Below are 57,671 nucleotides of genomic sequence, written 5' to 3' on the forward strand. Positions count from 1 at the left end.
CAAGCCACAAAGTGGCGGCAGATTTAAGATTAGGCTAGAATGAATCACTGATGTCGCCACTTCGTGGCAAAATACTGCTTCGCAGTTAGTAAATGTAAGAAGATTGTCATTAGAAAGTTATGCAGAACAGCGAAGAAGGAGGTTTTCCTTTCTTCAAGGATTACTCACCATTGCTCATACGTAACTGCGAAGCAGTATTTTGCCACAAAGTGGCTACATGATGTTAGCCATGTGTGAATGAGCGAAGCGAAGAACGCATGGAAATGGTACCCCTAGAATCAAGCCACAAAGTGGCGGCAGATTAAGATTAGGCTAGAATGAATCACTGATGTCGCCACTTCGTGGCAAAATACTGCTTCGCAGTTAGTAAATGTAAGAATTTAGTCGGTACTGTCTAGTTAATATTCTCATTTTTGAGGTTACGTAATCCTTAGTCACAGGATCTTTTACTGAATAAATTTCTTTTTAATTATATCCAGCTGTTGATTACGTATAACGAGGCGAGGATCTTTTAAGACTATTTCTTCCCCTTTTTTGAAATAACTTACGGCTTGTTCAAGCTTGCCATCGAGAAAAAGGACTTTAGCTAATCTCAAATAAGCCCCTGAGGTCCAAACATTGATCTTAAATGAGTCATTCCCCTCTTGGTGGCTAAGAATTTGCTGAATTGCATCCAATATCATTTTCTCGCCTTGTTGCTTTTGTCCATTCAGGTAGAGCGCTTCTCCTAAATGTGCCAATAAATCGCCCTTTTCTGCATTGTCTTGAGTATATAACTCCACAGCCATTCTATATTCTTTTTCTGCGCAGGGGTAGTCTTTCAAAAAGATGCAGGATTTCCCATAAAGAAAGTGAATTAAATAATCTTTATTATGGATTTTATACTCCTGCGCTACAGCAAGCATCGCTTCGGCTTCTTTCCGTGCAAGAATTGCATAAACATACTCCTGATCATGATTGTAGAGGTGCTGCCATGAAATGAGGCGGCCGGCTAATGTGTTTAATACCCCCTCGTAGTTATTTGCATGCTGATAGCTTACAAGAGCCTGATTATATAGATTAAGCGCTTCTAGGGATTTGCCTTCTTCCCTTAGACTATCTGCCTGATTTTTTAATGCGTCTGTGGTGGATTCAGCAAGGCAGCTACCCATTAGCACTGAAAAGGAGATACAAGCTGCTAAAATCCAATTTATTCTCATACTGACACTTAGGAAAAGGTTAAGAAAAGTCCAAAATAGTTGATCCATAGCATAACTTCAATCGCGCATAAATATTAAATGAAATTTGCATGCGAGAAGCTTCCTGTCCCTTAATCTCGGACAGGAATAATTGTAGCAGCTTTAATAGAAGAGATATATAAATAAATATTTTAATTCAATACCAAGGGATAGTCATGGCTTCAGAAAAAGGTAAAATAGCCTTTATTACCGGCGCGAATAGAGGATTAGGGTATGAAACTGCACGTGAGCTTGGTGAGAAAGGCGTTACAGTCGTCTTAGGCTCTAGAGATAAAGCCCTTGGAGAACAAGCGGCGGAAAAACTAAAATCGAAAGGTCTTCATGCCATTGCTTTTCAGTTTGATGTTAACAATCTAACTGACCATAAAAAAATCTATGATTACTTAGAAAAGAATTATGGAAGGCTTGATATCCTAATCAATAATGCAGGGGTTATGCTGGATAACGCTACTGATGGTAAGAACCGCACTAGTGTAACATCCCAGGATATCCTCAGAAAAACTTTTGATGCAAATTTTTTCAACCTTATCGCCTTAACGCAAACGCTACTGCCACTTATTAAAAAATCCCCTTCAGGAAGAATAGTGAATCTTTCAAGTATCTTAGGATCATCCACCTTGCATGCTAATCCTAGTTCACCCATTTATGACTTAAAGGCATTTGCGTACAACGCCTCTAAGACCGCACTTAATGCTTTTACTATCCACTTGGCGCATGAATTAAAAGACACTTCTATTAAGGTAAATTCTGCACATCCCGGCTGGGTAAAGACCGATATGGGAGGGCCTTCCGCTCCTATGGAAGTAGAAGAAGGGGGTAAGACTAGTACCGAGCTTGCACTCCTTCCGGACAACGGCCCTAGTGGAGGCTTCTTTCATTTGGGTGAGAAACTCCCTTGGTAATTCTAAGTAGGTTAGGCGGGAAAATTTATTTCCCGCCTAAGAATCGTTCCCCTATCCCATAAACATTAGGGAAATCCTGATGGAATCTCTTTCTCAGAAAAAAGACAACACGTTTGGCTTTGAAAGCTTGGACGGATATATCGCCATCTTAGCTGTCGTCTGTATTGCAGCATACTTGATCCTGCGCTTTTTTATTCCCGATTTGCAAGAATATGCATATTACCCCCTTTACCTTACGTTAGGACTCGGAGGAAGCATCCTTGTTTTGGATCTTTTAGGGAAATTAGTGACCTTACAATTCGGGTCAGACTTGCTTGCCGGAATGTCCATTGTTACGGCCATTTTGCTGGGAGAATATCTGGCAGGCTCCTTAGTTGTGTTGATGCTTTCAGGAGGAAAAACTTTAGAAAGCTATGCTATCAGAACAGCTTCAAAAACCCTTGAGGCCCTGGCTAAGCGCGCTCCGACAACAGCCCACCGCAAGACAGGTGATACTATCGAAGATATCCCGGTAGGTAAAATTATCATTGGAGATACGTTATTAATATTTCCACATGAGATCTGTCCGGTAGACGGCGATGTCGTGGAAGGGAACGGTGTGATGGACGAGTCCTATCTGACCGGCGAACCCTTTATGATTTCTAAAGCTCCCGGTTCAGAAGTCCTTTCAGGCGCAATTAATGGAGAAGCCTCACTAACAATCAAATCGACAAAATTATCTGAAGATTCACGTTACGCCAAAATCATGCAGGTGATGTCTGAGACTGAGCAGAAAAAACCGCACATGAGAAGGCTTGCCGACCAACTAGGAGCTTGGTATACCCCTTTGGCGATTATTATAGCTCTTTTAGCGTGGGTAGCTAGCAGCGATCCTGTACGATTTTTAGCCGTACTGGTGATTGCAACCCCTTGTCCATTACTGATCGCAATACCTGTAGCAATCATAGGATCTATTTCCTTATGTGCCCGTAGGGGGATTCTAATTAAAAACCCCATAGTTCTAGAGCAGATCGATCAATGCCGCACCATGATTTTTGACAAAACAGGGACCTTAACATATGGAAAACCCACTCTCACAGAACAGAAAATCTACAATAGTAAAACACCTGAAGAGGTCTTAAAGCTTGTTGCTAGCGTTGAGAGGTATTCTAAGCACCCATTGGCAAGTGCGATTCTAGAGAAAGCAGAAGATGAGAAAATTAAACTATTGGATGCTCAACAAATAAGTGAACCCCAGGGGGCAGGTCTGCGTGGAGTTGTAGATGGACAAGAAGTCATCATCACCAGCAGAAAACGACTTGTGAATTTTGGCTTGGAAAAAGAACTGCCTCTGTTGCCGGTAGGGGCAGGTCTAGAGTGCATTGTTATTATAGACAAAGCTTTGGCTGCACATTACCGCTTTAGAGATGCCCCTCGCAGTGATAGTGCTAACTTCATAAACCATCTGCTTCCCAAACATGGGATAAAAAAAACCATGATCGTCTCTGGAGATCGCGAGGAAGAGGTCCGCTATCTGGCAAATTCTGTGGGAATCATGGAAGTCTATGGAGGTAAAAGTCCTGAAGAGAAAGTAGATATTGTGGTGAAAGAAACCCAACAGGCCAAAACAGCTTACCTGGGCGACGGTATCAATGATGCTCCTGCATTACTTAGCGCAACAGTGGGTATCGCATTTGGGCGCAATAGTGATATTACAGGGGAAGCTGCAGGGGCTGTGATCATGGATAGCAGCTTGGAGAAGGTAGACGAATTCTTACATATCAGCAAAAGGATGAGAAATATTGCATTACAAAGCGCGCTAGGCGGAATGATCCTTTCGTTTTTTGGAATGGTCGTTGCAGCATTTGGATTCCTCCCTCCTGTAGCAGGGGCTATTAGTCAAGAGGTCATAGATCTTTTGGCGATTATGAACTCCCTAAGGACTATTTGGAAACCAAGCGTTATGAGCGATATACCCTTAGGGGATAACAAACCATGAGTTTCTTCATCTTTTTGCATCCCCTATCATGAAACATTTCAATCTTTCAAGTTTTTTATCCAGAATACAAGATGGTGCGGCGAGTCATCTTTTTCGCCGACATTCACCCAATAGGAATCGTAGCTTAGGTGAGGGTACTTATTAAAGCCGAGCTTTATCCATAAGGGATAGTCAATGTATCTATAATCTTTGGGCATATTAGGATCATCTTTAGCCACTTGAATATTACAGCAGGTGATGGCTGAATAAAGCTTTTCTTTTCTGACAATATCTTCAATATTCGCATATAAATTTTCCCCAATCCCCTTTCTGCGATAGTCTGGTAATAAGATGAGCTCACTGATATAGAAAAAATGATGGATATCTATATTCTCTTTTAAGAAAGGGCCTTGATAATCCTCTCTGGATTCACTTAACGGCATGCCTGAACATGCGCCTACCACTTGATCCCCGTCGAACGCAAGACATAGGATGCTATTGGGCAAATCGCCATAGGAATTAATATACGTTTCATAACCCGCATGTTCTCCGTCATAAAGGTATGGATATTCAGCATAAATTGTATGGCACAAGCTCGCAAATTCTGAGACATACTTCTTTATCTCTTGCCCTCTGAATACTTCCAATTGGATAGGATTTCCATTGCAAAGCGTAAAACTTGAAATACTAAAAACAAGCGCTAACAATACCTTTATCATCATGTTCTAACCTAATAATTGAGTGTTTTTTCCCGAAATGATTAAAGAAAAAAATTTAGATTAGCAGGCAGACTTGATTATTTCATTAGATTTATTACCGAAAGAACGCAGAGAAGCTTCTCTGCGTTCTTAGATGTTTTTTGAAGAAGCCCTCGACGTATCGAGGGCTAGGGCAGACTTAGTCATCGAGTTAGTAATTAAAGCTTATACCCGCACCTATGACAGCGCCGTCCAAAGTTAAATTACCATCAGAGCCTAGATAACTGAAATCATATATACGGTGCTGTTCTAAACCCAATTTAACCATATAATTGATGCAGCCGCAGGAACAGCTTGATGACTTATCCCAACGGATACCTATTTCTGCATCAGTACCGATATTGTTAAAGCAATGGTCGTTTCTTCCATTGCAAATGTCGACTGATGTAAGAACCGTATCTGTATTACGGTTTCTTCCTTTTACGTCGCCATAATAGGAAACGACAGCTAAGTCACCATATAGACTTAAGTCGCAGCCTATGTTCCAATTAGCTCCTAAACCTATTTGAGGGCCAACTCCCCAGAAATCTTCTTTGTCATCCATATCAGTAAAGGCGATACTATTGCCCGTTATGGAAGATGTTAAAGTAGTTTCTAGATGCGATTTTAAGCTTTGATGGATTCTAGCAGCGCGCAAGCCAATATAAGGCCTTACGTTGAAACAAGAAGACATGCAAAACTGATGTCCTAAAGTCAAATCGATCACATCATATCTTATTTTCCAACGTCCACTCTGCTCATCAGCGCTATAATTAGCGTGTCCTTTGAAATGCGTCCATTTGGCTTCCAGATCAAAATCATTCATTGCAACATCTGCCGCTATGCGGAATCCGGCGTTCCATTTTGAATGGGGTTTTCTATGGGACTCTCTTATAGTCGTCGTCGTGATACCATTTGCATCTAGAAAGGTGTCAATCGATGTATTTCCGAAAGCGCTTTCAAGTCCGCAAAGCTGAGGCCTCCACAGGAGTAAGTCAGCTTCAAAGCTTATGATGCAATCCTGGGTTTCACAGCAGTCAGCTACGCAATTGTTTTGGTTGTAATCCAACCCGCTAAGTTGTGTTGAAAAGGCTACCAGGAGTCCTAGGATAGCCATATATTTTCTTTTAAATGCAGTCGCCATGTTAAAATTTCCTACCTTAAATTGTTTGTCTTATTGACGGCCTATTAGGTGCAGCCCTGATTATTGGATCCTTACTATAAATAGGTGCGCTGAAACAGGTTCTGTACCACCGGCTAAGGGGGTAATTGTTAAGGCAGTTGCATTACCCGCAGGGTTGATTACCTCGAGGATGCTATTGGGCACTGTCGTCGTCAATAAAGATATGCCCACAATTTGGCTAGTTCCGGTGGCTCGGCCTGCGACGGAGTCAGCTACTGGCGCTGCGTTAAGACGTAACATAAGCTGTCCAGCTTCATCTACGCTGACTTGAAACTGAACTATATAGGTACCGACAGCAGGTAAGAGAAAGGTACTAGCTGTCAAAGGAACGATGACGCCACTGGTGGAGCCAGTCTGTGGGAAGGATACGGCAGTACCTGGGGCTACAGTCGCTGCGTTATCACCCGGCATCAGAGCAAAGAAGTCTGTAAAGTCTAATACACCTACCCCTGGGGTTCCTGGAGGACCTGGAGGACCTGTATCGCCAGGAGCACCTGCAACGCCGGGAGCGCCTGTAGCGCCTGTATCGCCAGGAGCACCTGCAACGCCGGGAGCGCCTGTAGCGCCTGTAGCGCCTGTATCGCCTGTAGCGCCGGTAGGACCTATAGGTCCTGGGGCTCCTGTTGAGCCTCCTGCTGCTGCATTAATACGGTCTCCCCTTTCACAACCGGCGGATAGGGTTGCTGGTAAGCTGCTGCCGAACACTAAAACGAAAATGAGTAAACGGTAAATCATATTTATCCTTTAAAATAAAAGATTCCTAAACTGTATAAATTCAATTTAAATAACAGATTCAAGTATGTCAAATATTTTTTTGACATATCAAACCTATTACTCTTTTAAATCCAAAAACTTACATTCACAACAGCCTTAAAAATAATAAAAACAAATTAAAGCTTAGCTAGATCTAATCTCACTCATATTTTCCTTAGCTAATAGTAGCCATAACTACCTCTGAGCTCAAAGGCTGAGGAATTATAAAGTCATTCTCTTCTTTTATATGTGCCCCATTCACTTTGGAACCATTATTTCGAGGTGAGGTGATATTTCCATCCCAGCGGGGGAAGTTTTTAGCATCAAGATCAAAGAGATCTAAGGTACGGCCTACAGTTTGGGATACGATATCTTCAATAGTACGGGGATGAAAGTAGAAGGCGGGAGTCGGAGGTGCAATCACGCCCCCCATTTCTGTCACTGCAACCATATTTTTCAGGTGGGCAGCTGTGAGAGGGAACTCTCTTGTAAGAAGTACTAGACGGCGCCTTTCCTTGAGAACCACTTCAGCAGCACGTGTCAGAAGATTACTGGTTATGCTGTTTGCTATTTCACCTAACGAACGCATAGAGCAAGGAGCTATAATCATACCCATTGTTTTGTAGGATCCGCTGGAGATAGGAGCTGCCAAATTATCGATGTGATGGTAATGGTCGGCCAGTTTTCTTAGCTCTTGAGAGGTAAGGTCTGATTCTTGTGCGCGCACTATTTCTGCAGCTTTTGTGATAATCAAATGTGTTTCGATGCCAAGTTGGCGCAGCACTTTTAGTAGCTCTATACCATAGACTAGACCGGTTGAGCCGCTCATCCCAACAATCATTCTTCGGGGTTCTGACATTTTTTTCTCCTAAATTTATTGGATAGTTCGTGCTTCATTTGTCTTTATTTTCAAAGGCAAAGTCATGATCTGAAAAAGTATAACGGAACCAAGGCGAATCACCGGCCCGGCCTAATTGATGACGCAGGTTACTGAAAGCTCTATAGATTAGGGGGTAAGCTTGGCCGTGATATTTCTGTAAGATTTCTTTCCAGGAGCGGGGAGCTTCCTTAATGAATTTTTCCATATCCTGTGTTAACTCTTCTTCTGTCATCGACTGAATATTTTTAGGAGGATCACCCAACATGCAGAGTGAACTTGGATCAAAACTATGAGGATCAAATCCACCTACAAGAGGAATCGTACAGTCTAGCCCAAGTTTAGAGGCGCTAATGGGCGGCACGTCACTTCCTACACTTGGATCTACCGTCATCGTATTACCTCCCGGAATTACCAGAGTACCCCTGTGAGGCATGTATCGGAAAGCCATGGCCCATAAAACTGCATTATCGTTCCATATGTCGACATCTTCGTCAAAAACCATTGCGATCTTGGGTAAAGCTAACCTTGAGCAGCTTAACATGACAGTCAGAGTTTGCATTGCATCACCGCCGCCCATGGTTTTAATTTTTGCATAGGCAATATTTGAAAGTCCGCCCGCGGGTGCGCGTACTTCTTTCACATCGATCCCCGCCTTTTGCAATGCAAAGAAAATATCTGCTTCAACAGAAGGTAGCTGCAGCATGTTATCCGTATACCAAGGGTACTTGCCGCCTATTGTCCCGTGCTGATAGATGGCGCTCTTGCGGTAAGTTATGCAGTTCACTTTAAAAATAGGATTGTGTTTTAAGCCACCGCCATACATTCCTGTGAACTCACCGTAGGGTCCTTCATCATGCGTCCAACCTTCTGTAACTAATAGTTCCCCTTCTAAGACTATTTCAGCATTAGCTGGAACATACAGATCCAAAGTTTCACATTTCACTAAATTAGCTGCGTGTCCATATACACCTCCTAGCACATCCCAATCATCGTCAGTAACTGGTGCCGATGTTAGAGCAGCAATTTTGTCGATCAACGGCCCTCCAATAACCATTGCCATAGGGAGATTTTTTCCATTTTTCTGTGCTTTGAGAGCATTTATATGTTGCCGATGAGAGGTGCAGGTTACATCAATGCTCTTTTCATTTTTGGTACGGAACATACTGCGGTATATTCCCCAGTCGGTAATACCGGTATCGGGATCTTTGCTGATGACCATATTATCGTTAGTGTAGGCGTGTCCATCACGGTCGTGGTGCAGAAATAGGGGAAGTTTAGTGAGGTCTACATCAGCCCCTTTTAAGATTACTTCCTTGCATGGAGCTGTTGGTACTACTTTTGGAGAGATGCGCTGCGTGCTCATCTGGGCCATTTTTGCCCCGGTCTCATTTTTCTTGCACCCTAGGGCCCAGGCATACATATCTTGGTTGGAGTAGGCATTGGTAAGGAACTGGAATTCACAATCTTTTATTTTCTCTACCAGGATAGCTTTCAGAGGGTTGTCTTCCATAATTTTAGGGAGTTCATCCACCCTTTTTTCATCTTTTATGCGGATGAGAAAGCCGGCTTTTTCGAGATCAAGGACATGATCGGATAAACTTTGCTGAGGCATCTTTTTACCTAAAATATTAATGCGTTATTTTATTGCGGGAAGAGCGCTCTTGGTTTCAGCGTAGGTTTTAAGGTGGTGGAGCAGGATCCCCCATAATGTATTGCACTTGCGGAAGTTTCCGTGCTGTCCCGGCCAGCCGGCATGGCGCATTTCTACAAGGGAGCGTTCGTCGTCATATTTTGAAATCTTATAGATAACTTTAGTTCCGGCAGAGTCTCCAGGACCGCTCACACATTCCCAAGTGATATTGTGCGGATCCAAACTAAGGATTTTCCAGTCAAAGGTGGGCTTGCCTTCAGCCTTGAAAATCAGATGGCCGTTGACTTTGGCGTCCCCTTCCACTTCCACTGTATGCCAGGCACGCAGACCGTCCAGGGTTGTTAAGGCTTTGTATATAGTTTCAACGGAAGCTTTAATGCTAATTTCGTGGTCAATATCCGCCATTGTTCTTTCCTTGTTGTTAGTTTTTTTTCGTCAGTTCCGGAAAATCATAGTCTTGCCAGCCGGGAACTTCCGCAACCTTGAAATATAATCCGCTGCCGCATTTTGACTTATCAGCAGGGGCGTCTGCATTAATAATGGAGCCGAAAGGATACGTTGCATCGATTCCGATAGAGGATCCCATACGTCCTTCCAAAGAGATATCGTCAGATATCGAGGGGTCTAAAGGACCGGCGGGCAGATCGTTTAAGATCATTACATCCTTTTCAGGCTGCATCCTAAAAGACATCGCCCATTCTACTTCAGTAGGATTATGGATATCGATATCAGGGTTTACAGTCACGACGATCTTAGGACGAAGATTACTCGCCATTGCTGCTAGAATAGCTTGACGGGCCTCCCCTGCAAAGCGAGGTTCTATAGCCATGACTATGTAGAAAGAAACCCCTCCGGAAGGAGGAATTGCTACACGCTTAAGTGTAGGAAAATTTTTATACATATTGTTAAAGAAAGAAGCTTCGAAGGGTATTTGCTTTAGAATGTGGTTTTCCGTAGGAGGGACGCCTGTAAGCAAAGCTTGAAAATAGGGCTTGTTCCTATGTGTGATGGCTTTGATACGCGTGACAGGCTTGTCTGATCCGGGGGTATAATAGCCGGTGTATTCCCCTAAAGGGCCTTCATAAACATTTTGGGTGAGGTCTATTTCCAGCTCCAGGACAAATTCAGCATATGCAGGAACCAACACATCGATTGTTTTACATTTTACTAGTTCAACAGGGGCTCTTCGTAGACCTCCGGCAACTTCAAAGTCGTTGGTCTTATCGGTGAGTTGGAATTGGCATGTATAGGCTAGGATAGGATCTACGCCTATCACGAGAGCAGCGCTGTAGGTTTTAAGCCCCTTCGTTCTTGCTCTAGCGATATGTTTTCCTAATCGGTGATTAGGCTGAGCTAAAAACGAGAGTGTTTTATTGTCGATGACCTGAAAACGGTAGTTACCTACATCCGGGATTCCACTTTCAGGATCATTACTCACGATAATGCCGGGAGTAATATATGCCCCCCCGTCTAATGGGCTATATTTCGGGATGGGAAGTTTTGATAGATCTACGTTTTCTGCCGTTATTGTATTTTCTTGAACGGGAGCATTGGAGATGGTAACGGGAGGGATAGGTTTTTCTAGTCCGGCAAGAATATTATCAAAAAGGGTCTCTTCTGTAGACTGAAAGGCAAGCAATGCCTTAGAGCGTGAATTATAAACTCCTCCGATCAATGGAAAGGATGTTCCATTATTGTTAAATTGTATGGCGGGTCCGGAGATGGCAGCGCTTTTTCGCAGAGCTTTGCCTATTTCAAGCTCGAGGGCTACCGGACGGTCGACGGTGAGAAGTTCACCTTTTTCTCGGAGTGCGGCGATAAATTCTCTGAAATCTTGGTAGGGCATTCAATATTCCTAAAAATAAACAATCAAAAAATATTAAGTGTGTATGAACTGTATATTTCAAATAATATCTTTATGTTCAACCGCTTTATATTAGGATCGAAAAGTCCACAGTAAGAAGATTTCTAGTGCGTACAATAATAAAACAAAGCCCGCCCCGAGTAGATCATGCAGTAAGCTTCTCTTTGGAATCAGCCACCATTTCAAACTAAAGATGGCAAAAGGCATGAGAGGCCAAGTCAATAAAGTCACCACGGCTACATTTCCAAGGAAAGTGCTCAACGCAGGATTTAATGCCGTTAAATGAGGAGCTAAATATTTATATTGCATCATTACGGTGGGGAATAACACAAGCAAGACAAGCATACCTTGCTTCCACTTCGGAGGGATTTTTGCTAAGCCGTCAGTGAACCAGCCATCAAAAGAATAATAGAGGCGACGGCTTTCGTGGGATGTGATAAATTTTTTCGATTCTTCGATAAGGGCACTACGTTCTTTAGAGTTCAGCCAGCGTTCAAGATTTTCGGAGTTATCAAATTGTAATAGTGTGATCCAACTACCGCTTTCTTGATTTTCTGGAGCTTGAACATAGACCTTTTGAAATCCCGGGAATTTGGATTCAATTTGGTGTACCTTCCCCAGCCACTCCTGATATGAGGCCACCTTATCTTTATGTACTAGAGTTACATACACTTCTGTTACACTGCTAGGAATATTAGCTCCTTTATCCTCTGTCGTCTCTTTAAAATTTTCAATCAGCTTTGAGGATTTCAGCTCTTGCATCAGTGAACTAAATACAGGTGAATGGCGCCATTGCATTAAATTTGATTGAGTGTTGAAACGCTGTTTGAGTACCCATTCGGTTTGATTCTGAGATGATGGCGCAAAGATTTCCAAGCTGACAAATCCAGGGGCGGCTGAAATGCGAGAACGTAGCTTAGCTTGCCAGTCAGAAAAGGCGCTATAATGTCCAGGTAATAGAGCGAGCATTGTGGTGAGGGAAGATTGCGCGCTAGGATCTGACATACAATTCCTTTGCTTTCATGGGGTAAAAGTTTACAATGCAGTTAAATTCGTGTATTCCATATTTATAATTAAACATGAATTAATGGAACTCTATGGACCAAGCGTTGTTGGAAAAAAGAAAATCCTTACCTGAGAAACCACAATCTACTCGTCTTATAGGCCAGCATGTAAGACTTGAGCCTTTGGTTATTGCAAGAGATACCCAAAGACTTTTCGAAGTGTCTAATGGGAAGCCCTTTCAATTGGGTGAACATTCTGTTCCTGCATATGATTGTGATGAGCTTATCTGGCGTTACATGTTTGATGGGCCCTACGATAATGTCCAGGATCTAGCGATAAGTTTACAAAAACAAATCGATGCTTCCAACGGACTATGTCTGTGTGTTTTTGATAATGCCACCGGACAGCAAATCGGGGTGACTAACTTAATGAATAATGTCCCATCGCATTTAAAAATAGAGTTAGGCGGTATTTGGTATTGTCCTGCGGCCCAAGGAACATTTGCAAATGCTGAAGCGACGTATTTAATGCTTAAGCACTGCTTTGAGCTGGGATATCGCCGCATAGAATGGAAATGCCACTCACATAACCAACGATCACGCAAGGCGGCGTTACGCCTTGGCTTCCAGTTTGAGGGGGTTCAGGAAAGCCACATGATCGTCAAAAACAGCAGCCGCGATACGGCTTGGTACCGTATTCTTAAACATGAGTGGCCTATTGTTAAGCATGACCTTGAACGCTATCTTTATTTTGACAAGTGATTGTTATTTTGGAACTTTTCATAAATGAAGGTTGCAATTTGTAGGTCTTGTATTGCTACGCCTGTTAAGTCTGCAATAGTGATTTGTTCTTCTGATGTTCTTCCTAGAGAAGGCTGGGATATTACCTGTCCTAATTCAATCATCCTATCGTGGTTTAGAATCCCTTTTTTGAATGCATAAGAAGTGTCTCCAATTTTTTCACATTGGCTTCGGCTATCTACAATAATGCGGTCTGTAATAGAGAACAGGGACGGATCCAGCTCTTGTTTGCCGCTATCATCTGCCCCTACCGCAGTAATATGCGTACCAGGACGGATCTGATCGGCAAAAAGTAAGGGCTCTGTAGAAGATGTCGTCGTTACGATAAGGTTGCAGTTCAGTGTAAGCGTATCTAAACTCGCGGCCGGAGATATATTCCAGTCGGACAGTGCAGGGTGTTGAATAAACTTATTTACCTTAGCGTCATTACGCCCCCAGACCATCACCTTCCGGCATTGTGTTGCATGAGATAGCAGCTGTAATTGGTAAAACGCTTGCGCACCGGTTCCCACGATTCCTACGCAAGAAATATTTTTTGGGGCGAGATATTTTGCAGCAACACATCCGGCAGCAGCAGTACGCAACTCTGTCAAATATCCCTCATCCAACAGGATCGCTAGGGATTTGCCTGTGTGCTTATCAAACAATAGCATAAGGCCATTACCTGTCGGCAAGCCTAGCTTGAAGTTACCCTTAAAACCGGAGGCAATTTTGACGACGTAATATTTCCCATTTTTTGAATAACCATATTTAATATGGCATTCACCTGGCGGTGATTCAAAATGCAAAGAAGCAACGGGAGGTATCACGCACTCCCCTTTACTGTAGGCCATAAAACCCTGTTCTATTGCTGCTACAATTTCCGAGAATGCAATTAGAGGCTCTATTTGCTGACGAGAAAGGATTTTCATTATTAAGATCCTACGATATGTTGAAGAGAGGAATAACTTACATTTCGACCTGTGAGAACTATGACTATAGGACCTTTTGGCTGTATGTGTCCAAAGAGACAGGCAGCCAAAGCCACAGCCGATGAAGGTTCTATAAGGTATTGATGATACTCTAAAAACCAGCAAATGGCAGATTTAAGCTCTGACTCTTTGATAAGGGCTAGGTGATCTACCCGTGTTTTCAAAATATCAAAGCAATTTACCCCCATACCCCCTTCAAGGCCTCCAGCCAGTGTTTCAATAGACGGCATGTATGTGACGGCTTTGCCTTGCTCTAAGGAAAGTTTTAGGGCAGGGGACTCTTCCAGTATGCTTGCGACGATCTTAGCGTCCGGATTTATTGACTTCATATGCCATGAAAACCCTGCGGCTATGCCTCCTCCACCGACTGGGAGAACGAAATGTGTTGCATCGGGAACTTGAGCTAATACCTCGACTGCAAGAGTACCCCCATTGGCCGCCATTATTCTTTCATCATCAAAAGCCGTAACCATTTGCAGCTTAAGCTTAGCAGCCTCCTGTATTCCCCAGTCCAAAGTATCATCATAACCAATATATTCTGACTTTATAACTCTTGCACCTAGTTCAAGCAGTTTATCATACTTGGCTTGGTCTACACTTTTCGGTACAAATATAGTACAAGGAATCTCCATAGCTTTGGCCGCATAGGCAACGCCAAGACCGTGGTTTCCTGCGGAGCAGGCTGCTACACCCTGTTTTCTTTCGTGGGGGGTAAGAGTAGAAAGATAGAAGTACGCTCCCCTAGGTTTGAAAGAACCGGTAACCTGCAAACATTCCAGTTTCAAATAGGCAGGCTGACCTAAGAGCCTTGATAGTTCGGGAGAATGTTCTGTGGGGGTCCTCCTTATTTTATCTTGTAGAAAGAGGGTGGCTTGCTCGATGAGTTGTTTCATTTATGCACCTATTCGTTAGTAGGAGTGAGATTGCACTCCTTCAAGTAATTATAGACAGTAGCACGTGATATCTGCAGGACTTCGGCAATATAGGAGGCAGCGTTTTTAGTATCGAATGCGCCCTCCTTATAAAGGGCGATGAGAAGCTGCTGCTTCTCCGGTTTGCTTAAAGACTCCAACCGCAAAGCATGCTGTTTCAAATAGGTAGACACATAAATGTTGATTTTCTCACGCCAATCATTTTTGAAAAGGAAGTCCGGCATTTCCGTGGCAGGCTTGATCATCTCTAGGATGAATTGATGCATTTCATTCCATTTAGATATATCCAGATTGATGCACAAGAGACCTATGGGCTTTTTTGACTCATTTTTAAGGACCGCGGTGACAGACTTAATTCTTCTGCCATCCCAATTCGTTTTGAAATAGGGTTCGAAGAAATCTTGGGAATCCAACTCACCCATTTCATCCAAAAGAGAGTCATCCCCTATTTTGCGTTTTGAAAAATTATTGAAAATTCCTTCGATGCATCCGGTTTTCAGGTTATGGAGTACAACTTCCGCATTGGGAAAAAGAAGGGCTGCGATAGCTTCAGCAATAGGGGCATATAGGTTTAAGGCGGGCTTCATAGATACTCCATTTTACGATATATACATATTAGTCTAAATTAGACTTTTCTGTAAATACCAATCAAAATGCTTTGTCTATGGTTCCCCCAGTTTATTAACAGGGGGGAAGTTATGCCTTGAAGATCCTAATACTTAGGTAACTGATTATAATCGTTATAAGTCATAAATTTAACCTGATCTAGGATTTCCGGAGAATTATTCGACCTTATCTTAGAAATTCCATCTTCTTCCGATACAACTACATTTAGTTCAAAAGTTCTAGAAACTATTTTAAGCTTATCTAGACACCACCAAACATTCTTAGCAAAAAATAAATTATCAAAAGCTCCTAAATCAGCACCTCTTCCCTCCTTCCACCCCTGTGGAATTATGGTCATCGTTATCGGAGTAGCAGCAATAAAGGTGCTCCATAGATAGCTAATATGAGAAAGGTTACCCAAACCAGCCTTATCGTTTGTACGACAGCTATTTTTAAACTCTTGAATCCCAATATCTGAACTACAAAATATTTCATTAGTAACCAATAGGGCATTAGTCATGTCATATAGAAGAACAGTTAAGTTTCCAAAAGGAGGAAGACAGAGTAAGGCTGCTCTTAAGTTCGAGCATTCATTAGCATTTTTATAAAACCAATTTTTCTTTGCTACTTCTGAAGGTTCCTTATGACAATTTATAAAGAGCTTAGTCGCTAGATTAACAGCTGCGGAACCATAACTTACATAGGGAATGTATTGTAAATAATTATATGTTTTTTCTAATAACATTGTGAACCTTTCAATTTTTATTAATGACATTATACTTAACTTCAATTAAAGTCTATTATTAGTTCCTATCTAACAACACCATCATTCATTTAAATAAAATCTATTCAGTTTAATAGTTCTCAATATAAACGTTTTTTAGAAAAGACTACGGATTGGCTTCCTATCTCGATTTCATTCACATTACAGAGGATTCCTGCCAATTCCAATTACTTCTGTGATATATTTTTATTAAACCTTTCGTGGTCAAGGGAACATGGAAGGAAATTAATTCAAGCTCTCGAAGAGCACTTCAAAGGAAAGGGGTACTATAACATCAATCTTGTCACAAGCGCTTTTCAAGCCCCTGAATTTTATAAGAAATGCGGATTTACACTTGAATTCGCTCGAGTTAATCACAAAAATCCTAAGTTAACAAAGTACTTCTGCGTAAAATTTTTTGAGGATCTTTCACAGTCACAAGGAATTCTAGAAAAATAAATAGCCGTTTTTTTTCGCTATCCCCTCTAAGTCAAAATAAAAAAAAATATTTTTCACCTAGAACAACCTTAAATATCCAAAGCTGATCCTTGCCTTTAATCCAATCAATCGCATATTTGCATTAAGTATCATTAACTTATGATTTTTCGTCCCCCTGCTGACTAGGAATTGCCGACAGAAAACTGAGCGTAATCTAAAAGGATTGATGCCAGACAATGAACGTGATTAATGAGGAAGAGAAAGAATTATTTATCCGCTATGGATCCACTGCATCCGAGGCGATGCTGGACTTTCCTTGCCAGCTATTTCGCATACCCCATTGCATAGGTATCATTGCTTACCGTGTTGAAAATAATTGCGCCATTGTTTTTGGAGAACCTGTCTGCCCTCCGGAAGAATTATCACAGTTGACAGAAGCATTTCATAAGTACTGTCAAGCTTCCAATTTAAATGTCATCTACATCGTCGTATCGGAAAAATTTGCTAAATGGGCAGCTAGCCACCATTGCAATATCATGATAGAGGCGTGTTCAGAATTGATTTTTGATCCTAACATCGATCCTTGTATCGAAAATAATCGAGTGCGCTATCGCATGAAAAAAGCTATGCAGCAAGGTCTGACAGTGCATGAATATATCCCCTTTGATCCTGTTATTGAGAATGCGCTGAAAGAGATCGGTACAAAGTGGCAGCATGCAAAGAAAGATCCTCAAATTTACATCGGGCATTTTAATTTCTTTGAGAATTATGCAGGGAAACGTTGGTTCTATGTCAAGGAAGGGGAAAATATCACTTCTATGATCATGCTAAGCAGGATAGAAGCTTCTAACGGTTGGCTGCTCAAATTCCTGATCACTTCTCCGCATGCTTATAAATACACTTCGGAATTTTTAATGACATCCGTTCTAAAAACTTTAAAAGAAGAAAACTGTTCATTTCTAACTAAAGGCATGGTCCCGGCAGATGCTTTAGGTCAGGTAAGTGGGCTAGGAACATTTTCAGGTTGGCTGGCTCGAGGTATTTACAATACAATATTTTGGACTTTTCAATTTGCGAAGAGAAAAGAATATTGGCAAAAGTACCATCCTAAAGAAATCCCCGCCTTTCTTCTCTTCTCAAACCCTTCCATAGGCCTCAATGAAATAAGAGCTCTCAGGAAAGTATTCAAAACTAATTCTTGTGAAACTCCTTAGAGTAAATTTTAATTTTTATGAATGTTTGATTTCTAAGTAGTATCTAGATTATTTTCTTCGACTTATTCATATATTACGTCAAAAATCAGATGAATCATTTTATAAATCACTCACCAATACCGGTTAAAGGATATTCTGGATTGTATAACAATATTCAAGATATGCCCTCCGCAGGCTTCATTATCAGAGAGCGATTTGGAACTTATTCATCGACTTCAGTTGAATCTCTACTTCAAACAAATGGAAAAAGATAAGGAGAAAATTAGTACATTAGATTAGAATCTATTCTAATTAATAAATTTCAATAAGATGAATAGAAATAGTATCTTTTTAATTTTCGTAGGATGCCTTCTAGTATTTGGTGTTTTTGCCTTAAGAAGTGGAAAGTGGGACTCTTACTACAAAAACAAGCTATACCAGACCCCGCAGGAATTGGTTAAAAAGGCTGCCAGTACCTTCCAAGAGCCTGGTATTGCTTTGGATTTAGGCTGCGGAGTAGGCAATGAAACAGCCTTTCTACTTCAACAGGGCTGGATAGTCTATGCTGTCGATGCAGAAGCCAAGGCTATCAATACACTAAAAGCACGCCACGATCTTACTTCCTTGAATAGGCTTATCACTCTGAAGACAAAGTTTGATGGAGACCTAGATTGGGAAGCGCTGCCATCGTTTGATTTAATCTGTGTATGCAAGGCCCTCCCCTATTGTGAAAAAGCAAAACTATTGGATGTTGTGAAGAATATCCACACTAAAATTCAACCCGGCGGCAAATTTGCAGGGCATTTATTTGGAGTGAATTGTCATGGTTACAGTGCGGATGAAACACAGGAAATGTCATTTTTAAGCCGTGAAGAAGCAGTTCTGCTATTTAAAGATTTTGATGTTGAATCTTTCCAAGAAGTGGAGGAAGAGGACACGAGCGGAACAGGTAAATCGATACATACGCATGTCTACGAGATTATCGCTAGAAAACGCCTTACCTCCACAGCTCAATAATTCCTAATTCTAAACAATCATTACATGTTAATTCATAGTATGTTAATTAGGTGCTTTTAACCGAGAGAGCAACTATGGATTGGGAAACATTACGCAAGAGTATTAAAGGAACTGTGGTTACTTCTAATACTCCCGAATTCTCATCCGTCAGGGAGTCCATGGTTTGGAATAACATCAAACCTGACAGAACCCCTGATGTCATCGTTACGGTCAAAGACGAAAAGGATGTCATCGAAGCCGTTAATTTTGCCCGAGACAGCGGTTTGAAAGTTGTTGTTCATGGGGGAGGACACACTTGGTGCGGTCTAGCCCTGCGCAATGGGGGCATGACGATAGACCTTTCAGAACTCAATGAATCTACAATAGATAAAGAAGCCGAAAAAGCTGTCATCCAACCGGTGATAAGCAACCGTGAGCTTGCCCACAGATTAGGTGAATACGGCCTTGCATTCCCTATTGGACACTGCCCCACCGTTAAAGCGGGAGGTTATCTTCTAAATGGCGGCATGTCGTGGAACTTAAGCGAATGGGGCCCTGCATGCAGAAGTGTAGAAGCGATTGAGTTTGTCACTGCAGATGGCAAGCTGATCAAGGCATCTTCAGAAGAATATGCAGATCTATTCTGGGCCGCTAGAGGCTGTGGGCCAGGCATGTTTGCTGTGGCAGTACGGTTTCATCTTAAGTGCTATCCCCTACCGCAAGCAATACAGTGCAGCAACTATTATTATTCCTTGGATGACTTAAAACCTGTGGTGGAAGAGGTCGTTGCATTGGGGTGGACAATGCCGGCATTTGTAGAACTCTCAATATTTTTGATCCAGGCACCACATGAGCTTAAGGATAGATGTAAAAAGCACAATGGGATGCTCTGTATGATCACTGCCGTGGCATTTTCTAATACACACGAAGAGGGCATTGCGGCGCTAAATATCCTTGAGAAAGGCGAGCAAGTGGCAAAGTGTTTGTCCAAAACCATCCATGTGCCGACGGATTTCGCAGAGTTAGCAGAAGCTTCCGGAGCAACCTGGCCGGAAAACCATCGCAATTTATGCGAGAATCAGGGCTCTAAAGCCAATCCTGTAGATATTCTGATGGCTTTGCGAGATAAAATCGCAGAAGCACCCTCTTCTAAGTCAGTGATCGTATTTTGCCAGAGTACTGGAAAACATAATCTAATCCGTCCACAGGATGATGTGGCCCTGTCTATGGATGCGCAATCGTATGGGGGCATCTGGTCTATTTGGGAAAACGCGAAAGATGACGCAGCCAATCTACAATGGCATAACCAATGTGTAGATATTCTGAAACAGTTTACAAACAGTCATTACATCGGCGAAACAGATATCGTGCAGGATAACGCTCGTGTAAAAAGGTCCTATAGCCCCGAGAAATGGCAGAAACTCGAACATATTAGAGCTAAATATGATCCTGAAGGAGTTTTCTTTGGTTTTCTAGGCGGTATCGAACCCTCGAAATAGCTCAAAATTCTCTATAAATTGCTCCCACTATTCCGGGGCTGCCTAGCTTTTTGATAGAAGGTTTAAAAGCTGCATCCGGAACATCATAGAAAGCATGTCGTGCATTTGTAGAAATATAGTAGAGTGCTACGTCAAACCAATCAAACTCATAATTGAGAGAAACTTGCCAGTCCAGGTAGTTGAGTTCTGTATAGTGGGTGATGGCTTGATAGCCTACATGTACTCCAGCAGTCCATTTTGGACAAGGAGTCCATTCATAATTTGCTTCTATATAGGGTGACCATAAAGAGTTGCCATTTGCTCCGGTAAATCTGAATTCTTGCCAGTCAAAAGGAGGATTAGTCGAATTCACTCCATAATAATCTGTGATCGTTTGATACAGCTTCATATTAAAGCCTTTGTAGCTAAATCCAGCGAAATATTCTACCGTATTGTAGCGGATATTCTGCCGCACAAATGCTTTTCCGCCCGGGTAATAGTAAACAATAAAACCTACATCATATTTAAGTTCAGGTTTCCAAAAAGATTGTTCCATTCCGACAAAAAGATTCCATTCGGTACTTGTATTGGTAATGAAGTTAGACGTCCCGTCCACATTGGATGCCCAGATCTTAAAATAGAAGCCGTTCTCATGAGTGAACTTTATCTCCCCTTGAACAGCAGGACGGAGAAATGTTTGGGAGATCCCCCTACTGCGATAGTCTGAGAGGAATGTCACGATACCGGTAATTTTGTAAGGGAATTTTTCTTCCGAAATAGCCCCCTCATCCGTACTTTCTATCTTGCAGTCCCGAGCATCGGAAGCTTTTGCGTCCAAAAAGTTAAAATTCAGAAAAACCACTAAAAAGACTAACCTGCAGTACAGCACCTTGACCCAAAGAAAATTATTGAAGAACTCTTTAGAAAACTACCTTTAAAAGTTTGTGTCAAGCGCCATTATAATCCGAGAGGAAGCAAAGTATATCCCGTGCTTTATTTACTTGGATTCAGAATGGGAAATAGTGAATATTATTTTCTAAATATTCAAAGAAATCGAGGTTTTCATGGCTACTGCTGTCACACATTTTGCTCCTCCCGCTCTCACCTTTACTTTTGCTGAGCCCGTAACTAATTCTTTAAGTCCTCGAAAAATTCAGGAAATTAAAGACCTTCCAAAGTTCAATGCTCACTGTCATTTGGGCGGTGAAATCCCTATAGAAATCATCAAAAAACATGGAGATAAAGAGCAGAAAAGGGAATTGAAAGAAGGTCTGGCCATCGTTGCCAAATGTAAGGATTACAAAAAAGCGTTTTTCATTTTTCCACTTATTGCACGCGTTATCAATACTCATGAAATATTAAAAAAAGCCACTATAATGACTTGTGAAAGGCTTAAAGCTGACAACAACAAATTAGTCCTCATGAGAACAGGTCTCAAGCCTATTGAAGGCAAAAGCCTTCGAGATTATTTAGATACTGTTCTAGAGGGAATTAGAGAAGCGTCCTCTCCTGACTTTTTGGTATTGTTAATGCTGAGCCTTAAAAGATCTTCTACAGCAGAAACAGCTAAAGAGACTGTAGATCTAGCCTTAGAATACCGTTCCCGTGGCGTACTGGGCATCGATATTTCAGACATCTCAACGGATGGGGATATTAGAAATATTATGCCACAGCTTGAAATAGCAAAAGAGGGAAATCTTAAGATTGCAGTCCATATGGGTGAGCTACCGAATGAAACCGATCAAATGTTGATTATCAAAAAACTATCTCCTGACTTTATCGATCATGGAGTTTTATTATGTCCGGATGCTGCTTCTTGGATACGAGAAAATAAGATTCCTGTCACAGTTTGTTTGACCAGTTCTCTTACTCTTGAAATGCATCCTGTTAACAAAGCACACCCCTGGATTGAACAGCAAGACATAGGGGAACATCCTATCGATTTAGGAACAGATGATGCTACGGTGTTTGGAAATATTACCTTGAGCAATGAGCTGATCAGATTAACTAATGACTGGGGCTATGAAAGAGTCGTCGCCATCGCTAAGAAGAGCTTTGAAAGAGCTAAACAATTATTCGGATCCTACCCATAATATTTAAAAAGTAGAATTCTGTAGGTTTGCATTTATGAAAAAATTTTCATCCTTCTAATTCTCTGCATTGCCGCAGCTTTGTCCGCAGCTCCCCAAGCCGTTATTTTTGATTTTGGCGGGGTGATGACGGGCGAAGTGCAGCGCGAGATCGTCGTTCAATTTCTACGCAGCACATTAAACTTATCAGCAAAAGAGTATGAGAAAGCGGTAGAGGAAAAACGAGCCGCTCTCATCAAAGGTCCATCAGATGAAGGATATTGGTTAGATTATGCCCAAAGAAAAGGCATTGCTCTCTCTCCTCAGTGGTCAGAACAGTTCAAACAAGCAATGAAAGAAGCATTAGGCATTGATGCCTCCATGTTTGTGTTGGTGGAAGAGTTAAAACAAAAACAACTTACTGTGGGCCTTCTTTCCAATATTGATAAACGCCTTTCACTTATCGTTAGAGAGCTAGGATTATATGAACCATTTAATCCTTGTTTACTTTCATGGGAAATAGGGGTCGAGAAGCCCAATCCACAAGCATACCATTTCTTATTGGACCATCTTAAGCTCCCTGCATCCGAAGTAATCTTCGTAGATGACAGGCTAGAAAACGTAACTGCCGCCCAAAAGGCCGGTATTGACGCAATTTGGTTCAAATCACCTTTGCAATTACGTTTCGAATTACGACAAAGAGGGGTGTTCTAAACCCAACTTAGTTAGTGAATAGGATTTGCGGGAAAAAGGTTGTTCCTTACCTTGCTATATCCCTTGCAAATTACTTCTTGAAGATGAGCGACTACTCCAAAGGAAATTGAGTCGAGATATTTGGCTTGTGGAAAACAAAGCATAAATTTATATCCAAAGTGATGTCTAACTTAGGTATGAAAATGTGGCAAAAATTCAGTGCAGAAATTTCCAAGTTCCTTACCTGGTCTTCACGAATGGCAGGCAATCCCCTTACCTTTATCATTGCTCTAACTATTCTAGGAACATGGTTTATTATAGGACTGATGATTGGTATTGATGTTACATGGCTATTGGTTATAGATACGATCGCTACTATCAATGCCACACTGATGGTGTTTATCATTCAAAGTACGCAAATTAGAGAAAATAAGGCACTGCATTTGAAAATTGATGAACTCATTCGAGTGACTGAAAAAGCAGAATCAGAACTCATTGCTATCGAAGAAAAAGAAGAGGCAGAGTTAATAAAGATCAAGAAAAGACTATTTATGCCTGAGCATTAATCACTTTTCTTGCTTACTCTAAAAAATTTCCTGCTCTGATTTAGGAACCTTCTTTCTAATTTCTTCCACCCATAGCAGCTTTTGCTTCAAGTTATCGGGCTCCCAAACTAATAGAATAGCTAAAGCGCCTAGCATAGGGAAATAATCTACAAATGCATTCCAGTGGGAAGCCATAAATAAGGTGTTGATGAAGATAATTGTCGCCAGCATAGTTATACGTGGAAATATTCCGAACACAATCAGTATGCCCGCCAATAACTCCACAGCACTTGCAAAAAGAATAGGATAATTTACAGCAGATTGTGGTGAGATCAGGTCAGCTGCTAAAGTGGTATCACCGTATTTCCTGAAGAATGCAAACACAATAAGATTCAGTCCCACACATACGCGAAGAAAATACAAAGCCGAACTAGTATAACTTGGTTTTGGTTCAAGATTGGGGAAAAGCAACCTATCAATGGAGTAGGGTCCCCGTCCGGCGAGAAAGAAGAAACATGCGTATCCTAAAAATTGAATATTCTCAAGCGTGGGCAACACCCCATATAACACTATAGTTAACCACCATAGAATTCCCAACAAGACTGCTGCAGGGCGAGTAATGCCCCCATAGAAGAAAGATAGTGCAATCATTATTTCCGTTAGGCCCACCCAATTTGCAGTGAATCCCGTTAAGGGAAATTCGGAAGTAAATAGATTGCCTCTAATTCCATTCACCATTAGTGCTACAGCAACGTGAAAGCCTAAAATGAAAGGTACCCACCCATAAAAAAGCCGAAGACTATCATCTGTGGCTCCAAATCCTTTAGCTCCGATTAGAATATCCACTCTTTTTCTCTTTTTTTCCCAGATAAACCCCAGAATAGAGGCTAGTGTAATGCTGCCTAGTGTAAAAAGAAGAGGTGTAAAATAGAGCAATAATTCCCATTTAAATTCCGTAATTTCTAGTAAAAATAGGTTATGCATGGAATTATTCTCCTTCGTACACTCGATATTGTTGTATAAACAACTTCATAAAAATACAATGTAAATTCTGTTATGCAGGTTTACTGAAACTTCACTAGATCATGAAATATATGCATAGGTGGAATCAAGACTCCTCAGTACATGATCTATGCTTTAAATTGATAAAAGATTATTAATAAATCTTAGAGGTTGGGAAAAAAGGAGGAGTAGGTGAAAGCAATACAGATATCACAGTTCGGTGGACCCGAAGTTTTAAAAATCGAAGAAGTTAAAATAGAACAGCCAAAAAAAGGCCAGGCTTTAATTCATATTAAAGTGGCAGGCGTCAACTTTGTTGATATTTACCAGAGACGCGGTACCTATCCTGTAAAACTCCCCTATATTCCCGGACTTGAAGCCTCAGGTGTCGTAGAAGCTATTGGAGAAGGCGTTGACAACGTTAAAGTCGGAGATCGCGTTGCATATGTACACGAGCCTGGCTCATATGCAGAAAAAAGCCTCGTAAATGCTGAAGATTTAATTCTCCTTCCTCCAGAACTGACTTTTGAACAAGGTGCAGCCTTTCCTTTGCAAGGAATGACAGCACATTATCTGTTGCATGAGTTTCGGAAAATTAAAACGAATGACACTATATTAATTCATGCTGCTGCCGGCGGAATGGGGCTTCTACTCGTCCAATGGGCGAAGCATTTGGGAGCAAGGGTTTTTGGTACTGTCTCAACCGAAGAAAAAGCTCGTCTTGCTAAAAAAGCAGGAGCAGATGAGGTTATTCTCTATACAAAGCAAGATTTTGTGACAGAGGTAAACAAATTAACGGATAAACACGGAGCAGATTTAATTATTGATGGGGTGGGTAAAACCACTTTCCAAGGCAATTTAGAAGCTGCAGCCTTTCGTGGAAACATTGTGATTTTTGGTGCTGCAAGCGGTCCTGCCGACCCTATTTCTCCGAACGCCTTAATGAAACGTTCCTTAACTTTGTCGGGAGGAAGCCTTGGTAATTATATTTTGAATAAACAAGAGTTAATGAGCCGTGCGCATGCTGTGATAGAAGGTATACAAAGCGGATGGTTGAAATTGCATATAGATGAGGTGTTCCCCTTAGAAAATGCCGCAGCAGCCCATCAGAAGCTTGAAAGCAGGAATACAGCCGGAAAAATCCTCTTGAAGACCTAAAAGTGAAGTGTGTCGTAAAAGTGCTAGAATAGCTCAGGTAAGCTTTTGTAAAAAACTTATCTTCAATAATTAGAATATTAAAGAGATCCTCTTTTTTTGAGATGATATGCAGATGCACCTAATCCAATACACTTCAAGTTATACTTCTTTTCAATCTCGTTAACAACATTCTGATTTATTATTTTTGTCTGACGGTCAAAATCATCTACTTTAAAGAAGTTGAACGATAGTAACAGTTGTATGATTATCAATAATAAAATTAATTTTGTTAACGCCTTAAGTGTGCTTTTCATATTCATATTCATATTCTAGATATTATATATTTCATCAGTTTGTAATTGTATCTTTTTTCTGCAGAAGTTCTAATAATTAATTTACTAGAGAGTTATAACTTTTATTATAACTCTCGTAAACTCGAACATTGTATAAAAACACCTTAATTTTGTTTAAGAAACTTAAGATACTCATTATTTTTGGATATCGCCTCTTCTGCACTTTCAAACATCGCAGATTTGTAAGGAGGAGATGGATTATCTTGTATACAGTACCCAAATTTGTTTATATAAATATAAGCAGTGCAAAGATAAGGCTCTAATATTGTATTTTTATTAGAATCTTCAAAATAGATGCAAATATCACAGTTTTCAAAATCAAAAGGGTATTTCACCATATATTTTCGAAGTAATTCATTAGAATTAATGTGTTTAAAATATATTTCAGCACATTCCAATAATAACTTCCTAGCTTTGAAAATATCTTTTTCTCCAGAACGATCTACGAAAGAAAATGCATAATAACTTAAATTTTTTTGGAAGGCTGCCGCTCCAATTCCATTACATTTCAAACCAAACTTTTCTTGAATCTCATTAACGATTTTTTCTTTTACAATCCGACCTTGGAATGTAAATTCATCTTCAGCATTAATCGTCGAGAATGAAATAAAAGCAAGTACTAATATAAAATAATACAAATCGATTCATCTTTTATTGAGTTTATATTCATTGTTATTTCTTACGGCTTCCTCGATACTTTCAACTGTATCAGATTTATACCAAGTATTAGGATCGTCATTTGTGCAATACGAAAACTTCGCATAATGAATCCCTGAAACAGAAAGATGTGGATGTAGAATAGTGTTTGAATTTTCATCCTTAAAATAGATACTTATAGAACAATCTTCAAGTCCAAATGGATATTTAACCATGTATTTTCTAATTGATTCATTGGTATTTACATGAGCTAAATATATCTCTGCACAATTCATCAGCAATTCTCTTGCTTCTGGAATTTCTTTTTTACCTGAACGATCTACAAAACTATAAGAATAGAAACTCAGATTTTTTTGAAATGCTGATCCTCCCATTCCAATGCATTTCAACTTAAATTTCTTCTCAATTTCGCTAACAACTCCATTATTTATTATATTAGTCTGTTGATCAAATTCATCTACTTTGAAAAAGTTGAAGGATAGTAATAATTGCATGATCATGGATAGCAAGATTACTTTGGATAAAACACAAAATATTATCTTCATTTTATTTAGAAAGCCTTTTTGATAAGTTATAATATTCATATCTCATAGCTTCCGCATATGTTGTGCATCTAAAACTATGGTTTAATCCCCATTCCTGACGTTCTAGAACTTTTACGGTTCCCTGCCATTCCGCCATTATTCTACCAAATAGGTCTAAATTAGCTACAATATCCCAATCCGCTACATAATGTTGAATATATCCACAAGCTTTTACACTAATATATTTTGCAGGAGCAATAGCTACAACATGAATTCTTTTACATCTTTCTTGATCATAATATTTCAAGGCATTGGCTGTATTGATAGCCCCTTGACTATGGCAATACGTGAGAAAAATACCATCTGAAGGTGCCTTATCAAAATAATGATCCCACATGTCATGTATTTTTAGTACAGGGTCAGTACTATAACCTAAAACACCATATGTACATTCAATGCCATCCTCAAAAAAACCAAAGGTAGCATTATAAGCACCCATCATTTTCTGGCCAGTAATATTAAAAAAGTAATCCATATTTCCTTTAAAATATTCCATATCTGTACAAATGCCATTTGTTAGACCGATGCCTAATTTGCCATAGTCTGTATCGTCTAAATTAAAACATGTTGAAGGAGGAAATCTAGGACAGAATTCGTCTGTATCACAGACCTCAAAAAAGTTGAACCAAGATTCATTACTTAGAAATTTTGAACTTGTAAAGTGATTTTCATAACCAGGGGTATAATAGGGAACTGTCCTTTGAGAGTATTTACCATAGATATCGATAAGGCAGAAGGGTCTATTGTTAACGAAGGTGTAGCCATTGCTCCCCCCTTCAAAACCGATAGGATCGAGGGTGGTCCACCGTCCTGTATCAGAATCGTAATAACGGCAACCGAAATAGCTGAAGCCTGTTTCAGGATCCATCCTTTTTCCATTCAAGCGCCATAAACAACATTTTGAATGAGATCCTTCCTCATGCGTGATTTTTCCGAAGGCATCATAACGGAAGAGTGCTTTCAGTTCTCCGGTCTCCACACTGATTAAGGAACGTATAGAGCCTCTTTGGTCATGTACAACTGCGAAAATCTCTTGGTCCTTTTCAATAGCTATAGAAGCGCCGATCTCCCCACCAATGCCATCTGCAAGTATACGCAGCTGTAAGATTTGCCCTTTAGAGGTACAAGTACCAATTTCATCATTATTGCAGTAAAGGTAGCATTCCTCATCAATCAGAGCGGATACAGAATTTGATTTATTTATATGGCGTTTCTTTAAGCGGCGATTAGAATCGTCATAGATGTATTGATATAAGTTTTCGCCGTCTTGAACTTGAATGAGACGGTCTAAAGCATCGTAAGAAAATTGTTTTTTCCCATCGTCGATTTGGTTGCCGTTTAGATCATATGTGAATTGCAGTTCATCTGTGGCTTTAAGTTGATTTGTCTGATTATATGTCCAGACTCTGCCTTTAACGATAATCCTGTTTCCGATACTATCATAAACATACTCCGCGTCTGTTTGCCCTTTCTCCTGACATAAGTAATCTAAGTCGTTGTAACCGTAGCGCTCGATCCAGGGCTCTTGAGTATCTTGGTGACGGATGGAAAGGGGTTTATCATCCGGATCTTTAGTTTCTATTTTTTGGTGAAAGTGGGGAGACTGGATGCTCTGCACCTTTCCTAAAGGATTGTATGAATAGTGGACTTCCCCACTATTACCGGCTAATTTTACTTTTAGGGGTCTTTTCTGAAAGTTTCGCTCCAAAATGGAATGGTCGTACATGGATTCCTGAATTGCATTCTTTCGTATAACCTTATTCAGATTGGTTCCGGTATAATGATATTCGCTACAGCTTCCGTCAGGATAGACAAGTTTTCTAAGCTGGCAGAGAGGATCAAAAACGTATCCTACCCGTACATCATCATAGAGAGTCTCTTCTTGAATATTATTATCCTTAGCGTAGCTTCTGCTTTGAGTGATATGATTTATCTCATCCTCCACTTTTTCTACCCGGCCGGAGCTATCGTAAGTATACCGGTAGGATATTGTGTTCTTATCGTCAAAGATGCGTAAAAGACGGCGGGCATTATCGTAAGTCCTGTGAAGGATGTTGCCATCCGGTTTAATTGTATCTGTCCGTAGAGCACCCGGAGCATATCTATGAGTGATTATATGTTGATCCGGTGTTCCGTAGCCGCGGATCTCTTCCGTCAGATTGCCGGCAGGGTCGTATTTCCATAGGAATATTTGCTCTGAAACTTCCTCGCCAGCAGTAATAATACTTTCTTTGCATTCCGTTCTTCTTCCGGCGTGGTCATAGGCATATGTGCGAGCAGACAGTAAAGTGCCTAATGAATTTTTAATCTCAATCTTAGTGACTTTACCATAAGGATCATGCAATTCAGAAGTCGTTCGGCCCAGCTGATCTGTAGTACTCTTTAGGAGTAATAAGCCTTCGTTATGAGGGTCCTGAACTGTAGTATACTCGATGTGCGTTTTGCGCCCCAGCGCATCTTCAAAATGTATAGGTCTGCCAAGGATATCGTACGTAGTATAGTTACTGTAAGACTCCCCCTCCGCAGCCCAGTGGGTGTTAATAATCTCCCTGCCGCACATGTCGAATGTTGTGCTTTCACGTGCTATGACATTTTCTTTTCCATCCAGAGTACATCTGCCTATCACTCTATCCATCAGGTCGTATTCATTTGTAAGTATGCACAGAGGAGTATCCGAATCTAGCTCCCACGTTGTCTCCCTAGAGACCCTTCCCAAGGAATCATATTCATAAGTGATGCGTTTTGTAGCTTTGCATTCTTCAATGCACCTTCCTGCCCCATCGTAGTCATAGGTTGTCACTAAACCTTCATTGTCTTCGATTCTTTTTAACCGCTTGCCTTTCCACTCGAAGCTCATTTTGGTGAGTATTTGACCGTCTACATCTAGTGTGCATTCTGTGATCTTATTTCCCATACGATCGTATGTGTACTGCAGACCTGTTCCTTCTCGGGAAGTATAGCTTTTGAGATTTCCGGAAGGTGTATAACGCCACTGTTCCGTAGATCCATCTGGATAGATTTTCTCGGCTATGGTATTGCGTGAAGTAAAGCGTTGGTAGACTATTTCACCGCTTTCATTTTCGATGCTTGTGGGGCAGCCGAGGATATTATATTTAGTGAATTCTGTTCCGAGGGTGCAAACACCCTTATTGTTAATGTATGCAGGGGAATACTTTTCTGACACACGATCCAGGCCATCATAACGGTAGACAATTTTCTGACCTAGGTAATCAATATCATAGGTGATTTGATCCATGTTATTATAGCGTCTATGAGTGCTATATGCTGTCCCTTCGGGAACATTGATGCGTGTGGAGACAAGTCTATTTGTCTGGTCATAGATAAAATGAGAATACCATCTCTTATCCGGTCCACAGAGGAATTCAATATTTCCATAGGGATCATAGACCTTTTCGGTTACATTTTGGAGAGGGTCTGTTTCCCAAATAACCCTTCCCTTACAATCGTATCGCTTTTCTAGCGTATAACGATGCACTCCATCCGCATCAAACAGGTCTGTGTGTGTCAGTTGACCTACGGCGTCGTAAGTGTACCGTATAGTCTTCAAGGGCGTATCCTGGCAGGTCTTTCGGTCCCAATAGAAAAATGACTCTACTTGGGGTTTTCCAAAACATGCAGGATCTTCGCAAAACTGTCTTATAACCTTGAGACGTTCCGTCAAGTTATTCAAGTCATCGTGGTCAACGCCTGCACCATTGTCGAATGTTTCTGCCCAGCAGAGATTCTGATCGTTGTAGAAACGAAACTCACGTAGAACAATAATGCCATCGCAGACAACAAACTTTTGACAGGGTAGGTCTGAATTTACGACATAGTGCTGAATGATTGTAGGGCCTTCGTCATCCTCTTGGGTAAGCTGGTTATTGAACTGGTCGTTGCTATGGGTATAGCGCTTTGAATAGGAACCGGGAGTAAATGATCCATCAAGATATCCAGAAAGGATTTCTTGCTGAATGTTACCCCGCTCATCATAGATATAGTCTTTACTACGAATGATATGACCGGTGGGTTCTACTTCCTTTTTAGACTTTAATTGGCCTCCCCATTCCCATGTATAGTTTTCACTATAGGCTGGTGTATAGTCTCCGGAACCATAGTAATGTGTAATACTATTGAGCTGGCCTCCTGCAGAGGAGAAGCATTTTCGATGGTTTTCAGAATTAATGACCTCTACTTTTGGACAAGAGTAGAAGAAATTGTAGAGGATACCATGCGGATTGCTTAAACTCTTTACGTGGTTGGAATATTGTGGAAAAGTTTTCTTATCTACCTGACTGGAACCGTCTAAATTGGCATTATCACCTATATTAAAATAGTGAACCTTCAGGAAATTGGTGGAGTTTTCGTCCGGACCTGAAATCTTTTCTGAGATATTCCACAACAATGAAAATTCATTTCTTGAATACCTATAATAGTTATTTATGCCGTGGCTTTTTTCCACACTCATCAGGTAGGGAACGTGGTAACTTTTTTCTCCTTTACCTACTTTCAATTCCTCAAATCCATAACGGACTTTTTGTCCATTAGAGGCCTGGAGAGATAGTTCCTGATCCTTATACTTACTAAAATCGATGCGTGCATTTTCTTTGCGTATAAAGCTTCTAGTTATAGATTTGAGAACTTCTTTAGAATTGAAAATATACTGAAAATATGTCCCATTAGCTTTTTTTTCGAACTGCAGATGGTAAATCCCTTTTTCTTTTCCTTTGTCTTTAAAATAGCTACGGTGGTTGCCTCCGCCATCTATAACGTCAATCAGCTGATCTCTTTCCTTAAACGAAACATTCGAGTTCTTAGGATTGCTCTTGCCTGAAGGTCTTCCCATTCCACAATTTGAGTATCCAAATGCTGTTTCAGGGGTCATTCCTATAGGAGGTTTGCTCGTCCTATGTCCCTGTCCTCTAAAATGGGAAATACCTCCTGAATGCTCCTTGAGATAGATATCAAAGAAAACGTTTTTACGGTTTACTGATCCCCCCTCTACATTAGCTGTTAGAGGTAGTGTCACGTCCCAAGAAGCACCTAAGAAGCGCCTGCTTAAATCACCATTGCTGTAGCATCTAGAGAGGGCTAAGGGATCCGGACCTTCAATAAGGATGTCCGTTTCAAAATCTACAAAATTTCCAGAAATTGCATTGAAATGACCACCTATTAACGTTGAGGTTATTCCATCGGTATCTGAAACGGAAGACATCGGAAAATGTTCGCGTATATCAGAGGGGGCTTCAAAGGCGCTAGCTATGGTGGAGATAAAGAGAAGAGGTGCAAAAAGGTAAAAAATTTTCATAAGCGATATCATTTAGTTAAATAAAAATGATGTAGCTTATGCATTAATAGTATTATTTTATATGTAAATTAATAATTTTACATATATTAAAATTTAATGTTACAATAGTTATTTGTCTCATCAAAATCATAATCAAGCTTTTGTAAAATATTTTTAAAATCTTATTTTAGAAAGTTTATAGGAAAAGAAAAAATGCACTGATTGGGAGGTTCGCTCGACAAGTCGTGTTGAATGGTCTTGATATGCAAAACGTGTCCTAGTATAGGAGTGTGTCGACAAGTCCTTGCGGTTCTACATAACTTTCTATGACAATCTTCTTACATTTATTGACTGCGAAGCAGTATTTTGCCACGAAGTGGCTACATGATGTTAGCCATGTGTGAATGAGCGAAGCGAAGAACACATGGAAAGGATACCCCCTAGAATCAAGCCACAAAGTGGCGGCAGATTTAAAATTGGGCTAGAATGAATCACTAATATCGCCACTTCGCAGCAAAATACTGCTTCACAGTTACTTATGAGTATTGGTGAGTAATATTAGGGAATGTTTCGCTTCGCTAAATAAACATTCAATATTATTCACTCAATCTATCAAAATCCAAATCGATCTCTTGTACCAGAACATTAGAGTCATGTTTTAACTCGCTCGTAGGAACGGAAAATTGATCTACAGTTTTCAATAATATGGGAATTATGCACTGATTCACAATGGAATATTTGTTATTGATCTCTAAAGTTATCGGAAGTTTCACTAAATACTCCCCCTTTTTCCACTCACCACCCTTAAAACCTATGAAAGCATCTCCAATATCTTTTATTTTTACACCGTCTGTAAGGATAAATACAGCTAATTGATGTTTGCCATTTATATCCTTCTCTGCTGTGACTTTTATCTTTTCCCCTACCATTTCATAGGTTGTAATGCCTTCTAGCAACTCGTAGCCATGAATCTTTAGCATTTCTTGTTCTGTCAAGAGTTTTGTATTTTTGATGAGGTTATCCCAAACAGGGCAAGGTGTATCCAAAGTATCATTTTCTGAAGCAGGTGTGATTATTGCTAAAAATGCCGCATGCCCTCCTTCCATATTTAAGCCTATATAGGCTGATTGGTATAGTTTATTGTCCTTAAGTACTCTTAATACGAGGATAGGATAATCGCCCCACATATACTTATCCATACTGAAAGGCCTTCGCTTTGGACTTTCAGAGAGGGATTTTTCAATAGAGAAACTATTAGGTCCTATTTGAGCAACCTTTGAACTCAGACTTACTATGATAATAGGCTGAGTAAGGTCTTTATGCTCGTGGAAAGCCTCAATCTGTTCTTTTGTTCCCCAAAGAACAGGCCCTGACATTTTTATATCATTATTAATTCGTTTCTCAAAGGTATCGACAATAAAATCTTCCGGAAGAGCGAGGTCGACAGCTGGAGGAGAAATTAAACCCGGAAAAAATTCTGAAACACTATGCTTTACAGAAGAAGGTTCCTCAGCTGTTAAGGCTGTTGAAATAATTATTAGCATTAGAATTAATTTTCTTATAATCATGTTTCCTCTTTGTAAGAATCGTAAAATATTTATTTTAACATTAGTGCGGATGCACTCACTAACTGTTAGATTATAGAATTGTGAGCGAACTGTACAATGTAAAATATTAATTATTATTACTTAATCTAATTAAATCTTATGTCGATCACCATTTTCATGCTGTACATATTCGTGAGGGGGCATGAATAAATTAAATTTTTTTTAAGGAGTAGGGGTATTTGATTATATTTATTACGAACTTCCCATAGGTGTTGTAGGTCAATTTATGCATTACGTTAAGGTAAAAAGGACATTGAAAGTGTTTTCGAATTTAGAAAACGGATGCTGATAAGGTTATTTGGAGAATTGTTTTGTTAAACCATCTGTGAACTAAGGGTAGGTGTGTGTGATCTAAAGATACAAAGTGAATTGCTTCTGTCATTGTCTCAGTCTATTTCAATTTCAAAGTTACGTAATAATGCAATGGCTTCAGGAAAAGAAAATTTGGCTTTTTTGACCTTGTTGTTTCGCACATCGATATCATAATTTCTAGCACCTCTAAAATCGGCTTTAGACAGTTCGCTCTCATGGAAAACAGATCCTGATAGGTCTGTGTCTCTAAAATCACATTCTGTCAGATTGACTTGAGTAAAATAGCATTCAATAATCTTGCTTCCATTGAATGACGTCTTCTTGAGAGGTAATCCTGAGAAATTGCAGAACTGCAGAAAGCATTGTTTAACCTGAATCGTAAAAAATTTACTTTCGCATTTAAAAAATTCAGCTCCTACAAGTTTGCATTCAATAAAGGTGGATTCTTGCCAGCGGCAGCCTTCCATTTTTAAGAGGCTCAAATTACAGGCCTTAAACGTACAGGAGATGAACTTGGCATTGCGTATGATACACTCTGAGAAATTACAGTTATTAAATTGACAATGGGTAAATGTACAGTCTGAGAGATCCTTCAAGGAGAAATCTTGTCCCTGGAAGACTTTATCTTCGGATGTATTGTCGTTAGGTTTTTCCATTGAACTCGAAGAAGGGCTGTGGATTTTAGTTTCTTATAGCATAGAGAGGTAATTTTAAAATGCTGGACAGATTTAGTACGTACGCGTACTATTTAATACGTACACGTACTAATTTACAAATATGGAGTCTTTTATGTTTACCCCTAATCTAGGTTTTGTGCTGCTATTTGTTGCTAATCCATTGAAGAGCAGCCAATTTTACCAGGAGATTCTGGATATAAAACCGGTGGAAGAATCCCCTACTTTTGTGATGTTCGCATTAAAAAATGGGGTCATGTTAGGTTTATGGTCGCGCTATACGGCAGAGCCTCGTGTGGATACTAATCCCGGTGCCTTGGAAATATGTTTTCCGTCGGCGGATGTGGATGCCCTATATGAAGAATGGGGCAATAAGCAAGTAACCATAGCTCAGAAGCCAACAGATATGGATTTCGGGCGTACCTTTGTTGCTTTGGATCCTGATGGGCATAGAATTAGAGTTTATAAGCTATTTGAGAGATAAAGGATGAAGAGATGGGCAAAGATATAGAGTTTCGAGAGATAAGTGTACATGAAGGTCCGGAGGTAAGTCCCGGTTTTATGTTATGGCATATTAGTTCTGTATGGCGAAGCCGTATAGAGTTAGCTCTCAAGCCTTATGATTTGACCCATCCTCAATTTGTGGTGTTGGCAACATTAGGGTGGTTGACAAGAGGTGGAGAAAAAGTCACGCAACGGGCCATTGGAAAAATGGCAGGGTTGGATCCTAATACTGCCTCGCAGATAATTAAGGGGTTAGAGAAAAAGAATTTAATCATCAGAGAAGCCTCGCTGGATGCTAGAGCAAAAAATCCTCTGCTCACCAAGAGAGGAAAGCAGGTTTTATCCATAGCCTTACCGGCGGTGGAGAAATGTGATGCGGTTTTCTTTGAGGTCCTTACAGATAAAGAGTTATCAAATTTTCTTAAGACATTTCAAAAATTAGTTATTCCTAATAATATTTTCTTGTAGGATCTTCTTTTACAATCTTAGTTGTGCTCTGAAATCATAATTATTGTAAAAGGAACGAGTTATGTTCAACATTCGGAAAATTGTATTTGCAATGCTTTCATGTTCATTTTCGCTTATGGCTAACACACCTCAGGTGGTGAAGCTGAGTCCTCCAAGATTCACACGAGAAACTATATCTGAAGAGATCGCATGTACTAGGCCCATGCGTGAAGGGAAGTTTAATATCTCACTTGAGCAAGCGGATGGCAAAACTGTTGTCCATTGTTATGGTCATGGCGGTTCGGGCTGGACAACGCTTTTTGGATCGGTGAATAAGGCTATAGAGCTATATCAAAATACCTATCCGAACAAAGAAACACCTATTCGCATCATCGGATCAGGATGTATGGGCTTGACGGCAGCAATTGAATTGAAAAGATTGGGATATGAAGTCAGGGGTATTTCAACCAAAGAGTTCTACGATATCCCCTCTTGGAGAGCAGCAGGATACTTTGCACTTGTGTCTGTTAAAACCTCTCCGGAAGAGCAGGCAGCATTGAATGAAATTGGATTGAACACGTTTATGACCTATCAAAAAATCGATAGGAACGAGCACCCTTATATTTCCAAGGACGCAGTGAAATATATGCCTGTATATTGCAGTGTAGATACAGAAGCCGGCGTAGAAGATTTAGAGGAGCGCGGGATGATACCGCCTAAAGAGTTGGTTTCCTTAGATTTTGGAAATGGTGTGATACATACCGATTTTGTGAAGTATATGACCTATTTCATGAATACTACGACATTGATGCGTCAATTGAATGCTGAAGTGCAGAAATTAGGTATTTCGATTGAGCAAAAAGGGATTCATGCATTTGAAGATATCTCCGAGGAAGTTATTTTTAATTGTTCCGGCTTAGGCGGTAGGGAATTAAATTCTGACGAAAACATGATCCCTGTTAGAGGGCATCTTATTACTTTGAATGAGGATTCCGGAAGCGCTCATATGGAATATATGATCTATACTAAGGTCAAGCAGGATGGCAGGGATGAATATGTGTATTTGTTTCCGAAGAATGTGTCCGTAACGCCGGAAAACATAGCGGGAAATCCGTGTGTAGGAGTTCTTGGGGGTACTTTTATACCTAATGTGGATAAACTGAGCCTAAGCGAACAAGAAAAGTTGGATAAAGACGAGTTCAAGAGAATGTCAGATCGTGTTTCGGAGTTCTTCCAAGGCCATTTATTCGAATAGAAGTGCTTTGGTATGGGTGGAGGTCTCGCTAAGCAGCTAGATCTTCACCGGAACTATGGATTTAGAAAAATATTTTCTTTAACCCAGCTGATCTCATCTTCATTAATGGTATGGGCCATGCCACGGTAGACTTTAAGCGTAACATGGGCGCCCAGTTTCTCCATAATTTCTTTAGAATGCTGAGAACGTATTAACGGAACGTGAGGGTCACGGTCACTGTTGCCTATGAATACTTTCGTTCCATCAAAGCTGCCTTGGTATTTGTTTTCATTCAGTGTAAGTCCTATTAGGCCACCGGTGAAGGCGACAACTCCTCCATAAGTATCTGCAAAACGTGATGTTACTTCAAGTGTCAGGCAAGCTCCCTGAGAGAAGCCCATAATGTAAATCTGGTTTTTCGGGATATGGACATGGATATCATCGATAAGCTTTTTGATGTTTACAATGGAAGCTGATAGATAAGGTTCATTGCTTTTTTCCTCCTCCATAAAGCTATAGGGATACCAACTATGATTAGGAGCTTGCGGTGCTGCGACATAAAACTGTTCATCGGCAAAATCTTCAGCTAGGCTGAGGATATCTTGTGCTGAGGCACCACGTCCATGAAGCAATATTAGGGCTTTAGATGCCTTATCAAGTGCTGTGCCTGTACTGACAATTTCTAATGGAGGCATTAGTCTGCAAACCTTTTAATGTCTATTTTTATGGGAGGAAGCTCTTTTTCGATGATAGTCCTGTGTTTTTCCTCCCAAGATGGCAACTTGAGGCTTTCACCTAGATGTTCCAAAGGTTCATCTACCGTAAAACCTGGGGGGTTGGTGGCTATTTCAAACAATACACCACCCGGTTCCCTAAAATAGACGGAATGAAAATACTCTCTGTCGATGATAGGGGTGACATTGAGGCCAAAATCGATTAATTTACTGCGGGCAGCCTGCTGAGTGGCGTCATCGGGTGTTGCGAAAGCTACGTGATGGATTGTTCCGTAGCCGCCTACACCTTTTAGCGCATCGGGAGTGCACAGAATATCTACTATGTTTCCGGGTGCTCCGTCCGTGGAATAACGGAAACGATTTCCTTTTTCTCCGATTAACCGGTGATCTAGCTGCCCTACAAGAAGACCTGCGGTTTTTTCATAGCATTCCTCAGAAAGTGTAATGCCATGAAATCCTCTGATCGCATGATTTGAGGGAATATTTCCATAAGTAAACCCGGGACGTTGATCTTGAGAGTTAGCAACGAGCTCTAGACCTAGTCCATCATGGTCTTCAAAGGCGATGACGGTCTCGTTAAAACGCTGGCTAGGCCCCTGAAATTTTATATTGAATTTAGTTAATCGTTTTGTCCAGTAATCGATGGAGTTTTCGGGGATTGAGAAGGAGGTGACAGTAAGCTGGCCCTTGCCTTTTCGGCCTTGAGTGATTCCAGGAAAGGGGAAGAAAGTCAGTATTGTTCCCGGTGATCCATTTTCATTGCCGTAGTATATGTGATAGACATCCGGTGCATCGAAATTGATGGTTTTCTTGACTAAGCGTAAGCCTAAGATACCTGCATAGAAGTCTACATTTTTCTGGGCATCGTAAGCTATTGCAGTGATGTGGTGCAATCCTGTAATTAAGGCGGACATTGTGTTAACCCCTTATTATCTGATTTATGCTTGCTGACACTTCAAAATATTAATTTAATCTTATAACAATAGCCCATAAAAAATTAAGTTTGTTTTATTTTATTCCTACAGAAATTTTGAGAGCCGAGTAGGCAATTGTAAATTTCAGTCGCTAATATTTCATTAGACAACCAATTTTAGACTTGTTATGAGAGGTGCCTCACTAAATCGGTGGCTAGCAAAATGACGAGTATCCCCCCTTATTTCTATATTAGGATTTGCAAATGACAGACAAAATTCATTATTTCATTCTAGGGGTCTGTTGTATTATTGGAACACTGTCAGTTATTCCTTACATCTATTTTTTAGGTGTAATCCCCCCTCAAATAAGTTTAGAATATTATATTTTCCTTAGTATTTCTCAGAGCACTTTATTGTATTTTTTAATTCTTGGCATGAGTGCTTATTTAATACCTAAGACAGATTTAAAACCTTTCCATCTAAAAGGGGTCCTGCTGTCTGTTTCTATAGGCATCATTGCCGGAATTCTAGTTTTATTTTTAAATAAATTTTGGAGCTATCCAGTTCCACATCTTGGAACTGCTCCTCCTGCTTGGGCAGGCGCTTTGGCATCCCTTTATGGTGCCTTCAATGAGGAAGTGTCATTAAGGCTCTTCCTATTTAGCGCTATGTACTTGCTCTTGCAGAAAATTAAGATTGCCAAAGGAGCGGCGCTGTGGATTGCCAATATTCTTGTGGCTATTGCATTTGGAATGGGGCACCTACCTTTAGCATCTCAGCTAAGTCCTCTTTCTCGGGAAGTTGTTACCAGAATTCTTGTGCTAAATGGGATCCCGGGTTTGGCATTTGGATGGCTTTATTGGTCAAGGGGAATATATAGTGCTATCTTAGCTCATTTTACTGCTGATATCCTATTGCACGTCCTTCCCCCACTGTTTCATTTTTTATAATGTTTTCATTCGAAGTGATTGAATGGATAGTATTTTAAAGGGAGCACTTCCCCTTTCTTAAGATAAGTGAGTTTTTGTGAATTCGTGATACGGCCAATCTCGTATAGGGGAGAATCGAATTCCATTTGGAATAGGTATTGTATTTCAGGAAATGCATCCGAATCAATCGTGAGAAGTAGGCAATAGTCCTCACCGCCAGTTAGCGCTAGCTTTAAAGGATCCCATTGATGTGCATAACAGGCTTCACAAAGATCTTTTGAAAGGGGGATTTTTGTAGTTTCAATATCCGCACCCTTTTGAGAGCCCTTCATAAGGCGTTTTAAGTCCTGATCGAGACCATCTGAAAGGTCCATCATCGCATGTACGAACTTTATACCGCCTAACCATGTCCCTTGTTCAAGGTTAGGTGTGGGATTGAAATGAGCTTGTATGAGTTTTTGAATATTATTATTTAGTGAAGTATGCTGTTTCAATGCTAATAAGCCTCCTCCCGAATCTCCTAGAGGCGCTGTAACGCAAATGACATCATTCAATTGTGCTTGATGACGGTATTTCACATTCTCAACAGGAGCTGTACCTAATAATGTAAGATTTATTAGGATGTCCCTTAGGGACCCTACAGTATCTCCTCCTAACAGTTGGATCTGCCATTTAGTGCAGGCTCTTTTTATTCCTTGTATTAGCTCTTGTACCCAATGCGCATCTGTCTCTTTAGGCAGTGCTAGCGTTAAAAATGCATATTGCGGCAATCCCCCCATTGCGGAAATATCACTCACATTGACTGCTATGGCTTTATAGCCCAGTTGGGAAGGGAGGATCTGATCCCTTAGAAAGTGAATGCCTTCGCTTAATGCGTCGGTGGTAATAAGGCAAGCGTTACCTTCCTTATCTGGGATGACAGCGCAGTCATCGCCTATGCCGGTAATGGGGCTTTGGGCAGGAAACTGTTCTTTAAGAAAATTAACAAAATTTTCCTCACCCCATTCTTTGAGCTGCATATTCTTCCATTTTGTTGATAAGTACTTGAGAAGTTTCTTTTGGGCAGGGAGCATTAAGGATGGCTGATATAACAGCAATACCTGATACACCGCAGTCCATGACTTTGTCTACATTGATGTGGTTAATTCCGCCGATGGCAAAAACAGGGTGGGAGGAAAGTGCACAGAGTTTTCTTAACCCCACCAATCCCCAAGGATGCGCGCAATCTATTTTAGTTTGGGTTGCAAAGATAGGGCTGGCCGCGATGTAGTTCACCGGGAAATTTTGTGCTGTATGCGCTTGCTCCATATTCTCAATAGACAATCCTATTAATGCATCATTACCTAGAATAGCCCGTGCAGCAATCGTAGAAAGATCGGATTGTCCCAAATGAACGCCATCTGCTTCGATTTCATAAGCGATATCCACCCTATCATTGATAATGAGAGGAACTTTTAGAGGACGTAAAACTTGTAACAGTTTTTTGCCTAGAGCTTTCAATTCAAGCGAAGAGAGATTTTTCTCACGTAATTGCACGATATTAACACCTCCTTCCACAGCGAGGAGTATGTTTTTTATGAATTCGTCTTCGGTCTGGGTACCTTGGTGTGCCACTAGATATAATTGATGATCTATTATTTTTTTCATGGTTACGCTGAAATTAAAAGTTATTATATCTTTTATAAATATTCAGGTCAGAGGCCAATCATGAATGAAGGTAAAACTCCTTGTATCTTTTGTCAAATAGCGCAATTAGAACGAGAAGCTGTGATAGTGAGGGAATTTGAGCATTGTTTTGTTCTGAAGGATCAGTTTCCTGTCTCCAAAGGACATCTGCTTATTATTCCTTATGAGCATACCGAAACTTGGTTTACAGCGAGTGAAGAAGTCCGCGTGGATATTATGGAAGCCCTTAAAAGCATGAAAGAATTTCTCGACAACGAATACCATCCGGACGGGTATAATATGGGAGCAAATTGCGGTGAAGCTGCGGGACAAACAGTGATGCATTTGCATGTGCATTTGATTCCGCGTTATAAGGGAGATATGGCAGACCCTAGGGGCGGCGTGCGCGGAGTTATCCCTTCCAAACAAAAGTATTGAGATCTACCCGAAGAATACCTAACTACAAATGAATATTATGACAGAACCTAAAAACAAAATGATGCGATGTTTTGGCGGCCAACCGGGCAAAGAATTTTATGCGGAGTATCATGACCATGAGTGGGGAGTTCCCGTACATGATGATAGGCATCTTTTTGAAATGCTTATATTAGAAGGTGTGCAAGCAGGATTAAGTTGGGGAATCGTCTTAAAGAAACGTCCTGCGTTTAGGAAAGCCTTCCATCGATTCAATCCTGCTAAAGTTGCGGCAATGACTGATGAGGAGCTGGAAGAACAGTTGTTGAATCCCGAGATTATTCGGAACCGGTTGAAGATTTTTGCAGCGCGTAAAAATGCGCTTGTATTTTTAAAGATCCAGCAGGAATTTGGATCTTTTGATCGCTATGTATGGGGGTTTGTCAATGGAAAACCCATTGATAACGCAAGGAAAACTTTTAAGGATGTTCCTATTACTACAAAAGAAAGTGATGTTTTATCAAAAGACCTTAAAAAACGTGGGATGACTTTTGTGGGGTCTACGATTATCTATTCCTTCATGCAGGCTGTAGGATTGGTGAATGACCATCTAGAGATGTGCCATTGCCGTAAAACAAACTTTCACAAGTGACCGGATTTTTTTATTAGACTTCTTTCGAAATTCGCTTAGGTTGAGAAAATTGATGATTTTGCGCAGATTTTTCGGCAAATTTTGAGAGCATATGTAATCATATGGTCGAAAAATTTGCCGATAAATATGTTAAAAATGGCAATTTTAACAATCAAATGGAATTTCGAAAGAAGTCTACTTGAGAATTCCGCGTGCAATATGCACTTCCACTAGGTCCAACTCGTTTTCCAAATGCGTCAGGAGATTGTCATCAATTTCTCGTTTTTCCCATAATGCAATGAGTTCTTTGCGTTGTGCTTGAATAACCTTTAGCCTCGTTTCTTCCAGATTTTGTTTTTTGTTATCTTCCTTATGGGAGATCGCCAGAGCTTGGTGATGCGAAATAAAGTAGTTGTTTAGGAATTCAAATTCTTTTGAATCAATAGTTTTAGAATGCAGGAACTGATTTAACTTTTCTTGTGCCAATTCAACCAAATGCTTCCTAATTTTATTTTCATCGATGGCTTCGGTCATAGAACGGATCTTTAACTTCTGAATTATATAGGGAAGAGTCAGTCCGGGAATGAGCAAGGAAAGAAGGATGACACTGAATGTAATAAATATCACTTCATTGCGCCCTGCCAATGGCTCTCCATTGGAAAGAGTGAAAGGTAGAGCGATGGCGACAGCTAGGGACACAATCCCCCGCATCCCGGACCATCCAATAAGGGCTGCTTCCCGCATACATTTGGAATTCAGGGCTTTTGTCCGTGTAGTATAAAGTCCTTTAGCGCAGCTTATCCCTGCCATAGCATAGGCCCAAAGCATTCGGATTGCAATCGTAGCAATTGTAATGATCACAGCATAACCAAAATAAGTTGCCATTTGATAAATGGTCATCATGCTGACAATAGACCTTAACTGCAAACCTATGAGGATAAATACAAAGCAGTTAAGTAAGATCGTAAAAATATCCCACGTAGCATATCCCAACACACGCCTTAAGGATGAATGATGTTTTAATAACATCCTGGAACCAATCAATCCATTCACTACTACAGCCAATACTCCTGAAACATTTAATACGCTGGCTATGATGTATGTAACGTAGGGTATAGTAAAAGATAAAACAACTCCTAGAACAGGCTCCAGATACTTATTTGAAAAGGTATGCACTATCAGACCGATAATAGCACCTACTCCGATACCCCCTGCAACGATTTGGATGAATTGCACGACTCCTTCGGACAAGGAAAATGAACCATAAAACAGGGCTATTACCGCAAGTTTATATAGAACGAGAGCTGAGGCGTCATTGACAAGGCTTTCCCCTTCCAGAATAGATATTAAACGCGAATTGATGGCAAAGCGCTTAAGGATCGTTGTGGCTGCTACTGCATCGGGGGGAGAAATAATAGCCCCAAAGGCAAAGGCAAGCGCCCAGGAGTAATCAGGAAACATCCATTTAAAGAGAAGGGCCATTACGACCGTTGTGCATATGACAAGTCCGAGAGCGAGGGAAAAGATTTCCTGCCAGTTCTTCTGAAATTCCTTAAAAGCTGTCCCGAATGCTGCATAGTAGAGGATGGGGGGCAGGACGATCAGAAGGATGATCTCGGGATTGAAAGTAACTGTAGATAGCCCCGGAAAAAAGCTAATGATGGCTCCGCCAACGACTAAAGCAATCGGATAAGGGATGTGCATTTTCTGCGCTATCCCTACAAGAAGGACAGCAGCAAAAAGAAGAATAAATATGGGTTGTAAACCTTCCATTGTCCGATAGTTTTTTCAGATACAGATAACAATTATATGTACTTAGGAAAAGGTTTTTTTACACTTGCGCTTTCACCACCTTATTTAAATACTTTATTGCTAATCAATTAAATAATTGATATAGTACACTTATCTTAAACAAAGGTAAGTACCCATGAAAAAATAAGTTTGATTCCTTTTCCTTTAATTCTTAATCAGGAACAAACTTATGTCGCGGTTACTTATACAAATTTCTTCCATTACAAAATCTTTTAGCCCTTTTTATTTATTTGAAGGGATTTCTTTGTCCATCCATGAAAGTGATGTTTTTGCCTTGATTGGTGAAAATGGATCAGGGAAAACAACCTTACTGCAAATATTGACGGGCCAGGTGATGCCTGATTCTGGTGGGATTCAAAAGGTACAGGATCTATCTATGGGATATCTATCTCAAGAAGTCAGCTTTGAAAATCCTAATTCCACCCTTAGAGAATATCTAGAAGAAGGTAAGCTTAAACAACTTGAGCAGGCTATGGCTGAAACCCTTGAAAGATCTGAAGGTTTAGACACTTGGGCAGATCTGCATGAAGAGTTTGAAAGGTTGGGAGGTTATCGACGTTTTCCAATTGAGAAAGCTTTGCAGGGTCTTAAAATCGAAGCTATCCATTTAGAAGCTCCTTTGGCTAGCTTAAGCAATGGCCAAAAAGTCAAAGCTGTGTTAGCTAAGATATTAATAGAAAATCCCTCTTTACTTTTACTTGACGAGCCGACAAATCACTTAGATGCGGACTCTATTAAATGGCTAAAGAATCACTTACGCCAGCGTTCAGGTGCTACAGTCATTGTTTCGCATGACAGGAGATTCTTAAACCAAACGTGTAATCACACTATAGAGATCTCTCAAGGGAAGCTTACAAACTATGGGGGAAGCTATGATTATTATTTGCTGGAAAAAGAAAAGCAATTGCAAAAGCAGATAAAAGCCTTTTGGGCGCAGGAAGAAGAGCTTACAGAGCTTAGGCAAAAAATCAAAAGCATGACCTTCTCAAAAAAGAAAGCAGTCCAGGCCACGGATAGGAATATTATGGCCTATGACCGTCGGGGCGAAACGCATCAGAAATCACAACAGCGCGCTCTAGACGTATTAAAAGAACGCGTGGTAGAAATTGAAAGTAATTTATTGTCCCATCCTATGCCTAAAACAATAAAAGGATTGAGATTTGAACCTATTCCCCTTCTGTCTGCTGTAGCTATAGAATGTGATAATATTAGCAAAGCTTTTGGTGATAAAAAAGTATTCTCCCGTTTACGACATAGATTATGTAAAGGGGATCGCATCATTGTCAGGGGAAATAATGGAAGCGGTAAAACCACTTTGCTACGTTGTATTCTTGGTCTTTTAGATATTGACGAAGGCAATATCCGTAATGCACCTTCAGTAAGGGTCTCCTATTTAGATCAAGATGTGAAAGGAATTCCCTTGAATCAAACACCGGTCAAGTATTTTGAGGAGCGTTTTAATCTTTCCGAAGAAGGCCTGCGCAGGGAATTGCATAAAGCAGCATTAGGTGGAGCAGATCTTATTCGTAGAGAATTTTCCACCCTTAGTATAGGCCAGCGTAAAAGAATGCTGTTGTTATCGTTAATTTTGGAAAAACCCAATGTCCTTCTATTAGATGAGCCTACTAATCATTTAGATTTGCAAACTTTAGAGGCTTTAGAGAAAGCCTTGCTCACATTTGAAGGTGCGATTTTAGCAGTTTCACACGACCTAACATTTATTGAAAAAATTGGAATGGATTTTTGGGAATTAGGATGAAGGAGTGCGCTTGAAAAATGAGGTTATTTTGTTATGAATCCAAGATGCAGTGGAGGGTTTGTCATCTAGAATAATCATATGTTCGAAATCATCTATGATAGGCTCTACAAAACTAAAATCGATTTCATTTTCGGGCGGTTCATGAATAGATTCCGATGGTTTAACTCCTATGATCACCATATTAAAATTCTCGTCCGGTTTTTTGAAAATCGTTTTAAGATAGCTATCCAGGGCTTGGATAGATTCGAAACTGCGGAGGGAAGCGCCTTTATCCTCTCCATTATATTTTCTGCCATGTGAGTCAAATAATACGGGCTTTCCCTCTTCAGGAAAAAAACGGCTATGGTTTCAGCGTTGCAGGTGATCACACCTGCAGCTTTTTGATTTTGTGTAGTGGCAACCTTATCTAATGTGGTGAGTTGTTTATGAAAGCCCTCTTTGACAACACCCGGTAACTGGTTATGCAGCGGGTCTTGCTTCATCATGTCAATATACCAATCTTCAAAACCATCATAATTGTCGGGTTGAAGGGCAATTAAAGAAGAATTATCCTGCCCGTTGTTAGAAATCACATCATCAAAGAATATTGTCCCTTCGAATCCCCTACTTTTATAGTCTTCTATTCCGTTGCGCATAATATTGTTCATGTCTTCTTCAGAGGAAATGGGCCTTCCAGAAAAATAATGAATCAAGGCTTTCTGACAAATGACAGCACAGGCATTTTTGCCATAGACTGCATCAATTTTTCCTTGCGAATTTTCGCAAACAATATCTTTAGAAGAAGGGATTATTTTTTCTTTTAACTCCAAACGAATATGACTGAATCTTTTATCAATTAATTTTATGACAGCATTTTTTTCATCTATACTCGCTGTATTACTTATAATAATTTGAGAAAGTTTTTCTACAATTGAGTTGATTTCATTTTGGGGACCATTAGATTCTAATAACCTATTTAGATCAGCAGCTAATACATTAATTTGAATATTATTTAAAATTGAGCGATTTATATCAGTCATCCAACCTCAAATCCTACAATACCATATATTTATATTACAAATAATTTATTTAAATTATCAATTATTAATTTACATAAAAACTAACAATATAAAATATTCGTCAAATATACAAATACAACTAAAAAATATTGTAAATTTCGATTAAATTAACTACTTTTCTAATTATTCTGCTTAAGATAAGATGTCTCGTTAGATTTCACCTTGGATAAAACTATGACAATTCCAGCCATCGGAAAAAGTATTATTGATCAGTCAGTACTTTTATTAAATCGTCCTTTTGTCAAAGATAGTGTCAAAAAAATCGCAGGATCATTTACTTTTGCTTTCGGTTTGCTTGAACTCTATGATATTTACCAGATTCTCAAGGGTCGCCCAGTAGTATCGGAAGTATCGCCTACTGCACCCCGTTGGGTTCAAATCTCTCATAAAGTGATCATTGTTTCCGCAAAAGTCTCTTTAGTTTTAAGTGCAGGAGTATCGCGCCCTGGAGTGTATCTTATTTCGACCTTAGCTGGGAGCGTATTTTCTACTGAGCAGCTAACCCGATATTTTGGCACCAACACGATCTTTGCAGTTAATCCCTGGCATCCTCGGCATGTTGCGAGTATTGCTGCAGTTATTTTAGCAGCGCCCGCATTTGTTCAAAGTGTGTACAAGGGTTTCTTATGGTTATCTCATTCAGTTCAACAACCCTCGGATACAGCATCCAATGGCTGGATGGATGATATAAAAGTCAGAACGATGTCGCTCTTTAATATTATTTTTAGTAGGCCGGTATTGCATATGGGAAATGCTGCCCTACTTCGTCCTGTATAGAAAATAGTTTTTACGGTATAAACCTAAACTTATGGAAGCACATACATTTCTTATTCAGTTGGTCTTGATACTTGTCTCTGCTCGTTTAGTGGGCGAGTTGGCGGCCTATTTCAATATACCTTCCGTCATTGGTGAATTGGCAGCAGGAATTATCATTGGCCCCAGTTTGTTCGGGTGGGTGGAGATATCTGAACCCATCCATTTGTTGGCGCAGATAGGCATTATTCTATTACTTTTCGAGGTAGGTCTTGAAACAGATATCGGAAAGTTAACCTCTTCGGGGGGCAAGGCTCTTTCAGTTGCTATGATGGGAGTCGTCGTTCCTTTTGTACTAGGCTATCTAATTAGCTCTTACGTCTTTGGTCTGTCACTTATTGCGAGTTTACTTGTGGGTAGTACGTTAACTGCCACGAGCATAGGCATAACGTTGCGTGTCTTGAGAGATCTTAAGAAGCACACAACGCGTGAAGCACAGATCATTTTAGGCGCTGCGGTGATTGATGATATCATTGGGATAGTGCTACTTTCGATGCTGTATGAATTTTCTGTGAGTGGAGAAGTGAATTTCTTGAATGCAGGCAAGGTGATGATCTTAATCCTGTTATTCTTCGTTATCTCTCCTATTGCAGCGAAGGTCGTCTCACAGACAATCAAAAGCTGGAACGATCGTAGTGAAATTCCTGGATTGCTTCCAACGATGATCGTGGCCCTTATCTTGTTGTTTTCCTGGATAGCCTATGGCTTGGGCGCGCCTGAATTGTTGGGCGGTTTTGCTGCAGGGCTTGCTTTATCCAAGATGTTTTACTTCCCTTTTGGAAAGTATTTTGAGGTTTCAGAAGAGTTCAGCCATAAAGTTGAAGAGCAGATGAAGCCTATTGTCCATCTATTTACACCTATTTTCTTTGTCTCTATTGGTTTGTCATTAAACCTGAGAGATGTGGAATGGTCTTCATTTTTCATTTGGACCTTGACAGGGTCTTTATTGGTAGCAGCGGTCATAGGAAAATTACTCTCTGGCTTTGCGTTAAGAAAAGAAAAGCTGCTCTCCAAACTTATCATTGGTACAGCGATGATTCCGCGCGGGGAAGTAGGGCTTATCTTTGCAAATATTGGACTAACAACCGGTGTGCTGCAAAATGAGGGATATACTGCTTTGATACTCGTTATTGTTTTTACGACACTCTTAGCGCCGTTTACGCTACGATGGCTTTATAGTCGGCAGATTGCCAAGCCTCAGGAGCGGAATTTATAGCCAATGACTTTGACAAGTTCGACTCGGTCGGGGAATACATCCAGAATGAGGACGCTCCCATTGGTATTTTCAATATGGCTTTCTTCAATATCCACATTGTATTTACGGGCACATTCAGCCATAAAGAGTGTTTTCATGCTGATGGCATGGCTTACTACTAGGATATATTTTTGAGCGTGCTGAGTGGTATGGATTGTCTGCTGAAAGAAAGTGTGCATCCTTCTAAATATGTCGATGAGCGGTTCTTCTTCGGCATCTTGCGGATCCCATTTTGTTACAAATTTTTCTAGGAAAGTCTCTAGTTTAGAAATACGTTCAGCAGCCTCTTTCTCTGCGGTTAGAAAAGCTGAATCTTTCTTTGTGCCCTCATATTTGCCGCTATTTCGTTCGGACAATAAGGTGTCAATATTCAAAGGTAAGTATGCTTGGTTCACTCCCCTTAACAAAATATGGGCTGTTTCTTGCGCTCGCAGGGAGGGTGAGCTGAAAACAGAGGAGAAGTTCCATTGCTCAGATTTTTGCTCTTTCCGGATATGTTGAGCTCTTATGCTAGCCTGTTCGATCCCCTCTTCGGTGAGGTTAATCAAGTGTTCTTCACCATTTTCCCAGTAGAAATCCCTTTGTCCGGCGCAATACCGGTATTTATTGGCAGTGGAGTTTCCATGTCGAACAATATAAAAACGGGTTGCTAGTGCTTGTTTAGGAGAATATTTTTGATTGATTTGCTCTAAAATAGAATTAAAACGTTCACTGTTCTGAACCGATTCTAATTTCTGCTCAAAATAAAGTATGTATTCATCTATTAAAGATGCATTTAGATTAAAAAAACAAAACAAAAACAGAATCGATAACAATTTTTTCATAAAAACATTATATCAGCTTTATTAAAATAATTCAATTTTATGATGATCCCTAAGACTTTTAATTATTTCGTCTTGCAGGCATGATGACCTGCCAAAGAGGTTATAGTTATCATGAATGAAAAAAGCACTCAGGATTCTCATTTACTTATCGAAGCATTAAGAGCGCTCCTTCTCAACCGAGAGGCCAATACGCAAGAGCAGATTTGCGCAGCTTTGGAAAAAGAGGGCTTTGAAGTCAACCAGTCAAAAGTCTCCAGGTTATTAAGAAAAGTGGGTGCAATCAAAGTGGAAAATGCCAAAGGACAGACAGTCTATTCTCTGCCGAGAGAGCCAGCGCCCCCTTCTTTGAACACACCTATGCATAGTTTAGTCTTAGGGGTGGATTGTAATGAGTCTATGATCGTGATTTTGACCAGTCCGGGATGCGCATCTATGGTTGCTAGAGTGCTTGAATATGCGCACTTTATTTCAGAGATATTAGGGACTGTGGCGGGAGATGATACGATATTTGTAGCACCGCGCTCTACGAAGCTAACCCAAAAGTTAGCAGACGAGATCAAGCGCTTTGTGGGCATATAAATATTCACTCTTATTGCATAAATATTCAATTTGTGTTAGTATCATTGGTAAAAACCAACCAATGTTAACTTCATGGGAAAAAAAATATCTTTAGCTTCGCTTGTCATCCTCATCATAGCGTCGATCGACAGTGTGCGAAATCTACCTGCAGCGGCTTTATTTGGAAGTTCGCTCATCTTCTTTTTTGTTTTTGCTGCGCTTGTTTTCCTTGTCCCTACCTCTCTGGTAGCGGCGGAACTCTCGGCGACTTTCCCTGAAAAGGGCGGTGTATATCACTGGGTCAATAAAGCCTTTGGAAAGAAAATGGCGATGGCTGCCATTTGGCTGCAATGGATCAATACGATGGTCTGGTATCCTACAATGTTATCATTCATTGCAGGAACCCTAGCTTATTTAATCGATCCCGCCTTGGCAGAGAATAAAACGTATCTAATCTCTTGCATTCTGATCACCTTTTGGAGTTTGACCTTGGTCAATCTGAAGGGTATCCATGTGTCTGCGCTTATCAACAATATCTGCTGCATTATCGGAACTATGGTTCCTATGGTTTTGCTGATTATATTGGGTGGCGTGTGGGTGTTCAGCGGCCAGCCGCTGCAAATCAGCTTGACTACAGAGAATATTATACCGCCGCTAGCGCAGACGACTAGCTGGATCTCGCTAATTGCCATCATGGCATCCTTTTTAGGTATGGAGTTGTCAGGAGTGCATGTGAATGACATTCATAACCCGCAAAAGAATTTTCCAAAAGCTGTATTGCTGGCCTGTTTGTTTATTTTTATGACAATGATGCTAGGTTCTCTGGCTATTGCTTTTGTCATGCCTGAGCAGGATATCAATCTGATTGCAGGTGTAATGCAGATGTTTGAAAGCTTTTTCAAAGTATTCGGTTTAGAAGCGCTGATGCCGGTATTGACATTGCTTGTTGTGGTAGGGTCTATAGGGATGATGATCAACTGGCTGATCTCGCCCGCTAAAGGTTTGCTGCATGCTGCGGAGTTTGGATTTCTACCGCCCTTTTTCTCGCATAAGAATAAAGCCGGCGTAGCATCGCGTATCTTACTTGCACAGGCTGTATTAGTGACATGTTTTTGCTTGATATTCCTTCTTGAACCTAGTGTAAATGGTTTCTACTGGTTTTTAACTGCTCTTAGCACTGAACTCTATATGATCATGTATGTTCTGATGTTTTTAGCCGGTTTGAGATTGCATTACAAATATGTTGATAGGCCTAAAGTCTTTAAGATCCCTGGAAACGGATGGGGTATTTGGACTGTTTCTTTGTTAGGTATGTTTGGATGTATCACGACGATTATCGTCAGCTTCTTCCCGCCTGATAATGTGGATATTGAAAGTCCTATGCGTTATGTAAAGATGATTGTGTCCGGAAATGTGTTGGCGTTGAGCCCGCTGTTGCTGTTCTTCTATTATCAAAAGAGGAAAAGCACTCAGCTTACACAAAAAGTGCTCTAATAAGAATAGGACGGCGGTAAAACCGCCGTCCTAGGTATTATTTTTTCAGTTGTGATGAAGGTTCCAACAATAACATCAGTCTTCTTAGTTCCTGAGGGTTATTTGCCGCTTCAATGAGTTGGACAGCAGAGCCTCCGACCGGTAAAGTGGGTCTATTAGGATATTTCGCCAAACTCATAAAATATTTGGTTAATTCCGGTTGTGCCAGAACAAGGATCCAGCCGTGGTCAGAGCCTGAGAATCGACCTGGCGATGTTCTTAGATCACCACGTGTAGGCGCTGCGCCATTGAAAGTCATATCATATTGCTCTGCCGGATCCCACCACAAGTTATACAGCGCAGGGAAATCCAAGTTGAGGTTAGGCCCTAGCCAAGTATCTTTAGCTGTATACAGCAATTTAAAGTTGTCAATGCGGATCCCCCCGAAGGCAAGGTCATTGATATAGATAAAGGTATTACGATTCGAAGGTCCCTTTCCTAAGAGGTAATCACTGTTGTCCAGACCATCAAAGACAATATCCTTTCCGTCATTATCTTTCCAAATTTGTGTGGGTGGAGTGCCGCCGGCTAATTTAACAAAAGTGGGCCACCAGTCCATATGTGACATCATTTCGTTAGCTACTGAGCCCGGTTTAATTTTTCCTGGCCACCAAGCGATTGCGGGGACGCGGAAACCGCCTTCAAAGCTGGTTCCTTTCATACCGCGGAAAGGTGTATAACCGGCATCGGGCCATGCATCGATCCAGGCACCATTGTCTGTTGTCCAAACAACGATTGTATTTTCGCTGATCCCTGCATCGCGGATAGCTTGGATAACTTGACCGGAGTTATCGTCAAGTTCCATGAGCGAGTCCAGGTAGTTACCGCCGCCTTTTGATTTACCTTTAAAGCGTGGTGACGGGTTGTTAGGATTGTGTACTTTCATAAAACATACATACAAGAAGAAGGGGTCGGCATCCTCAGAGTGTTTTTTGATGTAGTTGACGACATCTTCGCGTATTATATCATCTGCGGTGGCAAGGTCTTCATAATTAAATTTTTTCTTCATTCTAACGGGTTCTTCGCCGGCTTTTCCTGCCCATTGGCTAAGGTCTACTTGGTTCCAGTGCTTCATGAAGTTTTCATTGTGTACTGGAAAATCGGGTTGCAGCGGAAGGTAATCATAGGCATATACTCCGGCATAATATGGGAGCATATATTTCATTTCGTCGAAGCCGTGAGCGGTAGGGAAATTCTCGGGTTGGTCACCGAGGTGCCATTTACCCCATTGTGCAGTATTGTAGCCTAATTTTTTTAGCGCTTCTGCGATAGTGGGATCTTCTTTATGTAATCCGTTTAGATCTCCCGGCGCTAATACTGTGGAAAGGCCGGTGCGAAGAGGGATGCGTCCCGTGATAAAGGAAGCGCGGCCCGCGGTGCAGCTTGCCTGGCCGTAGTAGTTGGTGAAGCGGAGACCTTCTGCGGCGAGTTGGTCAAGGTGAGGTGTTTGGCAGCCTCTAGTTTCGCCGCCCCCGTAGCAGCCTAGGTCACCCCAGCCTACATCGTCGGTCATGATGAAGACAATATTAGGTTTTCTATCTTTTTTGGAATTATCGGTGTTGATAGCATTACTATTTTTGTTTTGAGAAGTCTCTTTATTTTGTGCGTCTTGGGCTTGGATCAGATGATATGAGCAGAAGAAAGTTAAAATGAAGAGAAGCTTAATATGGAACATATAAGGTCGCATAGCACTCCTTCAGTTGATGTAAAGTCTTATATATAAGAACTTTGAGTTAATAAACTTGAACGATCCCTAAAAATATGGTTTTACCACAAAAAGCTCTTAATAAGCTGTTATTTTTAAAATAAATACTTAAACAACACTGAGTTCGACTTAAAATAATGCGGATGGAAATAAGCTATTATTGTTTATCCTCTTTCTCTTTTTTCATGCATCCTGCCTGAACACACCTGAATCCTAGATGGTTAAGGCTTGTATCAGGGCAGGTTTTCATGCGTGCAGAGATGCGGTATCCTTTACAGTAACTATCGTGGCATAGGAAGGATCCCCCACGGTGTACGTATTTAATTGCATAGGGTTCTTCAGGATCGAAACTTGTTTTAGAACCTGTAGGGTTAACAGAGAGCTCATTTTTAGCTTGATCGCGATAATAACTTGCATGGTAGAGGTCGGAGCACCACTGCCAAGCATTGCCTGACATGTCATAGAGTCCATAAGGATTGGGTTTGAAAGTCTTAACAGCGGTAGTCCCGAAATATCCATCCGCTTTGGTACTTTTATGCGGGAATTCTCCCTGCCATATATTTGCCTGGGGATTTTCTTGGGTGAACTCTTCATTTCCCCATACGTACTTGTTATCTTTGGTGCCGCCTAATGCAGCAAATTCCCATTCAGCTTCTGTGGGAAGGCGTTTTCCGGCCCATTTGGCATATTCATTCACGTCGTACCAGGACACTTGTACAACGGGGTGATCTTCCTTTCCCTCGATTGTACTTTTGGGGCCTTTAGGATGCTTCCAGTCTGCCCCGGGAACCCAGGCCCACCAGGCGCGGTTGCTCCGTAAAGAAACAGGCCCTTGAGGTGGTGTAAATACAAGAGAAGCAGCTACAAGAAGTTCCGGAGCGGGAGGAGGTGTTCCTGGAGGAACTTGTGCCATGATCTCTTCTAGTGTAGGGGCTTTTTCAGCTGTAGTGATGTAACCAGTAGCATCGACAAAAGCTTGGAATTGCCGGTTTGTAACAGGTGTGGCATCCATCCAAAAACCGTCCACCTTTACTTTATGAGGGGGTTTTTCGTCATTCTTTGCATCTTGGTTATCAGACCCCATTAGAAATTCCCCTCCGGGAATCCATACCATCCCTTCGGGAGAAGGAGAAGTATTAAATCGTTTTGGGAGATTTGAGGAGCAGCAGCATGAACATAAAATCACTTGTGCATGACTTAGAAGTACCAAAAAAAACAAAGTAAGATATTTATGCATTATGTGGGTCTATACCCTCGCTTTTGATAGAAAAGCAGCGAGATTATCTAAGGTTTGGGACCAACCCTCTTCGCAGCCTTGTTTTTTAGCTAAGGCGTCAGAGACTGAATGGTTAATTGTCACTTTGGTTTTTCCCTCGACATTGTCGAATAAAACAGTGATAAGAGTTTCAGCAGGCCATTCAGGATCCATTCCATAGACGGCAGGCTGTACAATATCCCCTTTTTCATCGGAAAATGAATCTGAGAGTACAATGCGAGAAGGTTTTAAGATCTCTTTATAAACACCTATTCCCCAATAATCTTTACCATCGGGAGAGCGCATGCAATAGTGTATTGTTCCGCCGGGGCGGAGATCAATTTTACAGTGCGGTGTGGTAAATCCTTTGGGGCCCCACCATTCACGCATCTGCTTAGGGTTTGTCCATGCCTCAAAAACAACTTCGCGGGGAGCATCAAATATGCGCGAAATAGTGAAAGGACGGGCTGGATTTGGGATGGGGTCTTTTGTTGTCATGGCAAATACTTAAGTTATGAATTTTATATATACTCAATTGAATATATTCATAAATTAAATAGTTTGAAGTTTCAAGAATTATTCTTACCGGGGACGAGCAGCATCCAGGGTTTACTTTTGAATGCGATGCCATAATAAATAGAGGGCAGGTATAGAGAAGGGATTTTATGTTTGTCTTCTGCGTCAAGCGAAGAATAGGTTTGCTCACCTAAATGATTTAGCCTGACTGTGTAAAGTCCCACAGGAGAAGAGAGGTTCTCGACAGTATTTACGCCTTCTTTGATATGAGGATCGGCGACCCACAACAGTGTGTCTTCATTTTCAAAACCTACTCCCACGATATTAAAAGTAAATTTTCCATCATCTATCATCATTGGAGCTGGATTAGTTTTGGCAAAATGTGAGGCAAGCATTTCTTTGAATGCAGAGAAAAGGAGACCCTCTTTTGGAAAGACCTCTTTAGGGGTGTAGCATCTAGGGAGAGCATTTATGAATAATAATTCGGATTCGATACCATAAAAGTGCATTATGAGATGCCCTATAAAAGGTTCCGCCCACCCATTAGAAAGGTCAAACGGAGCAAAAACTTTTGTCTGAGGCAAATTTTTCTGAGGGTATTTATTTTTATAGATTTGGGTTAAGTTTTCTAGGGTGCCAAATAAATGAAAAAGCTCTTTAAGTGACCTCTTAATTTTATAAGCACTTAAACATGTTTGAATGGCACGCCAAGCACACCCCCACTCATAGTCGTTGATCCCTTCGGCATTATACGCGTGATAGATAGCTTTAGAATAGTGGGTAATTTCCTTAGGAGGACTGCTCAATGGTATGGGTAAATTAACCTCATTTGGCTTTAGTTGATCCAGGTGCGGGCGTGCGTAGGTTTTTGCGAATTCTTGATTACTAATAAATTGTGGCAGATTAGCCAACATTTTATCTTTGATTACCGGATCCATAAGGGATTGAAAACATTTCTGAAGTTCCTCGCAAATGTTCTTAAGCTGAGCTTTTTCGGAGCTATTCTTAGAGTGGATTTCAAAACAGAGAGCAAGCTTAAGTAAACATTTTAGAGGAGATTTAATATTAGAAGGGTTGTTTTGCTTTATCCAGCCGACACGCTTCATGAAATAAAAAGTGTTAACAATACGCAACACATAATCATCCCTGGAAGCCTTATTTAATAAGGATTTCTTATCCTCTTTTAAGGAGAAAGCCCCCTTTTCATCAAGCCAGGAGCTTTTCTTTAAAATCCATTCCCCAATAGCTTTCCAATAGATATCAAAAGTAGTTTGTTCTGCTGAATAAGGATTTAAGATGATCTTCTCAAGAAAGTTTTTTAGAAAGTATAGGTTTTTTGAGTTAGGATTATTAGAGTCACATCCAGACCAATGATAGCGCTTTGAGTTATCTCTCTCTAAGATGAGGGTATACCAATGCCCATTATAGCCTATGACAAAACCGTGGGTGAAAGGTCCCTGCTGTTTGAAGACATTAAAAAGATTAGCTGCAAAATCCAGGGTTGTATGGTCTTGACCACCTACAAGCCGATCATCAGAGAGATTAAAAAGGCTTATTGTATTTTGACTATAGAGGGTAGCGATCGTTTTTTTTGTCTCATCCAGTTCGGAAGGATCTTTTTTTGAAAGTTCCATCAAAGCTGTATTGAGCACTGCAATGGATGCATCGCCTTCGTTCCAATTTTCTTTATAGCTTTTTACAAAAACGTGGAAGCTATCGTAGAAGTCCGGGTTATTAAAATCATCCGCTGATATTCCCCCCATTTTGTGAGCAACGGCTACTCCTACTAATGCATTTTTCAAGGCGTGGAATCCACATTCTTCATAACCACCGCTGCGAATGTT

53 protein-coding genes (1 of these 53 running past the window's edge) are annotated in these 57,671 nt (G+C 40.6%); 21 read left to right on the top strand and 32 right to left on the bottom strand.

Translation table 11 applies throughout. From position 1 onward, the window contains the following. Positions 1-446: 446 nt before the first annotated feature. Positions 447-1,247 carry a hypothetical protein gene (locus WC222_10645; protein MFA6916844.1) on the bottom strand — a complete coding sequence of 267 codons (801 nt, stop codon included), beginning with the start codon at positions 1,245-1,247 and terminating at the stop codon, positions 447-449. Positions 1,248-1,393: 146 nt separating this feature from the next. Between WC222_10645 and WC222_10650 the strand changes: the two genes are divergently transcribed. Together WC222_10650 and WC222_10655 are read left to right on the top strand one after the other, a co-directional pair. After that, positions 1,394-2,140, top strand: coding sequence for an SDR family oxidoreductase (locus tag WC222_10650; protein MFA6916845.1), 747 nt, complete (start codon positions 1,394-1,396; stop codon positions 2,138-2,140). Positions 2,141-2,219: 79 nt separating this feature from the next. Beyond that, positions 2,220-4,118 (top strand): heavy metal translocating P-type ATPase, encoded by a 1,899-nt coding sequence (locus WC222_10655; protein MFA6916846.1) that lies wholly within the window; start codon positions 2,220-2,222, stop codon positions 4,116-4,118. Between the two features lie 38 nt (positions 4,119-4,156). On the opposite strand, the gene WC222_10660 is transcribed toward WC222_10655, so the two are convergent. From WC222_10660 to WC222_10695, 8 genes are all read right to left on the bottom strand, one after another. Continuing rightward, positions 4,157-4,819 carry a GNAT family N-acetyltransferase gene (locus WC222_10660; protein MFA6916847.1) on the bottom strand — a complete coding sequence of 221 codons (663 nt, stop codon included), beginning with the start codon at positions 4,817-4,819 and terminating at the stop codon, positions 4,157-4,159. Positions 4,820-5,006: 187 nt separating this feature from the next. Further along, positions 5,007-5,978, bottom strand: coding sequence for an Lpg1974 family pore-forming outer membrane protein (locus tag WC222_10665; protein ID MFA6916848.1), 972 nt, complete (start codon positions 5,976-5,978; stop codon positions 5,007-5,009). A gap of 60 nt (positions 5,979-6,038) precedes the next feature. After that, positions 6,039-6,752, bottom strand: coding sequence for a collagen-like protein (locus WC222_10670; protein ID MFA6916849.1), 714 nt, complete (start codon positions 6,750-6,752; stop codon positions 6,039-6,041). A gap of 193 nt (positions 6,753-6,945) precedes the next feature. Further along, entirely contained in the window at positions 6,946-7,629 is a 684-nt protein-coding gene (locus tag WC222_10675) for a UbiX family flavin prenyltransferase (protein ID MFA6916850.1), read from the bottom strand. Between the two features lie 34 nt (positions 7,630-7,663). Beyond that, entirely contained in the window at positions 7,664-9,262 is a 1,599-nt protein-coding gene (locus WC222_10680; GenBank protein ID MFA6916851.1) for a UbiD family decarboxylase, read from the bottom strand. Positions 9,263-9,286: 24 nt separating this feature from the next. Beyond that, positions 9,287-9,706, bottom strand: a complete 420-nt coding sequence (locus WC222_10685; protein MFA6916852.1) for an SRPBCC domain-containing protein — start codon at positions 9,704-9,706, stop codon at positions 9,287-9,289. Between the two features lie 16 nt (positions 9,707-9,722). Next, positions 9,723-11,147 carry a UbiD family decarboxylase gene (locus WC222_10690; GenBank protein MFA6916853.1) on the bottom strand — a complete coding sequence of 475 codons (1,425 nt, stop codon included), beginning with the start codon at positions 11,145-11,147 and terminating at the stop codon, positions 9,723-9,725. A 90-nt stretch (positions 11,148-11,237) separates the two neighbouring features. After that, a complete protein-coding gene (locus WC222_10695) occupies positions 11,238-12,170 on the bottom strand; it encodes an antibiotic biosynthesis monooxygenase (protein ID MFA6916854.1) in 933 nt (310 codons plus the stop codon). A 92-nt stretch (positions 12,171-12,262) separates the two neighbouring features. Between WC222_10695 and WC222_10700 the strand changes: the two genes are divergently transcribed. Then, positions 12,263-12,931: a GNAT family protein gene (locus tag WC222_10700; protein ID MFA6916855.1), complete on the top strand. Its 669-nt coding sequence runs from the start codon at positions 12,263-12,265 to the stop codon at positions 12,929-12,931. On the opposite strand, the gene WC222_10705 is transcribed toward WC222_10700, so the two are convergent. The 4 genes from WC222_10705 to WC222_10720 all read right to left on the bottom strand — a co-directional run bounded on the left by WC222_10705 (position 12,916) and on the right by WC222_10720 (position 16,224). Continuing rightward, a complete protein-coding gene (locus WC222_10705; GenBank protein MFA6916856.1) occupies positions 12,916-13,881 on the bottom strand; it encodes a deaminase in 966 nt (321 codons plus the stop codon). The genes WC222_10700 and WC222_10705 overlap by 16 nt on opposite strands. Positions 13,882-13,883: 2 nt before the next feature. Then, positions 13,884-14,834, bottom strand: a complete 951-nt coding sequence (locus tag WC222_10710; GenBank protein ID MFA6916857.1) for a pyridoxal-phosphate dependent enzyme — start codon at positions 14,832-14,834, stop codon at positions 13,884-13,886. A gap of 8 nt (positions 14,835-14,842) precedes the next feature. Continuing rightward, positions 14,843-15,460, bottom strand: coding sequence for a PAS domain-containing protein (locus WC222_10715; protein MFA6916858.1), 618 nt, complete (start codon positions 15,458-15,460; stop codon positions 14,843-14,845). Positions 15,461-15,585: 125 nt separating this feature from the next. Continuing rightward, entirely contained in the window at positions 15,586-16,224 is a 639-nt protein-coding gene (locus WC222_10720) for a hypothetical protein (protein MFA6916859.1), read from the bottom strand. A 692-nt stretch (positions 16,225-16,916) separates the two neighbouring features. On the opposite strand from WC222_10720, the gene WC222_10725 reads away from it, so the two are divergent. From WC222_10725 to WC222_10735, 3 genes are all read left to right on the top strand, one after another. Then, positions 16,917-17,894 (top strand): phosphatidylglycerol lysyltransferase domain-containing protein, encoded by a 978-nt coding sequence (locus WC222_10725; protein ID MFA6916860.1) that lies wholly within the window; start codon positions 16,917-16,919, stop codon positions 17,892-17,894. A gap of 309 nt (positions 17,895-18,203) precedes the next feature. Continuing rightward, a complete protein-coding gene (locus WC222_10730; protein MFA6916861.1) occupies positions 18,204-18,890 on the top strand; it encodes a class I SAM-dependent methyltransferase in 687 nt (228 codons plus the stop codon). Positions 18,891-18,964: 74 nt separating this feature from the next. Further along, entirely contained in the window at positions 18,965-20,368 is a 1,404-nt protein-coding gene (locus WC222_10735) for an FAD-binding oxidoreductase (GenBank protein MFA6916862.1), read from the top strand. A 1-nt stretch (position 20,369) separates the two neighbouring features. Here WC222_10735 and WC222_10740 read toward each other — a convergent pair whose 3' ends face one another. Then, positions 20,370-21,185, bottom strand: a complete 816-nt coding sequence (locus tag WC222_10740; protein MFA6916863.1) for a TorF family putative porin — start codon at positions 21,183-21,185, stop codon at positions 20,370-20,372. 226 nt (positions 21,186-21,411) lie between these two features. Between WC222_10740 and WC222_10745 the strand changes: the two genes are divergently transcribed. The 3 genes from WC222_10745 (at position 21,412) to WC222_10755 (ending at position 23,675) form a co-directional block, all read left to right on the top strand. After that, entirely contained in the window at positions 21,412-22,440 is a 1,029-nt protein-coding gene (locus tag WC222_10745; GenBank protein ID MFA6916864.1) for a hypothetical protein, read from the top strand. Between the two features lie 78 nt (positions 22,441-22,518). Next, on the top strand, positions 22,519-23,130 hold the full coding sequence (locus WC222_10750; GenBank protein ID MFA6916865.1) for an HAD-IA family hydrolase: 612 nt from the start codon (positions 22,519-22,521) through the stop codon (positions 23,128-23,130). Between the two features lie 182 nt (positions 23,131-23,312). Next, positions 23,313-23,675 carry a low affinity iron permease family protein gene (locus tag WC222_10755; protein MFA6916866.1) on the top strand — a complete coding sequence of 121 codons (363 nt, stop codon included), beginning with the start codon at positions 23,313-23,315 and terminating at the stop codon, positions 23,673-23,675. A gap of 18 nt (positions 23,676-23,693) precedes the next feature. Here WC222_10755 and WC222_10760 read toward each other — a convergent pair whose 3' ends face one another. Beyond that, positions 23,694-24,638: a hypothetical protein gene (locus WC222_10760; GenBank protein ID MFA6916867.1), complete on the bottom strand. Its 945-nt coding sequence runs from the start codon at positions 24,636-24,638 to the stop codon at positions 23,694-23,696. A 210-nt stretch (positions 24,639-24,848) separates the two neighbouring features. Between WC222_10760 and WC222_10765 the strand changes: the two genes are divergently transcribed. Beyond that, the gene (locus WC222_10765; GenBank protein MFA6916868.1) at positions 24,849-25,814 is read left to right on the top strand and encodes a quinone oxidoreductase; all 966 of its coding nucleotides are present in this window, start codon (positions 24,849-24,851) and stop codon (positions 25,812-25,814) included. Between the two features lie 436 nt (positions 25,815-26,250). Here WC222_10765 and WC222_10770 read toward each other — a convergent pair whose 3' ends face one another. From WC222_10770 to WC222_10790, 5 genes are all read right to left on the bottom strand, one after another. Beyond that, positions 26,251-26,784 (bottom strand): hypothetical protein, encoded by a 534-nt coding sequence (locus WC222_10770; protein ID MFA6916869.1) that lies wholly within the window; start codon positions 26,782-26,784, stop codon positions 26,251-26,253. A gap of 6 nt (positions 26,785-26,790) precedes the next feature. Next, positions 26,791-27,387: a hypothetical protein gene (locus WC222_10775; GenBank protein MFA6916870.1), complete on the bottom strand. Its 597-nt coding sequence runs from the start codon at positions 27,385-27,387 to the stop codon at positions 26,791-26,793. Then, complete coding sequence (locus WC222_10780; GenBank protein MFA6916871.1) at positions 27,350-32,695, bottom strand: RHS repeat-associated core domain-containing protein; 5,346 nt, start codon at positions 32,693-32,695, stop codon at positions 27,350-27,352. Before WC222_10780 ends, WC222_10775 begins: the two co-directional genes overlap by 38 nt. Before the next feature lie 575 nt (positions 32,696-33,270). After that, a complete protein-coding gene (locus WC222_10785; protein ID MFA6916872.1) occupies positions 33,271-34,242 on the bottom strand; it encodes a hypothetical protein in 972 nt (323 codons plus the stop codon). A 425-nt stretch (positions 34,243-34,667) separates the two neighbouring features. After that, on the bottom strand, positions 34,668-35,249 hold the full coding sequence (locus WC222_10790; GenBank protein ID MFA6916873.1) for a pentapeptide repeat-containing protein: 582 nt from the start codon (positions 35,247-35,249) through the stop codon (positions 34,668-34,670). Positions 35,250-35,382: 133 nt separating this feature from the next. Here WC222_10790 and WC222_10795 point away from each other — a divergent pair, with 133 nt between their 5' ends. From WC222_10795 to WC222_10805, 3 genes are all read left to right on the top strand, one after another. Then, positions 35,383-35,751: a VOC family protein gene (locus WC222_10795; protein MFA6916874.1), complete on the top strand. Its 369-nt coding sequence runs from the start codon at positions 35,383-35,385 to the stop codon at positions 35,749-35,751. A gap of 11 nt (positions 35,752-35,762) precedes the next feature. Next, entirely contained in the window at positions 35,763-36,239 is a 477-nt protein-coding gene (locus WC222_10800) for a MarR family transcriptional regulator (GenBank protein ID MFA6916875.1), read from the top strand. Positions 36,240-36,300: 61 nt separating this feature from the next. Next, positions 36,301-37,473: an FAD-dependent oxidoreductase gene (locus WC222_10805; protein ID MFA6916876.1), complete on the top strand. Its 1,173-nt coding sequence runs from the start codon at positions 36,301-36,303 to the stop codon at positions 37,471-37,473. Positions 37,474-37,526: 53 nt separating this feature from the next. Here WC222_10805 and WC222_10810 read toward each other — a convergent pair whose 3' ends face one another. After that, the gene (locus WC222_10810) at positions 37,527-38,147 is read right to left on the bottom strand and encodes a dienelactone hydrolase family protein (protein ID MFA6916877.1); all 621 of its coding nucleotides are present in this window, start codon (positions 38,145-38,147) and stop codon (positions 37,527-37,529) included. Continuing rightward, positions 38,147-39,100, bottom strand: a complete 954-nt coding sequence (locus WC222_10815) for a ring-cleaving dioxygenase (protein MFA6916878.1) — start codon at positions 39,098-39,100, stop codon at positions 38,147-38,149. The genes WC222_10810 and WC222_10815 overlap by 1 nt, the downstream gene beginning before the upstream one ends. Positions 39,101-39,534: 434 nt before the next feature. On the opposite strand from WC222_10815, the gene WC222_10820 reads away from it, so the two are divergent. Next, a complete protein-coding gene (locus tag WC222_10820) occupies positions 39,535-40,050 on the top strand; it encodes a CPBP family intramembrane glutamic endopeptidase (protein ID MFA6916879.1) in 516 nt (171 codons plus the stop codon). Between the two features lie 5 nt (positions 40,051-40,055). On the opposite strand, the gene thiL is transcribed toward WC222_10820, so the two are convergent. Next, positions 40,056-41,048: a thiamine-phosphate kinase gene (thiL, locus tag WC222_10825; GenBank protein MFA6916880.1), complete on the bottom strand. Its 993-nt coding sequence runs from the start codon at positions 41,046-41,048 to the stop codon at positions 40,056-40,058. Further along, positions 41,026-41,676 (bottom strand): thiamine phosphate synthase, encoded by a 651-nt coding sequence (thiE, locus tag WC222_10830; protein MFA6916881.1) that lies wholly within the window; start codon positions 41,674-41,676, stop codon positions 41,026-41,028. Before thiE ends, thiL begins: the two co-directional genes overlap by 23 nt. Before the next feature lie 60 nt (positions 41,677-41,736). On the opposite strand from thiE, the gene WC222_10835 reads away from it, so the two are divergent. Both WC222_10835 and WC222_10840 read left to right on the top strand, forming a co-directional pair. Next, positions 41,737-42,132 carry an HIT family protein gene (locus WC222_10835; protein MFA6916882.1) on the top strand — a complete coding sequence of 132 codons (396 nt, stop codon included), beginning with the start codon at positions 41,737-41,739 and terminating at the stop codon, positions 42,130-42,132. 37 nt (positions 42,133-42,169) lie between these two features. Continuing rightward, positions 42,170-42,760 (top strand): DNA-3-methyladenine glycosylase I, encoded by a 591-nt coding sequence (locus WC222_10840; protein ID MFA6916883.1) that lies wholly within the window; start codon positions 42,170-42,172, stop codon positions 42,758-42,760. A 174-nt stretch (positions 42,761-42,934) separates the two neighbouring features. On the opposite strand, the gene WC222_10845 is transcribed toward WC222_10840, so the two are convergent. Continuing rightward, the gene (locus tag WC222_10845) at positions 42,935-44,512 is read right to left on the bottom strand and encodes a Na+/H+ antiporter (protein ID MFA6916884.1); all 1,578 of its coding nucleotides are present in this window, start codon (positions 44,510-44,512) and stop codon (positions 42,935-42,937) included. 208 nt (positions 44,513-44,720) lie between these two features. On the opposite strand from WC222_10845, the gene WC222_10850 reads away from it, so the two are divergent. Beyond that, positions 44,721-46,310 (top strand): ABC-F family ATP-binding cassette domain-containing protein, encoded by a 1,590-nt coding sequence (locus WC222_10850; GenBank protein ID MFA6916885.1) that lies wholly within the window; start codon positions 44,721-44,723, stop codon positions 46,308-46,310. Here WC222_10850 and WC222_10855 read toward each other — a convergent pair. Next, on the bottom strand, positions 46,302-46,490 hold the full coding sequence (locus tag WC222_10855; protein MFA6916886.1) for a hypothetical protein: 189 nt from the start codon (positions 46,488-46,490) through the stop codon (positions 46,302-46,304). The genes WC222_10850 and WC222_10855 overlap by 9 nt on opposite strands. Next, positions 46,484-47,329, bottom strand: coding sequence for a hypothetical protein (locus WC222_10860; protein ID MFA6916887.1), 846 nt, complete (start codon positions 47,327-47,329; stop codon positions 46,484-46,486). The genes WC222_10855 and WC222_10860 overlap by 7 nt, the downstream gene beginning before the upstream one ends. A 213-nt stretch (positions 47,330-47,542) precedes the next feature. Between WC222_10860 and WC222_10865 the strand changes: the two genes are divergently transcribed. Both WC222_10865 and WC222_10870 read left to right on the top strand, forming a co-directional pair. Beyond that, positions 47,543-48,145 carry a hypothetical protein gene (locus tag WC222_10865; protein MFA6916888.1) on the top strand — a complete coding sequence of 201 codons (603 nt, stop codon included), beginning with the start codon at positions 47,543-47,545 and terminating at the stop codon, positions 48,143-48,145. Between the two features lie 31 nt (positions 48,146-48,176). Then, positions 48,177-49,397 carry a cation:proton antiporter gene (locus WC222_10870; GenBank protein ID MFA6916889.1) on the top strand — a complete coding sequence of 407 codons (1,221 nt, stop codon included), beginning with the start codon at positions 48,177-48,179 and terminating at the stop codon, positions 49,395-49,397. Here WC222_10870 and WC222_10875 read toward each other — a convergent pair. Then, positions 49,379-50,260: a phosphoglycerate mutase family protein gene (locus WC222_10875; GenBank protein ID MFA6916890.1), complete on the bottom strand. Its 882-nt coding sequence runs from the start codon at positions 50,258-50,260 to the stop codon at positions 49,379-49,381. The two genes, WC222_10870 and WC222_10875, sit on opposite strands and share 19 nt — an antisense overlap. A 111-nt stretch (positions 50,261-50,371) precedes the next feature. Here WC222_10875 and argR point away from each other — a divergent pair, with 111 nt between their 5' ends. Both argR and WC222_10885 read left to right on the top strand, forming a co-directional pair. Further along, positions 50,372-50,839 (top strand): arginine repressor, encoded by a 468-nt coding sequence (gene argR, locus WC222_10880; GenBank protein ID MFA6916891.1) that lies wholly within the window; start codon positions 50,372-50,374, stop codon positions 50,837-50,839. A gap of 72 nt (positions 50,840-50,911) precedes the next feature. Then, positions 50,912-52,312: an APC family permease gene (locus WC222_10885; protein ID MFA6916892.1), complete on the top strand. Its 1,401-nt coding sequence runs from the start codon at positions 50,912-50,914 to the stop codon at positions 52,310-52,312. A 37-nt stretch (positions 52,313-52,349) separates the two neighbouring features. On the opposite strand, the gene WC222_10890 is transcribed toward WC222_10885, so the two are convergent. The 4 genes from WC222_10890 to WC222_10905 form a co-directional block, all read right to left on the bottom strand. Further along, entirely contained in the window at positions 52,350-54,038 is a 1,689-nt protein-coding gene (locus tag WC222_10890) for an arylsulfatase (GenBank protein MFA6916893.1), read from the bottom strand. Positions 54,039-54,213: 175 nt separating this feature from the next. Then, the gene (locus WC222_10895) at positions 54,214-55,293 is read right to left on the bottom strand and encodes a formylglycine-generating enzyme family protein (GenBank protein ID MFA6916894.1); all 1,080 of its coding nucleotides are present in this window, start codon (positions 55,291-55,293) and stop codon (positions 54,214-54,216) included. A gap of 9 nt (positions 55,294-55,302) precedes the next feature. Continuing rightward, positions 55,303-55,809: an SRPBCC domain-containing protein gene (locus WC222_10900; protein ID MFA6916895.1), complete on the bottom strand. Its 507-nt coding sequence runs from the start codon at positions 55,807-55,809 to the stop codon at positions 55,303-55,305. Between the two features lie 71 nt (positions 55,810-55,880). Next, positions 55,881-57,671 carry the 3' portion of a hypothetical protein gene (locus WC222_10905; protein ID MFA6916896.1) on the bottom strand. It continues 348 nt past the right edge of the window, so the window shows 1,791 of its 2,139 coding nt (coding positions 349-2,139); the start codon falls outside the window, past its right edge; it ends in the stop codon at positions 55,881-55,883.

It is taken from the genome of Parachlamydiales bacterium, assembly GCA_041671045.1.
Classification (GTDB): Bacteria; Chlamydiota; Chlamydiia; order Chlamydiales; family JABDDJ01; genus JABDDJ01.

Coding starts and splice junctions, on each gene's coding strand:
- WC222_10860 (MFA6916887.1), bottom strand. CDS start 47,329: ATGACTGATATAAATCGCTCAATTTTAAATAATATTCAAATTAATGTA.
- WC222_10810 (MFA6916877.1), bottom strand. CDS start 38,147: ATGCCTCCATTAGAAATTGTCAGTACAGGCACAGCACTTGATAAGGCA.
- WC222_10775 (MFA6916870.1), bottom strand. CDS start 27,387: ATGAATATTATAACTTATCAAAAAGGCTTTCTAAATAAAATGAAGATA.
- thiE (MFA6916881.1), bottom strand. CDS start 41,676: ATGAAAAAAATAATAGATCATCAATTATATCTAGTGGCACACCAAGGT.
- WC222_10760 (MFA6916867.1), bottom strand. CDS start 24,638: ATGCATAACCTATTTTTACTAGAAATTACGGAATTTAAATGGGAATTA.
- WC222_10850 (MFA6916885.1), top strand. CDS start 44,721: ATGTCGCGGTTACTTATACAAATTTCTTCCATTACAAAATCTTTTAGC.
- WC222_10670 (MFA6916849.1), bottom strand. CDS start 6,752: ATGATTTACCGTTTACTCATTTTCGTTTTAGTGTTCGGCAGCAGCTTA.
- WC222_10885 (MFA6916892.1), top strand. CDS start 50,912: ATGGGAAAAAAAATATCTTTAGCTTCGCTTGTCATCCTCATCATAGCG.
- WC222_10660 (MFA6916847.1), bottom strand. CDS start 4,819: ATGATGATAAAGGTATTGTTAGCGCTTGTTTTTAGTATTTCAAGTTTT.
- WC222_10755 (MFA6916866.1), top strand. CDS start 23,313: ATGTGGCAAAAATTCAGTGCAGAAATTTCCAAGTTCCTTACCTGGTCT.
- WC222_10820 (MFA6916879.1), top strand. CDS start 39,535: ATGAGTGCTTATTTAATACCTAAGACAGATTTAAAACCTTTCCATCTA.
- WC222_10895 (MFA6916894.1), bottom strand. CDS start 55,293: ATGCATAAATATCTTACTTTGTTTTTTTTGGTACTTCTAAGTCATGCA.
- WC222_10715 (MFA6916858.1), bottom strand. CDS start 15,460: ATGAAGCCCGCCTTAAACCTATATGCCCCTATTGCTGAAGCTATCGCA.
- WC222_10705 (MFA6916856.1), bottom strand. CDS start 13,881: ATGAAAATCCTTTCTCGTCAGCAAATAGAGCCTCTAATTGCATTCTCG.
- WC222_10675 (MFA6916850.1), bottom strand. CDS start 7,629: ATGTCAGAACCCCGAAGAATGATTGTTGGGATGAGCGGCTCAACCGGT.
- WC222_10845 (MFA6916884.1), bottom strand. CDS start 44,512: ATGGAAGGTTTACAACCCATATTTATTCTTCTTTTTGCTGCTGTCCTT.
- WC222_10890 (MFA6916893.1), bottom strand. CDS start 54,038: ATGCGACCTTATATGTTCCATATTAAGCTTCTCTTCATTTTAACTTTC.
- thiL (MFA6916880.1), bottom strand. CDS start 41,048: ATGCAGCTCAAAGAATGGGGTGAGGAAAATTTTGTTAATTTTCTTAAA.
- WC222_10735 (MFA6916862.1), top strand. CDS start 18,965: ATGGATTGGGAAACATTACGCAAGAGTATTAAAGGAACTGTGGTTACT.
- WC222_10645 (MFA6916844.1), bottom strand. CDS start 1,247: ATGGATCAACTATTTTGGACTTTTCTTAACCTTTTCCTAAGTGTCAGT.
- WC222_10695 (MFA6916854.1), bottom strand. CDS start 12,170: ATGTCAGATCCTAGCGCGCAATCTTCCCTCACCACAATGCTCGCTCTA.
- WC222_10900 (MFA6916895.1), bottom strand. CDS start 55,809: ATGACAACAAAAGACCCCATCCCAAATCCAGCCCGTCCTTTCACTATT.
- WC222_10745 (MFA6916864.1), top strand. CDS start 21,412: ATGGCTACTGCTGTCACACATTTTGCTCCTCCCGCTCTCACCTTTACT.
- WC222_10780 (MFA6916871.1), bottom strand. CDS start 32,695: ATGAAAATTTTTTACCTTTTTGCACCTCTTCTCTTTATCTCCACCATA.
- WC222_10680 (MFA6916851.1), bottom strand. CDS start 9,262: ATGCCTCAGCAAAGTTTATCCGATCATGTCCTTGATCTCGAAAAAGCC.
- WC222_10800 (MFA6916875.1), top strand. CDS start 35,763: ATGGGCAAAGATATAGAGTTTCGAGAGATAAGTGTACATGAAGGTCCG.
- WC222_10685 (MFA6916852.1), bottom strand. CDS start 9,706: ATGGCGGATATTGACCACGAAATTAGCATTAAAGCTTCCGTTGAAACT.
- WC222_10655 (MFA6916846.1), top strand. CDS start 2,220: ATGGAATCTCTTTCTCAGAAAAAAGACAACACGTTTGGCTTTGAAAGC.
- WC222_10855 (MFA6916886.1), bottom strand. CDS start 46,490: ATGGTGATCATAGGAGTTAAACCATCGGAATCTATTCATGAACCGCCC.
- WC222_10690 (MFA6916853.1), bottom strand. CDS start 11,147: ATGCCCTACCAAGATTTCAGAGAATTTATCGCCGCACTCCGAGAAAAA.
- WC222_10720 (MFA6916859.1), bottom strand. CDS start 16,224: ATGTTATTAGAAAAAACATATAATTATTTACAATACATTCCCTATGTA.
- WC222_10725 (MFA6916860.1), top strand. CDS start 16,917: ATGAACGTGATTAATGAGGAAGAGAAAGAATTATTTATCCGCTATGGA.
- WC222_10785 (MFA6916872.1), bottom strand. CDS start 34,242: ATGATTATAAGAAAATTAATTCTAATGCTAATAATTATTTCAACAGCC.
- WC222_10870 (MFA6916889.1), top strand. CDS start 48,177: ATGGAAGCACATACATTTCTTATTCAGTTGGTCTTGATACTTGTCTCT.
- WC222_10815 (MFA6916878.1), bottom strand. CDS start 39,100: ATGTCCGCCTTAATTACAGGATTGCACCACATCACTGCAATAGCTTAC.
- WC222_10840 (MFA6916883.1), top strand. CDS start 42,170: ATGACAGAACCTAAAAACAAAATGATGCGATGTTTTGGCGGCCAACCG.
- WC222_10700 (MFA6916855.1), top strand. CDS start 12,263: ATGGACCAAGCGTTGTTGGAAAAAAGAAAATCCTTACCTGAGAAACCA.
- WC222_10665 (MFA6916848.1), bottom strand. CDS start 5,978: ATGGCGACTGCATTTAAAAGAAAATATATGGCTATCCTAGGACTCCTG.
- argR (MFA6916891.1), top strand. CDS start 50,372: ATGAATGAAAAAAGCACTCAGGATTCTCATTTACTTATCGAAGCATTA.
- WC222_10730 (MFA6916861.1), top strand. CDS start 18,204: ATGAATAGAAATAGTATCTTTTTAATTTTCGTAGGATGCCTTCTAGTA.
- WC222_10790 (MFA6916873.1), bottom strand. CDS start 35,249: ATGGAAAAACCTAACGACAATACATCCGAAGATAAAGTCTTCCAGGGA.
- WC222_10805 (MFA6916876.1), top strand. CDS start 36,301: ATGTTCAACATTCGGAAAATTGTATTTGCAATGCTTTCATGTTCATTT.
- WC222_10875 (MFA6916890.1), bottom strand. CDS start 50,260: ATGAAAAAATTGTTATCGATTCTGTTTTTGTTTTGTTTTTTTAATCTA.
- WC222_10865 (MFA6916888.1), top strand. CDS start 47,543: ATGACAATTCCAGCCATCGGAAAAAGTATTATTGATCAGTCAGTACTT.
- WC222_10835 (MFA6916882.1), top strand. CDS start 41,737: ATGAATGAAGGTAAAACTCCTTGTATCTTTTGTCAAATAGCGCAATTA.
- WC222_10795 (MFA6916874.1), top strand. CDS start 35,383: ATGTTTACCCCTAATCTAGGTTTTGTGCTGCTATTTGTTGCTAATCCA.
- WC222_10650 (MFA6916845.1), top strand. CDS start 1,394: ATGGCTTCAGAAAAAGGTAAAATAGCCTTTATTACCGGCGCGAATAGA.
- WC222_10710 (MFA6916857.1), bottom strand. CDS start 14,834: ATGAAACAACTCATCGAGCAAGCCACCCTCTTTCTACAAGATAAAATA.